The organism is Planomonospora antibiotica (assembly GCF_014647955.1).
Taxonomy (GTDB): Bacteria; Actinomycetota; Actinomycetes; order Streptosporangiales; family Streptosporangiaceae; genus Planomonospora; species Planomonospora parontospora.
Map to the genome: position 1 here is coordinate 171,542 of NZ_BMQE01000002.1, position 55,133 is coordinate 226,674.

Here is a 55,133-nt window from a genome sequence, read left to right on the forward strand (position 1 = left end):
CGCGCTTGGTGTAGTACTCGATCTCGCGTTTGACCTGCTCGTCGTCCCACTCCAGCGGCCCGGCGAGCAGCGCGGCGGCCTCCTCGGCCACGGCCAGGCCCCGGTGGAAGGTCTCGATGGCGATGTGGGTGCGCCGGGCCAGCACGTCGTTGAGGTGCCGGGCGCCCTCGTGGGTGGCGGCGTAGACGACCTCGGCCCGCAGGTAGTCGTCCGCCCCGGTCAGCGGCCGGCCCAGCGACGGGTCCTCCTCGATCAGCGCCAGCACCTCGTCGATCATGGAACCGTACCGCTGGAGCAGGTGCTCGATCCGGGCCACGTGCAGCCCGGACGACCGGGCCAGCCGCTCGCGGGAGTTCCACAGCGCCTGGTGGCCCTCCGCCCCGGCCAGCGGGATCCGGTCGGTGCAGGAGGGCGGGACCCGCTGGTGCAGCCCGTGCGCGACCGCGTCCACCGCGTCCTTCGCCATGACCCGGTAGGTCGTGTACTTGCCCCCGGCCACCATGACCAGCCCCGGCACCGGGTGGGCCACCACGTGCTCGCGCGAGAGCTTGGAGGTCTCCTCCGACTCCCCCGACAGCAGCGGCCGCAGCCCCGCGTAGACGCCCTCGACGTCGTCGCGGGTGAGCGGCACCGAGAGCACCGCGTTGACGTGCTCCAGCACGTAGTCGATGTCGGAGCGGGAGGCCGCCGGGTGGACCTTGTCCAGGTCCCAGCGGGTGTCGGTGGTCCCGATGATCCAGTGGCGGCCCCAGGGGATGACGAACAGCACCGACTTCTCGGTCCGCAGGATGATCCCGGTGAGGGAGTGGATCCGGTCTCGCGGCACCACCAGGTGGACGCCCTTGGAGGCGCGCACGTGGATCTGCCCGCGTCCGCCGACCAGCTCCTGGATCTCGTCGGTCCACACGCCGGTGGCGTTCACCACCTGGCGCGCCCGCACCTCCAGGTCGGTCCCGGTCTCCAGGTCGCGCACCCGCACCCCGGTGACCCGCTCCCCCTCCCGCAGGAAGCCCGTCACCTGCGCCCGCGAGGCGACGTGCGCCCCGTAGCCGGCGGCGGTCCGCAGCATGGTCATCACGTAGCGGGCGTCGTCCACCTGCGCGTCCCAGTACTGCACCGCGCCGGAGAAGGCGGTACGGCGCAGCGCCGGGGCCAGCCGCAGCGCCCGCCTGCGCGACAGGTGCCGGTGGCCGGGGACGCCGCGGGCGAGCCCGGTGGAGAAGCCCAGGGTGTCGTACATCACCAGCCCGGTGCCGACGTACGGCCGCTCCCAGCCCAGATGGGTGAGCGGGAACAGGAACGGCACCGGCCGCACCAGGTGCGGGGCGATCCGCTGCAGCAGCAGCGCGCGCTCCTGGAGCGCCTCCCTGACCAGGTCGAAGTTGAGCTGCTCCAGATAGCGCAGGCCGCCGTGGATCAGCTTGGAGGAGCGGGAGGAGGTCCCCGAGGCGAAGTCGCGCGCCTCCAGCAGCCCGACGCTCAGCCCCCGCGTCGTCGCGTCGAGCGCGACCCCGGCGCCGACGACCCCGCCGCCGATCACCACCACGTCGAGCTCGGCGGACTCCATCTGCGCCAGTGCGGCGGACCTCTCGGCAGGGCCGAGCCGTGCGGTGCCCATACGCGCCGTCATGCTGCATCCCCCCGGGGTACGCGGATCGTCGTCTTGTCCGGGATATGTACCCCCGCCCCCGGACGTCACTACCAGCCGGTAGTCGTGCTCGCGGTGATTCGCACCACCATCGGTCAGGCGCGGACGACCTTCACGCCGGCGTCGGCGAAGCGGTCGGCGTCCTCGGCGGAGAGGCCCTCGTCGGTGACCAGCGTGCCGACGGCGTCCAGGGTGCAGATCCGGGCGAAGGCGCGGCGGCCGACCTTGGAGGCGTCCGCGACCACGACGACCTCGGCGGCCCGGCCGATCAGCAGGCCGTTGACGCTCGCCTCGCCCTCGTGGTGGGCGAAGGCCCCGGCCCCGGCGTCGATCGCGTCCACCCCCAGGAACGCGATGTCCAGCGTGATCTGCTCCAGCACCTCCGACGCCAGCGGCCCGATCAGCTCGTAGGACTGCGGCCGCGCCACCCCGCCGGTCACCACGATCTTGACGTTCTGCCGCACGGTCAGCTCGGCGGCGATGTTCAGGGCGTTGGTGACGACGGTGAAGCCGAACTCGGGATCGGCCCGTACGGCCAGCGCCCGCGCGACCTCCGAGGTGGTGGTGCCGCCGTTCATGCCGACGATCGCGCCGGGCGCCGCCAGCGCGGCGGCCGCCTCGGCGATCCGCTGCTTCTCCCCGGCGTGGCGCGCGGTCTTGTAGCGCAGCGGCAGGTCGTAGCTCACACTCTGCGCGACGGCCCCGCCCCGCGTGCGCATGAGCATCTGCTGCTGGGCCAGCTGGTCGAAGTCGCGCCGGATCGTCGCGGTGGAGACGTCCAGCCCCTCGGCGGCCTGCTCGACGGTCAGGCGGCCCTCCCGGGCGAGCAGTTCGAGGATCGCGTTCCAGCGCTCGTATCGGCTCACGGTCAACAGGGTGTCACAGCGCAGGATCAAAACCCACCTCTGCCCAAATATGCTCACTTCTGCTATAAATCACTCATAAATGAGCCGAACCGGGAGGCGTGTCGTGACCACCCACACCGAAGCAGAGATCGCGTCCCAGCCGGACTGCTGGCGCCGCGCCGCCGCCGCGGTCCCGGCCGACGCCCTCCCGCAGCCGGGCGAGCGGGTGGCCGTGGTCGGCTGCGGGACCTCCTGGTTCATCGCCCAGGCCTACGCCGCGCTCCGCGAGCGCGCCGGGCACGGCGAGACCGACGCGTTCGCCGCCTCCGAGGCGCCGGCCGGCCGCTCCTACGACCGGGTGCTCGCGCTGACCCGGTCCGGCACCACCACCGAGGTGCTGGACCTGCTGCGCGGCACGGGCACCCGGACCACCGCGATCACCGCGGACCCGGACTCTCCGGTCACGGCGCTGGCCGACCGGGTCGTCGTCCTCGACTACGCCGACGAGCGGTCGGTCGTGCAGACGCGGTTCGCCACCACCCAGCTGGCCCTGCTCCGCGCCCACCTCGGCGAGGACCTGACCGCCGCCGTCGCCGACGCCGAGCGCGCGCTCGCCGAACCGCTTCCCGCCGAAACGCTCACCGCCGAGCAGATCACCTTCCTGGGCCGCGGCTGGACGTACGGCCTGGCGCTGGAAGCGGGGCTGAAGATGCGCGAGGCCTGCCGCGCCTGGACCGAGGCCTACCCCGCGATGGAGTACCGGCACGGCCCGATCAGCATCGCCGGGCCCGGCCGGATCACCTGGATGCTCGGCGACGCCCCCGAGGGGCTGCGCGAGGAGGTGGAGGCGACCGGCGGTGCCTTCCTGGCCGGCGGCCTGGACCCGATGGCCGAGCTGGTGCGCGTCCAGCGGGTGGCGGCGGCCAGGGCCCTGGCCCGGGGGCTCGACCCGGACCGGCCGCTCCACCTGACCCGCTCGGTGATCCTCCCCGCCCGGGAGCCCCGGTGACCGGCCCCGCGACGGCCGCTCTCCCGACCGCCGCTCCCACGCCCTCCGCCTCCACCGCGGCCGGCCCAGCGGCCGCCGCCGATCCGGCAGCGCCCGATCCCACAGCGCCCGCCCCCTCCGCGCAGGCGGGAGAGGATGGGGCCATGAGCCTCACACTCGCCGACGCCCGCGTCGTCACCCCCGACGGTGTCCACGACGGCTGGCTGACCATCGAAGACGGCCGCATCACCCACGTCGGCCGGGGAAGCGCCCCCGGGCCGGGCCGCAGCCTCGGCGGCCGGTACGTCGTGCCGGGTTTCGTCGACATCCACAACCACGGCGGGGCGGGCGGCTCCTTCCCCGCGGGCGACCCCGAGCAGGCCGTCCGGATCGCGGCCCTGCACGCCCGGCACGGCACCACCACGCTCATGGCCAGCCTGGTCACGGCCTCCCCCGACCACCTGGCCCGGGCCGCCTCCGCCCTGGCCGACCTGTGCGAGGACGGCCTGCTGGCCGGGATCCACTTCGAGGGCCCCTACATCTCCAAGGCCCGCTGCGGCGCGCACAACCCCTCCCTGCTGCGCGAGCCCTCCCCCGGGGAGCTCCTCGGCCTGCTGAAGGCGGGGCGCGGGCACGTGCGCATGCTCACCATCGCCGCCGAGCTGCCGGGCGCGCTGGACACCATCCGGGAGGCCGTCGCCAACGACGTGATCGCCGCCCTCGGGCACAGCGACGCCGACTACGGGCAGACCCTCGCCGGGATCGACGCGGGCGCCCGCGTCGCGACCCACCTCTACAACGCGATGCCCCCGCTCGGGCACCGCGACCCCGGACCGGTCGCCGCCCTGCTGCAGGACGAGCGGGTCACGGTGGAGCTGGTCAACGACGGCGTGCACGTGCACCCCGCCATGCTCCGCCTGGCCTGCCGGGCCGCCGGGCCGGGCCGCACCGCGCTCGTCACGGACGCGATGGCGGCGGCCGGCGCGGGGGACGGGACCTACGACCTGGGCCCGCTCAAGGTCGAGGTGGCAGGCGGCGTCGCCCGCCTGGCGGGGGGCGGCTCCATCGCGGGCTCCACCCTGACCATGGACGCCGCCTTCCGGCGCGCCGTCCGCGAGCTCGGCCTGTCCCTGCCCGAGGCCGCCCAGGTCACCTCCCTCACCCCCGCCCGGGTCCTCGGCCTCGACGACCGCCTCGGCTCCGTCACCGCCGGCAAGCAGGCCGACCTGGTGGTCCTCGACGGCGATCTGGAGGTCGCCGGCGTCATGAAGCACGGAAGCTGGATCACGGAACCCTGATGCGCCCCGCCTCTCCCCCCGCCCGGGGCCCGGTCCTCACCGTCACCCTGAACCTGGCCCTCGACGTGACCTACACCGCCGACGGCGTCGACTGGGACGGCGTCAACCGGGTGCGGGCCGTGCACCGCAGGGCGGGGGGCAAGGGGGTCAACGTCGCCCGGGTCCTCGCCGGGCTCGGCTGCGACGTCCTGGTCACCGGCCTGTCCGGCGGCTCCAACGGCCGGGCCGCCGAGGCCGACCTCGCCGGGGCCGGGCTCCCCGCCGCGCTCACCCGCATCGGCGGGGAGTCCCGCGCCACCCTCGCGGTCTGCGACCTGCACCCGTCCGGACCGCGGCGTACGGCCCTGTTCAACGAGCCGGGGCCCGTCGTGTCGGGCGGGGAGCTGGCGGCGTTCCTCGCCGGTTTCGAGGCCCGTCTCGGCACTGCCGCGGCCGTGGTGGTCTCGGGGAGCCTGCCGCCCGGCGTCCCCGCCGGCTTCTACGCCGTCCTCGCCTCCCGGGCCCGCGAGCACGGCGTCCCGGTCATCGTGGACGCCGACGGCGAGGCGCTCCGGCACGCCCCGGCCGGCCGGCCCTCGATCGTCAAGCCCAACGCCGAGGAGCTCGCCCGCGCCCTCGCCGCGCCGCCCGGCGGCGGACCCGCCCGGCCGGGGACGGCCTCCCGGCCAGGGGACCGCGCGGGCAGGCTCTCCGGGGATGTGCTCGGCGGCGCCGAGGCGCTCCGGGAGGCGGGGGCCGGGGCGGTCGTCGTCTCCCTGGGGGCCGGTGGGCTGCTGGCCGTGACCTCCGAGGGCTCCTGGCGGGCCGCCATGCCGTACCGGGTGGAGGGGAACCCGACCGGGGCCGGCGACGCGCTGGTCGCCGGGCTGGCCCTGGGCCTGGTCGAGGGCTCCCCCTGGCCCGACCGGCTGCGTCGTGCCGCGGCACTGGGCGCGGCGGCGGTGGCGGCTCCGGTGGCCGGGGACATCGATGCGGACGTGTTCCGGGAGGTCCATCCCCTGATCCGGGTCGAGACCGCAGACCCGTAGCCACACCCTCGATCCCTGCCCCGACCTCCGCACACGCCCCGGTCCCGGACCTCCGCGCCCGTGCGGGCCCCGGCCCGCCGGGGTCGTCCCGAAAGCACCCGGTCACCCCTGAAAGGCCCCGCCATGCCCCTCGTCGGAATCGGCGACATCATCCGCGACGCCCCAGCGGGCGTCGGCGCCTTCAACGTCGTCCAGCTGGAGCACGCCGAGGCGATCGCCGCCGGGGCCGAGCGCGCCGGAGCACCGGTCGTGCTGCAGATCAGCGAGAACTGCGTGCGCTACCACGGCGCCCTCGCCCCCGTGGCCGCCGCCTCGCTGGCCGTCGCCCGGGCCGCCTCGGTGCCCGTGGCCGTCCACCTCGACCACGCGTGCGACCGCGCGCTGGTCGAGGAGGCCGTGGAACTGGGCATCGGGTCGGTCATGTTCGACGCCTCCGCGCTGCCCGACGAGGAGAACGCGGCGCTCACCGCGCAGGTGACCGCCTGGTGCCACCGGCGGGGCGTGTGGGTGGAGGCCGAGCTCGGCGAGATCGGCGGGAAGGACGGCGTGCACGCGCCCGGCGCGCGGACCAGGCCGCACGAGGCCGCCGGCTACGTCGCCCGCACCGGCGTCGACGCCCTCGCCGTCGCCGTCGGCAGCTCCCACGCCATGACGACGCGCGACGCCGTGCTCGACCTCGCCCTGATCGCCGAGCTGCGCGCCGCCGTCCCGGTCCCACTCGTGCTGCACGGCTCGTCCGGCGTGCCGGACGACACCCTGCGCGCCGCCGTACGGCACGGCATGAAGAAGATCAACATCGCCACCCACCTGAACAGGGCGTTCACCCGGGCGATCCGCGACCACCTGGCCGCCGCCCCGGAGGCGGTCGACCCCCGCGCCTACGTGCGGGCGGGCCGCGACGCCGTCGCCGCCGAGGTCGCCCGCCTCCTCGGCGTGCTCGGCGGTTGACCCGCCGCGGGCGCGCGGCCCGGGGGGAGCCGCCGGGAGGGGCGTACGGCCCGCACCGGCCGGGGCGTACGGCTCAGGAGCGGCCGGGGCGGCCCCGGCACGGGCGGCGCGCCCCTGGAGGGCGGCGGAGGGCCCGGCCCGCACGGGCGCCGGGGCCCTCCGCCGTCGCCGGGTCAGCGCTGCGGGGCGACGACGACCTCGACCCGCTGGAACTCCTTCAGGTCGGAGTAGCCGGCGGTGGCCATGGTGCGCCGGAGCGCGCCCATCAGGTTCATCGAGCCGTCGGCCACCGAGGAGGGGCCGTGCAGGATCTGCGCGAGCGTGCCGACCGTGCCGAACTCGACCCGCTTGCCGCGCGGCAGCTCCGGGTGCTGGGCCTCGGAGCCCCAGTGGAAGCCGCGGCCGGGCGCCTCGACGGCGCGGGCCAGCGGCGAGCCGACCATGACCGCGTCGGCGCCGCAGGCGATGGCCTTGGCGATGTCGCCGGAGGTGCCCATGCCGCCGTCCGCGATGACGTGGACGTACCGGCCGCCGGACTCGTCCATGTAGTCGCGGCGCGCCGCGGCCACGTCCGAGATCGCGGTGGCCATCGGCACCGCCACGCCCAGCACCGTGCGGGTGGTGTGCGAGGCGCCGCCGCCGAAGCCGACGAGCACGCCGGCCGCACCGGTCCGCATCAGGTGCAGCGCCGCGGTGTAGGTGGCGCAGCCGCCGACGATCACCGGGACGTCGAGCTCGTAGATGAACTGCTTGAGGTTGAGCGGCTCGGCCCGGCCCGAGACGTGCTCGGCCGAGACCGTGGTGCCGCGGATCACGAAGATGTCCACGCCCGCGTCGATGACGGCCTTGTGGTGCTGGACCGTGCGCTGCGGGGAGAGGCGGACCGCCGTGGTGACCCCGGCCGCGCGGATCTCCTCGATCCGGCGGCCGATCAGCTCTTCCTTGATCGGCTCCTCGTAGATCTTCTGCAGGCGCCTGGTGGCCGGTTCGCCCTTGAGCTCGGCCACCTCCTCCAGCAGCGGCACCGGGTCCTCGTAGCGGGTCCACAGACCCTCCAGGTCCAGCACCGCCAGACCGCCGTGCCGGCCCACCTCGATCGCGGTCTGCGGCGAGACCACGCTGTCCATGGGGCTCACCACGAGGGGCAGCTCGAACCGGTAGGCGTCGATCTGCCAGGCGATCGAGACCTCCTCGGGGTCGCGGGTCCGCCGGGAGGGGACGATGCCGATCTCGTCCAGCGCGTAGGCACGGCGTCCGTTCTTGCCGCGGCCGATCTCCACCTGAGTCATGTTCCGTATCTTTCCCATCTCACGCGCGTACGGCCCACGCCTCCCGGCGTGGGCCGTACCTGTGTCCGACCGGCCCGCACGCCGATGTTCAGCGGCGGTGGTAGTTCGGCGCCTCGACCGTCATCTGGATGTCGTGCGGGTGGCTCTCCTTGAGGCCCGCGGCGGTGATCGGCATGAGCTCGCACGAGGTGTGCATCTCGGCGATCGTGCGGCACCCGGAGTACCACATGCCCTGGCGCAGGCCGCCGACGAGCTGGTGGGCGACCGCGGAGACCGGCCCGCGGTAGGGCACCTGGCCCTCGATGCCCTCGGGGATGTACTTGTCCTCGCCGCCGACGTCGGCCTGGGCGTAGCGGTCCTTGCTGAAGGACGCCCCGCCGCGCTCGCGGTTGCGGACCGCGCCGAGCGAGCCCATGCCGCGGTAGGACTTGAACTGCTTGCCGTTGATGAAGATCAGCTCGCCCGGGGACTCCTCGCAGCCCGCCAGCAGCGAGCCCAGCATCACCGTGTCGGCGCCGGCCGCGATGGCCTTGACGATGTCGCCGGAGTACTGCAGGCCGCCGTCGCCGATCACCGGCACCCCGGCCGGGCCGCAGGCCAGCGAGGCCTCGTGGATGGCGGTCACCTGCGGGGCGCCGACCCCGGCGACCACGCGGGTGGTGCAGATGGAGCCGGGGCCCACACCGACCTTGACCGCGTCGGCGCCGGCGTCGATCAGCATCTGGGCGCCCGCCCGGGTGGCGATGTTCCCGCCGATCACGTCGACCCGGCTGTTGGCCTTGATCTTCGCGATCATGTCGGCGAGGCCCTTGGAGTGGCCGTGCGCCACGTCCACGATGATCACGTCGACGCCGGCCTCGATCAGCGCCGCCGCCCGCTGCTCGGCGTCGCCGCCGACGCCGATGGCCGCCCCCACGACGAGCCGGCCGTCGGCGTCCTTGGTGGCGAGCGGGTACTGCTCGCTCTTGGTGAAGTCCTTGACCGTGATCAGGCCGTGCAGCCGCCCGGCCCGGTCGACCAGCGGGAGCTTCTCGATCTTGTTCTTCCGCAGCAGCGCGAACGCGTCGTCCCTGGAGACCCCCACCGGCGCGGTGACCAGCGGCATCGCGGTCATGACCTCGCGCACGGGCCGGCTGTGGTCGGTCTCGAAGCGCATGTCCCGGTTGGTGACGATGCCGACCAGCACGCCGTCCGCATCCGTCACCGGGACGCCGGAGATCCGGTAGGTCGCGCAGAGGCGCTCGACGTCGGCGAGCGTGTCGTCCGGCGAGCAGGTGATCGGGTTGGTGACCATCCCGGCCTCGGACCGCTTGACGAGGTCGGCCTGCCCGGCCTGGTCCTCGACGGACAGGTTGCGGTGCAGGATGCCGATGCCGCCCTGACGGGCCATGGCCACCGCCATGCGCGCCTCGGTGACCGTGTCCATCGCCGCGGAGACGAGCGGGATGCGCAGGGTGATCCCGCGCGAGAGGCGGGTGGTGGTGTCCGCCTCGCCCGGCTGCAGGTCGGAGTAGGCGGGAACGAGGAGCACGTCGTCAAACGTCAGCCCCGGCTCGGTGAACTTGGCCATCATTCTCCTGGCGAGGGACTGCCGGGGTCGTCCGGCAGGGGAATCGCTTCCCTTTGCGGTTCTGGCGGTCTGAACGGTCAGGGCGCGAGGACGCGGCCGTCGCCGGCCCCTCCTCGGGGACGGCGGGGTGGCCGCCTTCCGCTCCCGGAGCGGGGGAGCCGCCTGCGCCCCTCCGGCCACGACGCGCTCTGTGGGAATCCCGGGTGGAGAAAGCCGCCCCCGCCACAGTTTAGGGTCTGCCCCCCGGAGCGCCGAACGGCAGGGGGAGGCGGGACGGAGCGGACGCCCGGAGACGCCGCGGGAGGCCGAGCGGTCGGTGACCCGCTCGGCCTCCCGTCACCGGCAGCGTCGCGATGAGCCCGGATGCCGCCGGACCCCCCTCCGTGTCCGAGCGGCGGAGCCCCTCGCTCGCGGTGCCGACGCCATGTCATGGTCGTCCCGCCTTCCACCGCGCGCAATGGTCGAAGCTGCAACTGCACGAAGCTGCACCCGGATCCGCCGATCGCACCAAGGCCCGGACAGGAGCAGAACGCCGGGTTATCCTCTCGACACGTCCTGTTCATCCCAGGAGCCCCCGTCGATGCCTGCCGACACCTCCGACCCGCTCGCCGCCCTGGGCCTGACCCCCGCCCAGACCGCGCTGTACGACGCGGTGCTCCGCCTGCACCGCGCCACCTGCGCCAAGCTGGCCGAGGCCGTCGGCGACCCCCCCGAGTCGCTGCACCGCGAGCTGACCACCCTGGTACGGCTGGGCGTGGTCGACGAGCAGGCCGGAGAGTACCTCGCACGGCACCCGGCCGCCGCCCTCGGCCGCCTGATCGCCGACCGGCTGGACCACCTCGCCGAGGAGAGCCGCAGGATCGACTCGGTGCTGGGCTCGATCCGCCACCTCATCCACCAGTACGACGCCGGCCGCGACCAGCAGACCGGGCAGTTCCCGGTCGAGCTGGTCGGCGGGGCCTACGAGCTCTACGAGAGCGTGATCGGCATGGCCGTCCAGGCGCCCCCGCTGCGGCTGCTCACCGCCGTCCCGGACCGGCGGACGATGAGCGACTTCACCCAGCGCTACGCCGACCAGTGGATCGCGGCCCAGCACCGGGGCCTGCTCTCCTGCCGCGCCCTCATCCCGGCGGACCTGCTGCAGATGCCCGGCCTGCCGGAGAAGCTCGCCCGGTTCGAGCGCGCCGGGGCGCGGATCCGGACCGTCGGCTCGGTGCCGAGCTGGTTCCTCGTCGCCGGGGACGACGTGGCGGGCCTGCCCGCCCGGTGGGGCGGCACCCTGGCCGAGAGCGCCTACCGCTTCCACCTGGTCCGCGCCTCCGTCGTGGTGGCCGCGCTGCACACGCTGTTCGAGGAGCTGTGGGCGCGGGCCGCGCCCCTGCCGTGGACGCACACCGACGACGGCGTGGTCCGGGTGCTCCGGCTGGCCTCGCAGGGCGTGGGCGACGAGGCGATCGCCCGGCAGCTCGGCGTCTCCGTCCGGACCGTCCGCGCCCGTTTCGCCGACGCGATGACCCGGCTGGGCGCGCAGTCCCGTTTCCAGGCGGGCGTGGAGGCGGCCCGCCGGGGATGGCTCGCGGAACGCCCGGGTTCGCACCCTGCCCGGCACCCCTAGGCCATAAAGTGGAACCGTGCTGGAAGACGTCCCTCGCGACCCGTTCGCGGACGACCCCGACGACCCGGCCGCCGCGCTGGGTGATTCCGACGCCCCCGAGCCCCTGACGCCCGCCGAGCGCGACGAGGCGGTCACCGATCTCGCCGACGTGGAGGTCTTCCGCTCCCTGCTCGAACCCCAGGGGGTCTTCGGGCTGGTCCTCGACTGCCCGGAGTGCGGCGATCAGCACTATTTCAACTGGGAGCTGCTCCGCGGAAACCTGCGCCAGATGATCGACAACGGTAAGCCGCAGGTGCACGAGCCCGCCTACGAGCCCAATCCCACCGACTACGTGAGCTGGGACTACGCCCAGGGCTACGCCGACGGCGTGATCGACACCGAGGAGAGGCACTGACCGGCGGCGAGGTCGTGGTCGACGTCCTCGATCAGCGCTGACAGCAACCGGACGACGTCGTCCGCCACCGGGACGGGCTCCCTCCGGGAGAGCGACTGCAGGAGAGCGTCGGTCCCGGCCACGGCCGGGTCCCCGTCCGGCCCGTATCTCCTGGCCGGACGCCGCGGATGAACCGTGGTCAAGCTATCGACTCCAGCTCGGCCAGCGCCCGCAGTCTGGCGAGCGCACGATGCTGGGCGACGCGAACCGCACCGGGTGACATACCGAGTACATTACCCGTCTCCTCGGCCGACAGGCCCGACACCACCCTGAGCATCAGCAGCTCGCGCTGGTTGTCCGGGAGGCGGGAGAGCAGCCGGCGCGCGTGCTCGGCCTCGATGTAGCGCACCACGGTCTCCTCCGGGCCCGGGCCCTCGTCGGGCCCGTCGGGGAGGTCCTGGGTCGGCACGGCCGAGCGCACCGAGCTCCGCAGCGCGTCGGCCACCTTGTGGGAGGCGATGCCGAAGACGAAGGACGCGAACGGGCGCCCCATGTCGCGGTACCGGGGCAGGGCGGACAGGACCGCGATGCACACTTCCTGGGCCACGTCGTCCGCAATGTGATATTGGCCGGAAACCCGGCCGAGGCGGGCGCGGCAATAGCGCACCACCATCGGGCGCAACTGCGCGAGCAAGGATTCGATCGCACTGCGATCCCCCTGAACGGCGAGGCTCGTCAGATCCTTGAGATCGTCTTTGTGGACGACCCCGTCAGATCTCGTCGCAAGCCTTACCCCACTCTTGGCGTCGGCGACGCATCCCTCGGTCACGTAGGCATGATGCCCGCACTGATCGGACCTGTCGTCATGGCAAACGGCTACGGATTGGTCACATTGAGGCGGCGGCAGCGAACGGTAATCAACCGGCTACACTGAGATTTTTCGCCTCACCGGAAATTTCGGCGGATCGCTAAACATGTCGGTTATTTGTTATATAGCACGCAAGACGTAACACCGGCCGCGCCGGACGCTTTGCCGCACTTTCGGATTTCCCCGGAAAACGTACGGCCCGCACCCCGGGAGGGGTGCGGGCCGTACCGGGTCCCGACGGAGATCAGTGACCGTGGCCGTGACCGTGGCCGTGGCCGCCGGCGGCCGGGGCCTCCTCCTCGGGCTTGTCCACCACGAGGGCCTCGGTCGTCAGCAGCATGCCGGCGATGGAGGCCGCGTTCTGGACGGCCGAGCGGGTGACCTTGACCGGGTCGATGACACCCTGGGCGATCAGGTCGCCGTACTCGCCGGTGGCGGCGTTGAGGCCGTGGCCGACGGGGAGCTCGGTGACCTTGGAGGTCACGACGTAGCCCTCGAGGCCGGCGTTCTCGGCGATCCAGCGGGCCGGCTCGACGAGCGCCTTGCGGACCACCGCGACACCGGTCGCCTCGTCGCCGGTGAGGTCCAGGTCGCCCAGGACCTTGGCGACGTGCACGAGCGCGGAGCCACCGCCGGAGACGATGCCCTCCTCGATCGCGGCGCGGGTCGCGGAGATGGCGTCCTCGAGGCGGTGCTTCTTCTCCTTGAGCTCCACCTCGGTGGCCGCGCCGACCTTCAGCACGCAGACGCCGCCGGAGAGCTTCGCGAGGCGCTCCTGGAGCTTCTCGCGGTCCCAGTCGGAGTCGGACTGCTCGATGGCGAGCTTGATCTCCTTGACGCGGTCCGCGATCGCCTGCGCGTCACCGGCGCCGTCCACGACCGTGGTGTTGTCCTTGGTGATCACGACGCGGCGGGCGGTGCCGAGCACCTCGGTGCCGACGTGCTCCAGCTTGAGGCCGACCTCCTCGCTGACGACCTGGCCGCCCGTGAGGATGGCCATGTCCTGCAGCATCGCCTTGCGGCGGTCACCGAAGCCCGGAGCCTTGACGGCGACGGAGGTGAAGGTGCCGCGGATCTTGTTCGTCACCAGGACCGCGAGGGCCTCGCCCTCGACGTCCTCGGAGATGACGAGCAGCGGCTTCTTCGTCTGGGCGACCTTCTCCAGCAGCGGCAGGAAGTCCGCGACAGAGGTGATCTTGGCCTGGTGGATCAGGATGAAGGGGTCCTCCAGGACCGCTTCCATCCGCTCCTGGTCCGTCACCATGTAGGGCGACAGGTAACCCTTGTCGAACTGCAGACCCTCGGTGAACTCCAGCTCCATGCCCATGGAGTTGGACTCCTCGACGGTGATGACACCGTCCTTGCCCACCTTGTCGAACGCCTCGGCGATCAGCTCGCCGATCTTGGCGTCCTGCGCGGAGATCGTCGCGACGTGCGCGATCTCCTTCTTGTCCGCGACCGGGCGGGCGGACTCGATCAGCTTGTCGCTGACGGTCCTGGCCGCGAGGTCGATGCCGCGCTTGAGGGAGAGCGGCTGGGCCCCGGCGGCGACGTTGCGCAGACCCTCGCGGACCATCGCCTGGGCCAGGACGGTCGCGGTGGTCGTGCCGTCGCCGGCGATGTCGTTGGTCTTGGTGGCGACCTCCTTGGCCAGCTGGGCGCCGAGGTTCTCGTACGGCCCCTCCAGCTCGACCTCACGCGCGATGGTGACACCGTCGTTGGTGATGGTCGGCGCACCGAACTTCTTGTCGATGACGACGTTGCGGCCCCGCGGGCCGAGGGTCACCTTGACGGCGTCCGCCAGGGCGTTCACACCACGCTCGAGAGCGCGGCGCGCGTCCTCCTCGAAAGACAGGATCTTCGGCATGACAGTCCTCTCTGAAAAGCACGTCGGCGCATCAAAGCCCCGGGCGCAGACAGCGGCCCGGGGCTCGATACGTCATCTCCGGTGAAGCGTGAGCTACTTCTCGATGATCGCGAGCACGTCACGGGCGGAGAGCACGAGGTACTCCTCGCCGCCGTACTTCACCTCGGTGCCGCCGTACTTGCTGTAGAGAACGATGTCGCCCTCGCTCACGTCGAGCGGGATGCGCTTCTCGCCCTCCTCGTCCCAGTTGCCCGGACCCACCGCGAGGACCTTGCCCTCCTGCGGCTTCTCCTTGGCGGTGTCCGGGATGACCAGACCGGAAGCGGTGGTCTGCTCCGCCTCGAGCGGCTGGACCACGATGCGGTCGCCGAGCGGCTTAACGGGAACCTTGGTGGCGGTCGTCACGTCGGACCTCCCCTTCTGATTTGAATGATCTAGAAGAGGCGACCAGCGGTCTGCCGTCGCGGGTGCCAGACCTGACCTCGTCGCATGGATTGGCACTCTCAAGGGGAGAGTGCCAATACGGAACAGTATGCAAGGAGGCCTTGACAGTCAACACGAACCGCCCTGTCTGCGCTTCGGGCGAACACCGCCACCCTCCCGGCGCCCCGCGACCGGCGGTTCCGCCCCTCCGGGCCGGCGGCGCCTCCGTCCGCACCGGCGGTTTCCCGTACGCACCGGCCCCCTCCCCGCATCGCGGACGACCCCCTCCCCGCACCCGCGCATCGCGCCGTCCCGCCATCGGACTGCATCCCCGAACGACGTCCCCGGAGAAATCGCGGGCGGAAAACACACCTCCCTTATCCGTCACCACAATCACCGGGCGACCGGTTCACACATATGAAACACACGCGAACACCGGTCATCGGTCGGCGTACGGACTCACACACTTCTCCCTGCAATAGGCATTCTCGGGCCGCACGACCCCCGCGTTTCCCTCTGGAACGGCAAAGATTCGACAAGATGAAACGATCCCGGAGTCGGCCCGAGCCCTCCACGGGCGAATTCCCGAGGCGCCGCGGAGGTCCGACGCCCGGTCCGCACGGAACCCGGAGCCGCTCTCGTTCCGGCACGACTCACATCACAGCAAAGACAGACATATCCGCATCATGAAACCCGCCACCGCCCCTGACCGCACCACCCGGATCGGGGGAACATACGGGGAGACAACCGGGCACCGACGGGAATGTGACCTGATGACCACGAACGGTAACGAGGAAGGCGCTACGGTGAACGACATGACCAGCACGATGAGCGAAGAAGATGTCACGGAACGCGAGGATCGTGACCCGCTCGCCGACTGGCCCTCCCCTCCGCCCGGCGGGTGGACGGCCGATGATCTGGACCGGCTCCCCCAGGACGGCCCCAACGGCGAGCCCGACTTCTTCAAACGCATCGAACTCCTCGACGGAGCACTCATCTTCATGTCCCCCCAGAAGCGCTTCCACGAGTACGTCCTGTACGGACTCCGGACCAGCCTGAACTCCCAGGTCCCCGATCACCTCAAAGCGGTGATGCAGATGGACGTGGTTCTGGGCCCGAGACAGCGTCCCTGCCCGGACGTGCTGGTCGTCGACAGGAGCGCGGCGAAGGACCGGTCCCGTACCGCGTACACACCCGCGGAGGTGAAGCTCGTGATCGAGGTCGTCTCGCCCGAGTCCGAGTTCCGCGATCACGAGGTCAAGCCCGCGCGATACGCCGGAGCCGGCATCCCGCACTTCTGGCTGGTGGAGAACCACGCGGACGAACCCGTGGTCCACGTCTACCAGCTCGACCGGGTCACCCGCTCCTATGTCGTCACCGGCATCCACCACGGCCGCCTCAAGCTCGCCGACCCCTTCCCCCTCGACATCGACCTCACCGAGCTGCCCGACTGAGCGGAGACCCGGCGGTCTCCCCAGGCGGTAGCGTCGGGCGGCGTGGACCTTGACGCATTCCGTGAGCTGCTGACGCCGCGCGGCCAGGAGGCCCTGGGGGCCGCGGCCGAGCTCGCCGGGGGCGACCCCGTGGCGGCCGTGACCCGGCTCAGGAAGACCTACGACGCCGATCTCACCTCGGCGGCGCTCGGCCAGGCCGTGCTCAGGCGGCGGGCGCGGGAGAAGTTCGGCGCCGACGCCGACCTGATGTACTTCACCCCCCACGGCCTGGAGCAGGCCACCCGCCGCGAGGTCGCCGACCACCGCGCCCGGCGGATCCCCGCGGGCTCCCGGGTCGCCGACGTCTGCTGCGGCATCGGCGGCGACCTGCTCGCCCTGGCCAGGGCGGGCTGCACGGTGGAGGCCGTGGACGCCGACCCGCTCACCGCCGCCGTCGCCCGGGCCAACGCCGACGCCCTGGGGTTCGGCGACCGCGTCACGGTCCGCGCGGCCGGCGCCGACACGGTCGACCCGGCCGCCTTCGACGTGCTGTTCGCCGACCCGGCCCGCCGTACGGCGCGCGGCAGGACCTTCGACCCCCTGGCCTACTCCCCGGCCTGGCCCGAGGTGCTGGCGATGGTCGCCGCGGCGCGGGCGGCCTGCCTGAAGGTCGCTCCCGGCATCCCGTACGAGTTCATCCCCGCCGGGGCCGAGGCCGAGTGGGTCTCCCACCGGGGCGAGGTCAAGGAGGCCGTGATCTGGGCGGGCGCGCTGGCCGGCGGGGCGGAACGGCGGGCCACGATGCTGCCGTCCGGCCTGACGATGACGCCCGATGCCGGCCTCGGACCGGTGGAGGTCGGCCCCATCGGCCGCTACGTCTACGAGCCGGACGGCGCGGCGATCCGGTCCCACCTCGTCGCGGAGGTCGCCGCGCTGGTCGGCGGGCGCCTGATCGACCCGCACATCGCCTACATCACCTCCGATGCCCTCGCGGAGACCCCGTGGGCGTCCCGCTACGAGGTGCACGAGGTGCTGCCGTTCTCGCTCAAGCGGCTGCGGGCGGCGCTCCGGGAACGCGGCGTCGGGAACGTGACGATCAAGAAGCGCGGGTCCGCGGTCGACGTCGAGCGGCTCCGGAAAGACCTCCGCCTTTCCGGAAAGAAATTCACAACGGTTATTCTCACCCGAGTCATCGACAGGCCTTTTGTCCTTGTTTGCGACCCGTGCTGATCTGCCCGGAACCGTAAATCCGGGAAATCCGTCGACAATCGCGATCTTTTAAAGCCGGATTCGAAAAACCTTGATCCAGACGCTATCGTTGCGCCCCGGGAGTCGTTCCCGTCAGCGGTTCGACCGCGTTTAACAACAGCCGGACCAATCCCACCGCGCGGCTGACCGTCGGCGAGTGAAGGAGCTTTTCGGTGGATCACTCCAACCAGACCCTGCTGCAGGCCGGCGGCCAGACCGCCATCCCCGACCGGATGCGGGAGCTCCTCGCCCGCGCCGCCCAGGACCACGTCTACGAGCAGCGCACGCAGGGCGCGGTGCTGGACGAGATCCGCCAGCGGCTCGAAGGCATGGAGTGGCTGCTGCGCGAGGTCAGGGAACGCGAGCTCGGCGGGCTGAACGGCACGCTGGAGTCCGTCCACGGCCGCCTGGACGACATCGCCGTACGGCCTCCGACCTGGGCGGAGGGACTCGCCCAGCACGTCGAGGCGGTCCGCGACCACGTCGACGCCGTCGGCGAGCGCGTCGGCGCGGTGGGGCAGCGGATCGACTCCGTGGGCCAGCGCGTCGACACCGTCGGAGAGCGGGTCACCCCCGTCGAGGAGCTGCCGAGCCTCTGGGCCGACCTCGGCACCGTCAGCGAGAACATGGACGAGGCGCTCACCCGCCTCCAGGCGATCCTCGACGGCACCAGGGGCGTCGGCGACCGGATGGACGAGTTCGCCGGGCGCCTCGGCCAGTTCCAGGAGAACATGGAGGCCGCGGCCGGCCGGTTCACCCGCCTGGACAAGTCGCTCACCGAGCTCTCCCAGCGCACCGAACGGGTGGAGAACGGCCTGGCCGAGCTCGCGGCGGGGGTGCGGGAGTCCGTGGACACCGCCGTCGGCCGCCTTCTCGACGCGATCGGGCAGGTGAGCGGGAAGGTCGAGCAGGCGGTGGTCCGGGTGGACGACCGGGTGGACGGCGTCGAGAGCCGCATCGACCGGGTCGACACCCGCCTGACCTCGGTGGACGGCCGCCTGGAGACCTCCGACGACCGCCTGGCCGGGATCGGCGACCACCTGGCGGCGGTGGACGGCCGCCTGGTCTCACTGGACGGCCGGCTGGCCTCGGTGGACGGCCGCCTGGAGACCACGGACGGCTGCCTGGCCGACATCGACGGCCGGATGAGCGGCGTCGAGACCCGCCTGGGCGGCGTGGACTCCCGCATCGCCTCGGTGGACACCCGGATCGCCTCGGTGGACACCCGGATCGGCGAGATCGGCACCCGCCACGACGGCCGCCTGGACAACCTCGACGAGCGCCTCGACGACATCGAGGGCCGCGTCACGAGCCGGATCGACGTCGTCGACGCCCGCCTGTGCGCGCTGGACAGCCGCGCGGAGAAGGCCGGCGAGCAGCTGGAGGCCGTCGACGACCACGTCGAGGCCGTCAACCAGCGGGTCAGCCAGCTCCCCGCCACCCTCAACATCAGCGAGGTCCACAAGCGCGTCGGCGAGCTCATCTCCGCCCAGACCGACGGGCAGGAGCAGCGCTTCGACACCCTGGACGAGCGCCTGGCCCAGGCCGAGGCCGCCCTCGCCCCGCTGGCCGACATGCTCCGCGCCCAGCCCGACCGCGAGCAGCTCGCCGAGGCCCTCGGTGAGATCGTGGACCCCGTCCGCACCGATCTCACCCGCCGCCTCGGCGCGCTGGAGGAGACCATGCTCGCCCTGGCCGAGGCGCTCCTGCGGCCCACCCGCACGAAGGACTGACGTCCGGGTACGGCTCTCCGGGCCCCGGTCCTCACGGTGGAGGACCGGGGCCCTTCCATTGCCGGAGGCCGGGGCCCCGGAGGCGTCCGCCGGCGAGCCCACGGCCGGGAACGCCGAGAGGCCACCGCGGGAGGTAACGACCCGCAGGCCGGGAACGCTGAGAGCCCGCCGTCAGAGGGCGCAGGCCCCCTCGCCGGACATCGCCTCGGGGCAGACGTTCTCCCGCACCACGCCCAGCAGCGAGAGCAGCGTCTCGACCTGTCCGGGGGTCAGCCCGCGGGTCATCCGGCGGTGGAGCTCCGTCGCGACCCGCTCCACCTCGGGGCGGAGGGCGTCACCCGCCGGCGTCGTGCTCACGATGCTGATGCGGCGGTTGGCGGGGGACGGGCTCCGGCTGACGAACCCGCTCCGCTCCAGGCGCTGCAGCATCTTGGTCATCGTGGACACGTCGATGCCGAGGATCCTGGCCAGCGCGTTCTGCGACTGCGGCCCGTTCTCCCACAGGGCGGTAAGGGCGCGGTCCTGCCCCGGGTAGAGGTCGATCTCCGCCAGCAGCGCGGCGAGCAGCACCCGGTGGCCCCGCGCCGTCTGGGCCATCAGGCAGCTCAGCCCGTCGGGGTCCTCCGTGCCGCACGCCGTCGGGTAGGCCGTCTCCTCCGCCGTCATCGGCTCCGCCATGTCCGCCTCCCTTTCCCGGCACAGCCTACCGCTTGCATATTGGTCGGCCAAGTTGTAGAACTAACCATTGGTCGGCCAAGTTGGTCGCCCAAGAAAGGAAGAGCCATGCCGTTCAGCGCCTTCGAACTCGGTCGCCTCCAGCTGCCCAGCCGCCTGGTGATGGCCCCCATGACCCGGTCCCGGGCCTACGTGGACGGGATCCCCTCCTCCCTCACCGCCCTCTACTACGCCCAGCGCGCCTCGGCCGGTCTGATCGTCACGGAGGGGATCCAGCCGAGCCCGGCCGGCAAGGGCTACATGGACACGCCGGGGCTGCACACCGACGAGCAGGTCGCGGGCTGGCGCGAGGTGACCGACGCCGTGCACGCGGCGGGCGGCCGGATCTTCGCCCAGCTCATGCACGCCGGCCGGATCGGCCACCCCGACAACACCGGCGCGCTCCCCGTCGCGCCCTCGGCCGTACGGGCCGCGGAGCAGATGTTCACCCCGAACGGCATGCAGGACCTCCCCGTCCCGGTGGAGCTGACCACCGCCGAGGCCGAGGCGACCGTACAGGACTTCGCGGACGCCGCCCGGCGGGCGGTGGACGCCGGTTTCGACGGGGTCGAGCTGCACGGCGCCAACGGCTACCTCATCCACCAGTTCCTGTCGCAGAACGCCAACCTGCGCGACGACCGCTTCGGCGGATCCGTCGAGGGCAGGATCCGGTTCGCCGTGGAGACCGCCCGGGCGGTCGTGGAGGCGATCGGCGCGGACCGCGTCGGCATCCGCATCTCCCCCGCCACCGGCGCCCAGGACCTCGTGGAGGACGACGCCCACGTGGTATACCCGGCGCTGCTGTCCGCCCTCGCCGAACTCGATCTCGTCTACGTGCACCACCTGGCGGGCGGCTCCGAGGAGATCGACGGGCGGATCCGCGACCTGTGGCCGAACGCGCTCATCGTCAACGACCCCTCGGCCGCCCACCCGGCCGAGGCCGCGGACCGGTGGCTGGGCCGGGGCGCGGACCTGGTGGCGCTGGGCAAGTACTTCCTGTCCAATCCCGACCTGCCGCTCCGCCTCCGTCTGGGCGCGCCGCTCAACGAGCCCGACTTCAGCACGGCCTTCGGCGGCGACCACCGCGGCTACACCGACTATCCCGCGCTCTCCCTCCACCCGGCCGGCGAGCCCGTCCTCGGCTGAGAGCGGTTCACCCTCAGGGACCGGAACGGGTGTCCGGTCGGCCCGAACGGTCCGGTCACGGGCGGGCGGCAGGCACGGGCGGGCGGCTCAGACGTGGACGGGCGGCTCAGACGTGGACGGTGGTGATCGGCAGGGAGGAGTCGGCCGGGATGTCCAGCGGGGAGGGGGACACCCCGGCGGCGACCAGGTCCGAGCCGAGAGCCGCCACCATGGCGCCGTTGTCGGTGCACAGGCCCGGACGGGGGACGCGCACCCGGACCCCCGCCGCCTCGCAACGCTCCTGGGCCAGCGCCCGCAGCCGCGAGTTGGCCGCCACGCCGCCGCCGATCAGCAGGTCGGCGACCCCGTGCTCCCGGCAGGCCGCCAGGGCCTTGCGGGTCAGCACGTCGACCACGGCCTCCTGGAACGAGGCCGCCACGTCGGGCACGTGGACCGGCTCACCGGCCTTCTCCCTGGCCTCGACCCACCGCGCCACGGCCGTCTTCAGGCCGGAGAACGAGAAGTCCAGGGTCCCGTCGTCGTACTTGCCCCGGGGGAACGCCACGGCCGTGCCGGAGCCCTCCCGGGCCACCCTGTCGATGTGCGGTCCGCCCGGGAAGGGCAGGCCGAGGACCCGGGCCACCTTGTCGAACGCCTCACCGGCGGCGTCGTCCACCGTGGAGCCGAGCGGGATCACCTCCCGCGCCACGTCCGGCACCAGCAGCAGCGAGGAGTGCCCGCCCGAGACGAGCATCGCGATGCACGGCTTGGGCAGGGCGCCGTGTTCGAGCTGGTCCACGGCCACGTGGGCGGCCAGGTGGTTCACCCCGTAGAGCGGCACGCCCATGCCCAGCGCGTAGGCCTTCGCCGCCGCCACGCCCACGAGCAGCGCCCCGGCCAGCCCGGGACCGGCGGTCACGGCGACCGCGTCGATGTCGGACAGGCGCAGGCCGGACTGCTCCAGGGCCCGCTCGACGGTCGGCGCCATCGCCTCCAGGTGCGCGCGGGAGGCGACTTCGGGGACGACTCCGCCGAAGCGGGCGTGCTCCTCGACGCTGGACGCGATCGTGTTGGCCAGCAGGGTGTGGCCCCGCACGATGCCGACGCCGGTCTCGTCGCAGGAGGTCTCGATCCCCAGGACCAGAGGTTCGTCACGCATTGAGATCCTTCTTCATCATGATCGCGTCGGTGCCGTCGGAGTAGTAGCCCCGGCGCAGGCCGATCCGCTCGAAACCGAACCGGTCGTAGACCGCCTGGGCCTCCGGGTTGTCGGCGCGGACCTCCAGGAAGACCGAGCGGGCGCCCCGCCGTACGGCCTCCGCCAGCAGCTCGGCCAGCATGGCGCCGCCGATCCCGGCCCTGCGGTGGCCCGCGGAGACGGCGATGGTCTGCACGTCGGCCTGGTCCCCCGCGGCGGCCAGGCCCGCGTAGCCGACGATCCTGTCGCCCGTCAGGGCCACCACGTAGTGCCGGGTCCGCGGCTGGTCGGCCAGCTCGCCGCGGAGCATGCCCTCGCTCCACGCGTCGGCGGGGAAGGTCTCCCGTTCGAGCTCCATCACCGCCGGCAGGTCGTCTGCGGTCATCCGCCGGAGCACCGCGCCCCCGGCGCCCCCGGCGCCCCCGGCGCCCCCGGTCTCCTCGCCGCTCCCGGTGTCCCCGCCGGGGGCCGCACCCGTGCCGGGCCCCTCGCTCACCTGGTGACCTTCTTCGGCGCGGAGGGCACCTGGGCGTCGGGACGGCGCAGGTAGATCGGACGGGGCGGGCTCAGCACCGGGTGCGTGCCGGCCGCCACGACCTCCGCCAGATCCGGCTGCCCCAGCTGCGCGGCGGCCAGCGCGGCCAGCGCCCCCGCACCGGGGTACTCGGGCGCGTCCGCCAGCCGTGAGGCGCCGACGACCTCGGCGTACATCCGCGCGCCGGCGCCGACGACCGGCAGATCGCCGGGCAGGTCCTGGGGCTTGTCCACCGCGGGCCCGGACAGCCGGGTCCGCGCGTCGGCGTAGTGGCCCCAGAAGACCTCCCTGCGCCGGGCGTCGGTGGCGACCAGGAACGGCTCGGACAGGCCGCTGCCGTAGGCGAGGGCGTCGAGCGTGCACACGCCGTACGCGGGCACCCCCAGGGCGGTGGCCAGGGCCTGGGCGGTCACCAGGCCGACCCGCAGGCCGGTGTAGGGACCGGGGCCGGAGCCCGCCACGATCGTCGTGACGTCGGCGAGTGAGGCTCCGGCCTCCGCCATGACGCGTTCGATCGCGGGCACGAGCAGCTCGCCGTGGCGGCGCGCGTCCACGGTGGTCGACTCGGAGAGGACCCTCGTGCCGTCGTGCAGCGCTGCGGTGACGGCGGGGGTCGCGGTGTCAAAGGCCAGGACCAGCACGGTCGTCAAGCCTAGCCCGTCGTACGGCGCGGCCCGCACCGAAGCCCGGACGCGGGCCCGCTGCCGGACCGGGTGCGGGCCCGGCGCGGTCCGCGCGCAGGCCCGTGCAGAGGTCCGCGCGCAGGCCCGTGCAGAGGTCCGTGCGCAGGCCCGTGCGCAGGCCCGTGCGCAGGTCCTCCGGCGGAAGGCCGTCGCCCTCCGGCGTCAGGTCCCGGGGTCGGCGGGCTTCACCAGGGTGGCGTAGACGATCACGTTGTCGGCGTACTCGTTCCGGTCCCAGTCGAACCGCCCGCCGCAGGTGATCAGGCGCAGGCCGTCCTCCACGTAGACCTTGTCCGCGGGGAAGTCGTCCTTGGAGACCTGCTCGATGGAGTCGACGCGGTACTGGGCGGTCCGGCCGTCGCTCCGCGCGACCTTGATGACCTGGCCCTCGCGCATGTTCTTGAGCTTGTAGAAGACGGCGGGGGCGTCCTTGGTGTCGACGTGCCCGAGGATGACCGCGGGCCCCTCGTCGCCGGGGACCGCGGTGCCGGTGACCCAGCCGGCGACGTCCGGCTTCTCATACGGCGGCAGCTCAACCTCTCCGTCGGTCACGCCGAGCTTCATCAGCGGCGCCTTGACGCCGAGCGACGGGATCTCCAGACGGCTGGGCACCACCTTGGCCCGGACGGGCTCGTCGTCCTCGGTGCCGCCCTTGCCGAACGCGACCATGACGGCGCCGGTGAGGACTCCGGCCACGATGATCCGTGACCAGCGGGGGGAATCGGCCATCGGGACCTACGAACGGCGGCGCCGCACGACCGCGAAGCCGACGCCGCCCGCCAGGGCCGCCGCCAGCAGCAGACCGGTGGTCCCCATCGGCATGCCCGAGTCGTCCGGTCCGCCGGCCGCGGTGCCGCCGCCGCCGGTGTGCGGGGCCTTGGTGCTGACGGGCTTGCGGGTCGTGGTCGGCTTGGCGCTGGGCGTGCTGTCCGCCACGATCCGCAGGTCGGCCGTACCGGTGTCGTTGGTCCCCTCGCACCGGGCGTTGACGTCGTAGACGCCGGGCTCGACGCCGTCGGCGATCGTGGCCTGCCCGCGGACCCAGGGGCGAGGCGTGGGCGTCGCGGTGCCCTCGGGGGCGGGGGTGGGCGTCACCAGGATGGGGTCGAGCGTGACGGGGGTGCGGAAGATCTCCGAGGAGGCGGTGCCGCGGTGCTCGGGACCGCCCTGGGGGATCGGGCAGTTCGCCAGCACCCAGACCTTGTCACCCGCCTCGGCCCGGGCGGGCTGGAGCTGGATCTCGATGTCGACCCGGCCGGCCCCCGTCGCGGTGACGGCGGGCGAGGAGGTCGCCGCGGCGTTCTCCGTCTCCGGCTCGGCCGTGCAACCGGTCATCCCGATCAGGGCGATGGCCCCGAGAACAGCGACACGCTTGACCCTTGGCACCGTCGCACTCCACTCCGCAGTCCGGCCGACGACCCTCGGCTGACACGACTTCCCGCCTGTTCCCCATTAAACATGGGCAAGAGCGCCAGAGTCGATCATCAGTGATGATGATCTATACCAAGTGGGAGGGAACCGTCTCCCAGCGGGCACCGATCCCGCGGAGCCGTACCGTGCGCTCGTCGTCCGCCTCCCCCCGGTCGATCCGGATCTCCAGCCGGTCCTCGACGAGCCCCTCGACCAGGCCCTCGCCCCACTCGACGAGCGTGACCGAGTCCTCCAGCGAGGCGTCCAGGTCCAGGTCGTCGACCTCCAGGTCGCCGCCGAGCCGGTAGGCGTCCACGTGCACGAGGGCGGGGCCGTCCACCAGCGAGGGGTGCACCCGGGCGATCACGAAGGTCGGCGAGGTGATCGGGCCGCGCACCTTGAGCCCTTCGCCGATGCCCTGGACCAGGGTCGTCTTGCCCGCGCCCAGCGGGCCGGAGAGCACCGCCAGGTCCCCCGGCCGCAGCAGCCCGGCCAGCTCCGCGCCCAGCTCCCGCATCTCCTCGGCGGTCGCCACGATCCTCACCGCTCACTCCCCTCCGCTCATGTCGCGCCTCCGCCCGTGCCGAGCCGCTGCTCATGTCGCGCCTCTGCCCGTGCCGAGCCTTTATCCGTGCCGAGCCTCTGCCCGTGCCGAGCCTTTATCCGTACCGAACCTCTGCCCGTACCGAGCCTCTGCCCGTGCCGAACCTCTATCCGTACCGAGCCGCTGCCCCTCCGCGTCCGGCCGCTCCCCGGCGGGCCGGTCCGCCCGGACCGGAGGGCTACTGCTCCGCGGCGTCCTCGGCGTCCGCCGCCACCCGCTTCAGCAGGTCGCGCAGCGCGTCGTTGACCGCACCCGGCCGCTCCAGCTGCACCAGGTGCGAGCTGTCCGGCACCTCGGTGTACCACGCGCGCGGCAGGGCCGCGGCCATCGCCTTGCTGTGCTCCACCGGCGTCAGCCAGTCGCCGTCGCCCACCACGATGGAGGTCGGCACGCCGTCCAGGACGCCCAGCGCGCTCAGTTTGTCGTGCGACATCAGCGCCGGGTAGAAGTCCGCGATCACCTCGAAGGGGGTCGAGCGGATCATCGACTCGACGAAGTCGACCACGGTGGGACTGACGTTCTCGGAGTCGCCGAAGCCCAGATGGCGCAGGACCAGGAAGGCCACGTCACTGCCGGCCTGGCGGCCCTTGTCCACCAGCGAGCCCCGGCGGCCGAGCAGCGCCACCGTGCTCGGAGTGATCATGTGCACCGCCTTGGAGAGCAGCGCGGGCAGGCCCAGCGAGACCTCGGCCAGCTTGCCGGCGGAGGTGGAGATGAGCGACACGCCCTTGATCCGCTCGCCGAACAGCTCGGGATGCCGGTCGGCGAGCGCCATGATCGTCATGCCGCCCATGGAGTGTCCGACGAGCACGCACGGCCCCGGGGCCAGCTCCTGGACGACCTCGTACAGGTCCTCGCCCAGCCGGTCGATCGTGGAGTCGTCGACCCGGGTGCGCTGCGAGCGCCCGTGGGAGCGCTGGTCCCACAGCACCAGGCGGTAGGAGTCGCGCAGGTCGCGGCGCTGGTAGTGCCAGGAGTCCAGGTTGAGCGTGTAACCGTGGCAGAGCACCACGGTCAGCGGGGCGTCCTCGGGCCCGTCGACCTCGGCGTGCAGGAAGACGCCGTCGGAGGTCGTGATCGTGACGGGCCTGCCCCGCAGCTCGCCCAGCGGCTCGCTCGCCTCAAGGTCGGGGCGGAGTCTGATCCTGCCCACGGCGTACCGCTTGGCGAAGGCGGCCGCCGCCACTCCGGCGGACGCCGCACCGAAGACCGCACTCGCGATCCCGACCCTGCGTCGTGTCGTGGTAGCCATCGCGCACCCCCTTTACCGGTAAACGCGCGGTACGCGTGAACCGATCCCGGTCACGATCTCATACGTGATCGTGCCGAGGGAATCCGCCCATTCCTGCGCGGTCGGCTCACCCCGGGAACCGTCGCCGAACAGGACCACCTCGTCTCCCTCCGTCACCGGGTCGTCTCCCACGTCGATCACGAACTGGTCCATGCAGACCCGACCGGCGATCCGCCGCCGGCGGCCTCCCGCGAGCACCTCCGCCCGGTTGGTGGCGTGCCGAGGGATGCCGTCCGCATACCCGAGGGGGACAAGACCAAGCGTGGTTTCACAATCTGTGACATAAAGGTGCCCATAGGACACGCCGGAACCCTCCGGCACCCGCTTGACCAGTGCGAACCGCGCCACCAGCGTCATCGCCGGGCGGAGTCCGAAATCCCCCAGCTCCGGGATCGGGCTCAGGCCGTAGAGCGCGATGCCCGGCCGGACCATGTCGTAGCGGGCGCGCGGGACCGCCAGCGCCGCCGCGGAGTTGGCGATGTGCCGGATCACGTGCGAACCCCCCGCCCCCGCCTTCTCCGCCACGGCCAGCGCCTCGTCGAAGGCGTCGAGCTGGGCCGCGACGGACGGGTGGCCCGGGATGTCGGCGCAGGCGAGGTGCGACCACAGACCGGTGATCTCCACCGTCCCCTCCGCCTGCCGGGCCAGCGCCCGGTCCAGCAGCGCGGGCCAGTCCGCGGCGGTCGCGCCGCCGCGCCCGTTGCCGGTGTCGGCCTTCAGGTGCACCCGGGCCGGGCGCCCGGCCCGGCCCGCCGCCGCCGCGATCTCGTCCACCAGCCACGGCGCGCCCGCGGCCAGCTCCACGTCCCGGGCGACGGCCTCCTCCAGCGGCTCCCCCGGTGGGATGAGCCACGACAGGACCGGCGCGGTGACGCCCTCGGCCCGCAGCGCCAGAGCCTCCCGGACGTAGGCGGTGCCGAGCCGGTCGGCGCCGCCCTCCAGGGCCGCCCGCGCGCAGGCCGCCATGCCGTGCCCGTAGCCGTCCGCCTTGACCGTGGCCATGACCCGGGCCCCGGACGCCCTGCTCCGCAGCAGCGCGGCGTTCGCCCGGATCGCCGAGAGGTCCACCCGCGCCTCGGCAGGGGTCATCGGGAAGCTCATCCCTCCAGTTTGGCAGCTCGGTCCTCGTGCCGGAGCCCGTTCACCACCCGCCTCACCGCGCCCGGAAGCGCCTCGGCGACGTCCCCGGCGGCCAGCGGCCCGTCCTGCCCGGCGACGCCGTGCAGGTACGCCGCGCACGAGGCCGCGTCGTAGCAGTCCAGCCCCGCCGCCAGCAGGGCGCCCGCGAGCCCGGCCAGCACGTCGCCGGTGCCGCCGGTGGCCAGCCAGGGGCTGCCGGTCGGGTTGACCCGGACCGGCCGTCCCTCCTGCGCGACCAGCGTGGTCGACCCCTTCAGCAGCACGGTCGCGCCCAGCTCCGCGGCGGCCCGCCGTACGTGCTCCAGCCGCCGCTCCTCGATCCGCGCCCGGTCCACGCCCAGCAGCCGGGACAGTTCGCCCGCGTGCGGGGTGAGCAACGTCGGGGCGTCGCGCCGGAGCAGCGACCGGTCCTCGGCGAGGAGCGTCAGGCCGTCGGCGTCCACCAGCACCGGGAGATCGCCCGCCAGCACCGATCGGGCCACCGCGAAGGCGCCGGAGTCCGTGCCGAGGCCGGGCCCGAGCACCCACGCCTGCACCCGGCCCACCCCGCCGGCCCCCTCGCCCGGAGCCAGTTCGGTGACCACGGCCTCCGGCCAGCGGGCCCGCACCCCGGCCACCGGCTCGGCCGCGCCCGCGTACCGCACCATGCCGGCCCCGCCGCGGACCGCGCCCCCCACGCACAGCACCGCCGCGCCGGTGTAGCGGCGGCTCCCGGCCACGATCCCGACGACCCCCCGGCGGTACTTGTCGGACCGCGCGTCCGGCCTCGGCAGCAGCCGCGCGACGTCCCCACCGGTCAGCGCGGCCACATCGGCGTCCGGCAGGTACGGCCCCAGCCCGATGTCGACCGGCTCCACCCGGCCCGCGTACCCCGCGCCCGGATCGACCAGCAGCCCGGCCTTGAGCGCCCCGAAGGCGACCGTGACGTCCGCCCGGACCGCCTCCCCCTCGACCCGCCCGTCGTCCGCGTCCACCCCGCTCGGCACGTCCACCGCGACGACGGCGCAGGCGGCGCCGGCGGTGATCCGCGCCAGCGTCGCGTACGGCTCCCGCAGCGCCCCCGTCCCGCCGATGCCGACCAGCCCGTCCACGACCAGGTCCGCCGCCCCGGCCAGCGCCCGGACCCGCTCGAACCGGCCGTCCGGCGAGCCCGCTCCGGCGCCCGGCGGGACGACCCCGCCGCCCGAGGAGGCGGCCCCGGGGTCCGCCGCGGGACCGCTCCGGAGTTCGAGCACCCAGCCGCCGGCCCGGCGCAGGGCCGCCAGCCCGGCCGCGTGCGCCCGCGACCCGGCCAGGACCGCGTCCACCCGCGCGCCGCGGGCCGCCAGCCGGGCCCCGGCGTACAGGGCGTCACCGCCGTTGTCGCCGCCGCCCACCAGGAGCACGACGCGCGAGCCGTACACCCGGCCGGCCGTGCCGCCGAGCATCCGGGCGCAGGCCGCCGCCAGCCCGGCGGCCGCGCGTTCCATCAGCGTGCCCTCGGGCAGCGTCGCCATCAGCGCCGCCTCGGCCGCCCTGATCTGGTCAGAGGTGTATGCCGTCCGCATTCCGCCCAATCTACGGGGCCCCGCCCTCCGCGATCACGTAGGCGACGGCGACACCGCCGTCGTGGGTCAGCGAGACGTGCCAGCGGACCACGCCCAGGATCGCGGCGACCTCGGCGGCCCGGCCGGTCACCCGCAGCTCCGGACGGCCGTGCTCGGCGGTCACCACCTCGGCCTCCACGTGGAGCAGCCCGGGCGGGGCCCCCAGCGCCTTGGCGACGGCCTCCTTGGCCGCGAACCGCGCGGCCAGGGACTCCAGCCGCAGATCGCGCTCCCGCTCGGTGAACAGCCGCGCCCGCAGCGCGGGCGTCCGCTCCAGCGTCGCCCCGAACCTGGCCACGTCCACGACGTCCACGCCGATCCCCACGATCACCCGCCCAGGCTAACCGGCCGCCGGGAGGTTCCCCCGCCGTTTCCCCCGTCCCCGGGCCGCCGGCCACCGCGTGCCCGGCCGACGACCGGTCCGGCGCGCTGCTGTCCGGAACCCGGACCCCGGGAGGCGCACGGTCCGCGGGGGCGGGGACCGTGCGCCTCCCGGAGGCCGGGGCCCCGGAGCGCCTCATCCGGCGACGGGCTGCTCCGGGGTGATGCGGTCCCAGGCCGAGATCGGCAGCATGATGATCGACGCGGGGAACAGCCCGTGCTCCTCGTGGTCGATATGGCGGTGCAGCTTCCCGATCGCCTCCAGCACGGCGGGCCAGTCCGGATCCGCCCGGTCGATCCCGCCGAACACCCCGTGGATCTCGTCGTGCTCGGCGCAGAGCCGGTCGACCTCCTCCGCCAGCGACCCCTCCTCGCGCAGCTCGGCGAAGAGCCCGCTCTCCTCGGTCGCGGTGTGCGGGAGCAGCTGCGCGAGCAGCTCGTCCAGGAGCGCCCCGGCGTCGCCGTACCGGCTCTCGCCGATCGCGCGGCGCAGCGCCCCGGCGGTCTCCCCGATCTCCCAGTGCTCCTGGGAGAGCCTGCCGATCAGCGGGAAGTCCCGGCAGCCGCAGTAGTTGCACATCGTGTGATCCTCCGGTCCTGGCCTGTGACCCCAGGATGCCCCTCCGGAGCCCCCGCCCGGCAGAGGAGGCGGTCCCGTCCCGCCAGGGCCCTTGGTCACTCCTCGCCCGCCCGGGAGCGGTACGGCCGCCCGGGAGCGGTACGGCGGCCCGCCTCCGGAACCGGGCCGCCGCCTCCCCTGCGGACGGTCCGCACCGCTTCCTCACACCTGGACGCTGAAACGCCGTCGTCCCTGTCCCGGCGCGGCGGTGCCGGACGCTAGAAGCCGCCGCGCCGCCAGGGGCCCCAGATCGCGAAGCTGACGCCCTGGGAGGACTGCACGTTGACGTAGAGGGTGTGGCCGCCGGGGCCGAAGGTGGAGCCGGCGAACTCGGCTCCGGCGTCGCCCGCGACGGGGGCCAGCCGGGCGAAGTCGAAGATCTCGCCGCGCCGGGTCAGACCGCGCAGGTAGTTGTCGCCGCCCCCGTCCTCGCACAGCACCAGGGTGCCCCGCGGGCTGGTGGTGACGTTGTCGGGGAGGTCGAGGACGACCGAACCGGGGGACTCGTAGACCAGCCGCAGCAGGCCGCTCCACGTCTCGTACGCCCAGACCTGCCCCCGTCCCTTGCCGAACCCGCCGGGCGGGCTGTCGCCGGAGGCGGTCGCGCCGCCCTGGGTGGAGACGAAGTAGATCGTGCCGTGGTGGTGGACCGCCCCCTCCAGCCGGGAGAACAGCGCCGCGCCCCGGGCCCGCCCCTGGTTCCCGACGGCCTGGATCGCGGTGTCGTTGCTCGGCCTGCCGGTGAACTCCGGGTCGGGGTCCTCGATGTCCACCCAGGAGGTCCGGTAGCAGGCCCCGGCGGGCTGCCCGAGCGAGAGGTCCTTGCCCGGCTCGCCCCGTACGGCGAGCATCTGGAGCCGGCCGCCGTCCAGGATCCGCCCGGCGCGCAGCGGATGCCTCGGCGGCAGGTAGCGGTAGAAGCCCGAGGCGAAGGCGAAGTTGTCCTCGGTGAGGTAGACCGCCCCGCTCGCCGGGTCGAACGCGGCCGACTCGTGCGCGAACCGCCCGGCGCTCCTGATCGGCCCGCCCGCCCGGCCGTCGAGCGGCACCTCGAAGATGTAGCCGTGCCTGCGCTGAAGCCTGCCGTTGTCCTGGCCGGTGAAGTCGTCGCCGACGTCCGGCCCGTTCACGGTCTCCTCGCAGCTCACCCAGGCGCCCCAGGGCATCGGCCCGCCGGAGCAGTTCATCTGGGTCCCGGTCAGGCTGGGCCCGGACCGGAGCACCCGGCCGTCGCGGGTGACCTGGAGCGTCGCCGTACCCCCGCCGGCCGCCGGGTCGTAGGCCTTCGCCGGGTCGCCGAACGCCCCGACGGGACCGTTGACCTCGTGGTTGCGGACCAGGATCGCGGTCCCGCGCGGCCCCCGGAACGCGGCCATGCCGTCGTGCCTGCCGGGGGTGGCCGTGCCGTCGGTGAACGCCTCGCCGGCCGGGTTGAACGAGCGGTACCGGAACCCCTCGGGCAGGTGCAGCCGGACCGCGCCGTCCCGCTCGTCGGGGACCGGGACCGGCGGCCCGTACCCGCTCCCGGGGCGGAGCTCCCCGTTCCGCCCCGCCCGGGCGACCCCGGCGAACGGGCCGGCCGCCCCGACCGCGGTGAGGGCTGCCGATCCGGCGAGGAAACGACGACGGTCCATGGCGCGGCTCCCTGGGTCCGGAGGGTTCACGCCACGTTAATCCCGAGTCATCGGCCGGTCATAGGGCACATGTCGACAATCGGCCGGGCGCGACCGGGCGCGGCCCGGAAACCCGGCGGAGCCCGGCGGCGGGGCGTGTCCGGCCGGTCAGTAGGCTTGCGGACCATGGCAGTTGGGTGGGACGCGGCCGTGCCGTACGTGGAACTGAGCCGGGAGCAGTGGAGCGAGCTCCGCAAGAACACTCCCCTCACGCTCACCGAGGACGAGCTGGAGGAGCTCCGGGGCGTCGACGACCCGATCGACCTGGCCGAGGTGACCGACGTCTACCTGCCGCTGACCCGGCTGCTCAACCTGCACTTCACCGGGGCCAGGCAGCGCAACGCCGCGGTCAACACCTTCCTCGGCGCCGGCCGGGAGCCCGCGCCGTACATCCTCGGCATCGCCGGGAGCGTCGCGGTCGGCAAGTCCACCACCGTCCGGCTCCTGCACACCCTGCTGGCCCGCTGGCCGGAGCACCCGCGGGTCGAGCTGATCACCACCGACAGCTTCCTGTACCCGAACAGGGTCCTCGCCGAGCGGGACATCATGCACCGCAAGGGCTTCCCGGAGAGCTACGACCGGCGGGCCCTGGTCAGGTTCGTGGCCGACGTCAAGGCGGGGCTGCCCGAGGTGACCGCGCCGGTCTACAGCCACCTGGAGTACGACATCGTGCCGGGCGCCGTGCAGACCGTGCGACGGCCGGACATCCTCATCGTCGAGGGCCTCAACGTCCTGCAGCCCGCCCCGCCGACCGCGCTGGCGGTCAACGACTACTTCGACTTCTCGATCTACGTGGACGCCAAGGTCGAGCACATCCGCGACTGGTACGTGGACCGCTTCCACAAACTCCGCCGCACCGCCTTCGAGGACCCCAAGTCCTACTTCCGGCACCTGGCCGAGATGTCGGACGCGGAGGCCACCGCGTTCGCCAGGGACATCTGGCGCGACATCAACGAGCGCAACCTCGTCGAGAACATCGCCCCCACCCGGGGCCGCGCCGGCCTCGTGCTCCGCAAGGGCGCCGACCACTCGATCAGCCGGGTACGGCTGCGCCGCGTCTGACCCCTGTCCGGGGTCAGGGTTCTCCCCGACCTTACGGACGAGGGTCGGGTCGTCCGGACGGCCGAGGCGGCGGCGGCCCCCGGCGGATAGTGTCCGATCATGACTATCCTCGCCACCGAGGGGCTCAGCAGGCGATTCCCCCGGGTGACGGCGCTCGACCGGCTCACCGTCACCGTGGGTCCCGGAGTGACCGGACTGGTCGGCGCCAACGGCGCGGGCAAGTCCACGCTCATCAAGATCCTGCTGGGCCTGCTCGAACCCTCCGAGGGGACCGCGCAGGTGCTCGGCATGGACGTGACGGCGCAGGGCGCCGAGATCCGCCGGGTCGTGGGCTACATGCCCGAGCACGACTGCCTGCCCCCCGACCTGTCCGCCACCGAGTTCACCGTGCACCTGGCCCGGATGTCCGGGCTGCCGCGCACCGCCGCCCGTGAGCGCGCCGCCGACGTGCTGCGCCACGTGGGGCTGTACGAGGAGCGCTACCGCGCGATGGGCGGCTACTCCACCGGCATGAAGCAGCGGGTCAAGCTGGCCCAGGCCCTCGTGCACGACCCGAAGCTGGTCTTCCTGGACGAGCCCACCAACGGGCTCGACCCGCAGGGCCGCGACGAGATGCTCGCCCTGATCCGCCGGATCGGCACCGAGTTCGGGATCAGCGTGCTGGTCACCTCCCACCTCCTCGGCGAGCTGGAGCGGATCTGCGACCACGTCATCGTGATCGACGGCGGCACGCTGCTGCGCTCCTCCGCCATCTCCGAGTTCACCCAGGCCACGCAGACCGTCACGGTCGAGGTCGAGGAGGGCCGGGACGTGCTCGCCGCGCGCCTGGCCGGACTGGGTGAGACCGTCACCGCCGCGGGCCGCACGCTCCTCGTCGAGGTGCGCGCCCCGGAGACCTACGACACGGTCCGCGATGCCGTCTGCGACCTGGACCTCAGCCTCATCCGCATGGAACAGGGCCGCCAGCGCATCGAGGACGTCTTCAGGGAGCCCGCCGATGTCTGACCTCTCACCCGGGACCCCGATCCTCGGCGGCGCCCCCGCCGGCGTCATCCACGACATCGGGTACCGCCACTACGACGGCCCGCGCACCGGCCGCGGACCCGCCACCGCGGCGCTGGCGGTGCACACCCTGCGCGGGGTCTTCGGCCTCGGCCGCCCGGCCCGCGCGAAGATCATCCCCTTCCTGCTGGCAGGCGTCATGATGCTGCCGGCCGTGGTCTCCATCGCGGTCATGGCCGTGGCCAAGCAGAAGATGGCCGGCTACACCGAGTACGCGGTCATGATGCAGGCCGTGCTCGCGATCTTCCTCGCCGCGCAGGCGCCGTACACCGTCGCGCCCGACCTGCGCTTCCGCGTGCTGCCGCTCTACCTGTCGCGCCCGGTGACGCTCTGGGACTACGTCGGGGCGAAGCTGGCGGCGATGGCGGCCGCGATGTTCCTGCTGCTGGCCGTACCGCTGACCACGCTGTTCATCGGCGAACTGGTCGTGGACCTGCCCGGTCCTCCGGACACCGGCGGCTACCTGACGAGCATGGCGGGCGCGGTCGGCTACGCGGTGCTGCTGGCCTGCGTCGGGGTGGCGGTCGCCTCGTTCACCCCCCGGCGCGGCCTCGGCGTCGCCGCGGTCATCGCGCTCTACCTGCTCGCCTCCGGAGTCTCGACCGTCGTCGCCGCGGTGATGGAGTCGGTCAACGACTACGACGCCGCCGCCTGGGCCTGGCTGATCAACCCGTTCTTCCTCGTGGACGCGGCCGTCCAGGTCGGGATCTTCGGCGCCGAGCCCTCCGCGCCCGGTTCCTACCCGACCGGGATCGGCGTGGCGGCCGCGATCACGATCATGCTCGGGCTGATCGCACTCTCGGTGACCGCCCTGGTCATCCGCTACCGGAAGGCGGCCTCGCGATGAACATCGAACTGGCCCAGGTCTCCCGCTGGTACGGCAACGTGGTGGCGGTCAACGACGTCACCATGACCATCGGCCCCGGCGTCACCGGCCTGCTCGGCCCCAACGGCGCGGGCAAGTCCACCCTGCTGCACATGATGGCCGGCTTCCTCGCCCCCTCGGGCGGGACCGTGACCCTCGACGGCACCACGATCTGGCGCAACCACGACGTCTACCGCTCGATCGGCCTGGTGCCCGAGCGCGAGGCCGTCTACGGCTTCCTCACCGGCAGGCAGTTCGTGCTCTCCAGCGCCAGGCTCCACCGCCTGCCCGACCCGGAGGGCGCCGCGGGCAAGGCGCTGGCGCTGGTCGAGATGGAGGCCGCCGCCGACCGCAGGATCGAGACCTACTCCAAGGGCATGCGCCAGCGGGTCAAGGTCGCCGCCGCGCTGGTGCACGACCCCGAGGTGCTCCTGCTGGACGAGCCGTTCAACGGCATGGACCCGCGCCAGCGCATGCACCTGATGGACCTGGTCCGCTCCATGGGCGCGGAGGGCAGGACCGTCCTGTTCAGCTCGCACATCCTGGAGGAGGTGGAGCGCGTCGCCCAGCACATCGAGGTCCTGGTCGCCGGCCGGCACGCCGCCTCCGGCGACTTCCGCGAGATCCGCCGCCGGATGACCGACCGGCCGCACCTGTTCCGGGTCCGCTCCAGCGACGACCGCCGCCTGGCCTCGGTCCTGATCGCCGACGCCTCCGCCGGGTCCGTCTCCCTCACCGAGGCCGGCCTGGAGGTCCACGCGGTGGACTTCCGGCGTTTCACCCGGCTGCTGCCCCGCCTGGCGCGGGACGCGGACGTGCGGATCTGGCAGATCTCCCCGGCCGACGAAGACCTGGAGAGCGTCTTCTCCTACCTGATCAACAGGAGCAGCTGACATGAACGGTGTCATCGCCGAGATCTCCTACCGGGCGCTGCTCGGCCGCCGCCGGGTCTGGCTGCTCGTCCTGCTCCCCGCGGTGCTGCTCGCCCTGGCCGTCCTGCTGCGCGTGGTCGACGCCGGCGGAGAGCGGGCCGCGGTCATGCTCCTGCAGACCTTCGCCGTCGGCACCATGCTGCCGCTGCTGGGCCTGATCGCGGGCACCGGTGTGATCGCCCCCGAGATCGACGACGGGACGGTCGTCCACCTGCTGGCCAAGCCGATCTCCCGGCCGGTGATCGCGCAGACCAAGTTCCTGGTCGCCGCCTCGGTCGTCGCGGTCTTCGCCGCCGTGCCGACCTTCGCCGCCGCCTACCTGCTGATCGGCCTGGAGTCCGGGGTGGCGTCGGGCTTCGCCCTGGGCGCCCTGATCGGGGGCGTCGCCTACGCGGCGGTGTTCATGCTGCTGGGCACGGTCACCCGGCACGCGGTCACGATCGGCATCGCCTACGCGGTGATCTGGGAGGGCGTGGTGGGCAACTTCGTCCCCGGCGCCCGCCGGTTCTCCATCCAGCAGTGGTCCCAGACGGTGGCCGACCAGGTGTCGTCGTCGGCCTTCCTCACCACCGAGATCACGCTCGGCTTCGCCGCGGCGGCCCTGCTGCTCGTCACGGTCGGAGCCGTCGTCTGGGCGGGACAGCGCCTGCGGAGCTTCTCGCTCACCGGCGACGAGTGAGCTCCGCACCCCCTCGGGCGGTTCGTCGTCCGAGGAGCGATCGGCCCGGTTTGGTTAGCATGCGCAGATGCGGGCGACGATGGCGGCACTGGCGGGCCGCGCGGGCAGGACGAGCCCTCACACGGTGGACGCGGTGCTCGCCGTCGCACTCACCGCGTTCACGCTGCTGTGGGAGGCGAACGACCGCAGCGGCGGGTGGCGGGAGCCGGACGCGGTCTCGGCCGCGCTGACCTGCGCGGCCAATCTGCCCGTCGCCGTGCGCAGGCGGGCCCCGCTGACCGTGCTGCTCGCCTGCGCCGCCGCCGCCGCGGTCCACCACGCGCTGGGCTACCGGCCCAGCGCGGACAACTTCTCCTGCCTGTTCGCCCTCTACGCCGTCGTCGTCCAGCGCCCGCTGCCGGCCGTGCTCGCCGGAGCGGGCCTGGCGACGGCACTGTGGTGGTGGGCCGGGGTCATGGCCGCGGACGGCGCGGTGCTGCTCAACGCCGCCCAGGGGCTGGCCTTCTCGGTGGCCACCTGCGCGTTCGGACTGGGCAACCGCAGGCTCGCCGATCGCAACCGGCGCCTGGCCGAGCTGACCGAGCAGCTCCGGCAGGAGCAGGAGGACCGCGAACGGCGGGCGGTCACCCGGGAGCGGGTGCGGATCGCCCGCGAGCTGCACGACATCGTGGCCCACCACATCTCGGTGATGTCGGTGCAGGCCGGCCTCGGTTCCTACGTCGTGGACTCCGATCCCCGGACGGCCCGGGAGGCGCTGACCACGATCGCCGACACCGGACGTGAGGCCATGGAGGAACTGCGCCGCCTGCTGTCCCTGCTCCGCGTCGACGGCGGCAGCGGTGACAGCGGCAGCGGTGACGGCGGTGACCGCGACGAGGAGAAGTACGCCTCCGCACCCGGGGTCGGGCGGCTGGGCCCGCTCGCCGAGCGGCTGAGGACCGCCGGCGTGCCGGTGGACGTACGGATCACCGGCACGGCGCGGCCCCTGCCGCCGGGACTGGATCTGTGCGTCTACCGGATCGTCCAGGAGTGCCTCACCAACGTGCTCAAGCACGCCGGCCCCGCACGGGCCGAGGTGACCCTGGCCTACGGCGCGGACGAGCTGACGGTGCGCGTCACCGACGACGGCCGCCCGCCCGCCCGGCCCGGCGCGCCCCGCGGGCACGGCCTGGTCGGCATGGCCGAGCGCGTCAAGCTGTACCGGGGGACGATCGGTCACGGCCCCCGGCCGGACGGCGGCTTCGAGGTCGTGGCGGTGTTCCCGCTGTCGTCCGCCCTCGGGGGAAGCCGGTCCGCGGCCCCTTAGCGGCACCCGCATCCGGTCGAGGATCCCCGCGCGTTCGCCCGCGAGGGCGAAGCGCCGGATCGTGAACGGGTACGGCCCGCACGGAACACGTGCGGGCCGCAGGAGGCGGGTACGGCCCGCGCGGAGCACGTGCGGGCCGTACGGGGGACGGGGGCGGTTACGCCGGGAAGTCCTTCGGGTTGACGCCGCTGGTGCGGGCGTTGCCGCCCCTGACCGGGTTGAGGGTCAGCGTCCAGATGGTGGCGCTGGTGGAGGTCGTGGTGAACCTCAGCCGGTCGTTGAACTTCTGGTAGGAGGCGCCCCGGGCGAACCTGCCCTTGGAGACGCTGAACCGGTAGCCGCTGGTGAAGAAGATCCGGTAGGTGCCGTCACGGACGTCGTTGACCTTCGCGGTCGACCGGGCCCGGACGTAGACGCTGATCGCCTTGCTCCTCCCCCGGACGAGGGTGACGACCGCGTCCCGCGACGTGCCGTTCTTGACCTTCAGGGTGCCCTGGCCGCCGCTGATGCGGTCGTAGAGGATCCTGCCGTTGCGGGGCCGTGCCGCCGCCGTCGCCGTCCCGGCCGCCTCGGACCAGGAGACCGTTGCGGTCGCGGTGGAGGGCGCGGCGCTGGCCGGTGCTGCGGTGAAACCGGTCAGAAGCGCGGAGGCAAGGACCACTCCCGCGAGGGGACGTAGAGAGACCATGTCGGCAAATATGTCGAATTCACGGTCGGCGCGTCAACGCGGTTCCGTCTTCCGGGAGCGTTCCGGGGCCCTTCCACCGGAGCGGGACCGGCCCCCGCGAAGGGCACCGGTCCTGCTCACCGGGGTCACACGCAGGCCGTGCGGACGACGTCCGCCAGACGGCCCGCCAGTTGCTCGGCCTGCTCCGCCGAAGCCGCCTCGACCATGACGCGGATCATCGGCTCGGTGCCGCTCGGCCGGATCAGCACCCGGCCGGTCTCGCCGAGTTCCCTCTCCGCCTCGGCCACGGCCGCGGCCAGCTCCGGCACCGAGGCCTTCGCGCGGTCCACGCCCTTGACGTTGACCAGCACCTGCGGGAGCCGGGTCATCACCGAGGCCAGCTCCGCCAGCGGCCTGCCCTCGCGGACCACGGCCGACAGCAGGTGCAGCGAGGTCAGCAGGCCGTCGCCGGTGGTGGCGTGGTCGAGCATGATCACATGTCCGGACTGCTCACCGCCGAGGTTGTGACCGCCCTCACGCATGGCCTCCAGGACGTAGCGGTCGCCCACCGCGGTCTCGATCACGTCGATCCCGGCGTTCCGCATCGCCAGCTTGAACCCCAGGTTGGACATGACCGTGGCGACGACGGTGTCACCCGCCAGCCGGCCTTCGGCGTGCATGGCCACGGCCAGCACGGCCATGATCTGGTCGCCGTCGATCACCTCGCCGGTGTGCGCCACCGCCAGGCAGCGGTCGGCGTCGCCGTCGTAGGCGATCCCGACGTCCGCGCCCCGGGAGACCACGATCTGCCGGAGCTTGTCCAGGTGGGTGGAGCCGACCCCGGCGTTGATGTTCAGCCCGTCGGGCCGGGCCCCGATGGTCTCGACCTTCGCCCCGGCCCGGATCAGCGCCTCGGGGGCCACCACGTGGGCGGCGCCGTGGGCGCAGTCGAGGACGACGCTCAGGCCGTCGAGCCGGCCGGGCAGGGTGGACAGCACGTGGGACACGTAGCGGTCGGCCTCGCCGTACGCCTCGCGCACGCGGCCGACCCCGGCGCCGACGGGACGGTCCCATTTCTCGCCGAGGCGCTGCTCGATCTCGTTCTCCACCGCGTCGGGCAGCTTGAAGCCGCCGCGGGCGAGGAACTTGATCCCGTTGTCCGGGGCGGGGTTGTGGGAGGCGGAGATCATCACGCCCATGTCGGCTCCGAGAGCCGTGGTCAGGTATGCGACCGCCGGGGTGGGCAGCACGCCGAGCCGGAGGACGTCCACGCCGGACGACGCGAGGCCGGCGACCACCGCTGCCTCCAGGAATTCTCCTGAGGCTCGGGGATCCCGGCCCACGACGGCGATCGGGCGGCCCGGTGAGGCACCGGACCGCCCGTCGGCGGCGCTGAACGCCCCGGCGTCGCCGAGGACATGAGCTGCGGCCACGGACAGGTCCATGGCGAGCTCGGCCGTGAGGTCGCGACCCGCGACCCCACGTACCCCGTCGGTGCCGAAAAGGCGCCCCAACTTAACGCTTGCTGTACTGGGGGGCCTTACGGGCCTTCTTGAGACCGTACTTCTTGCGCTCGGTGGCGCGGGCGTCACGGGTCAGGAAGCCGGCCTTCTTCAGCGGCGCGCGGTTGACCTCGACGTCCAGGACGGCCAGCGCACGGGACAGGCCCATGCGCAGGGCGCCGGCCTGGCCGGTGACGCCGCCGCCGTCGATGCGGGCGATGACGTCGAACTGGTCCTCGGCGCCGAGCGTCACGAAGGGCTCGTTGACGATCTGCTGGTGGACCTTGTTCGGGAAGTAGGCGTCAAGCGGGCGACCGTTGATCGTCCACTTGCCGGTGCCCGGCACGATGCGCACGCGGGCGACGGCCTCCTTGCGGCGGCCGGTGCCGTACGAGTTGCCCACGGTGATGGGCTTGCGCACGGCCTCGCCGCCGGCGGCGGCGGAGGACTCGCTGGTGTACTCGGAGGGGAACTCCTCCGCGTTGTAGTCGTCCAGCTCGCCCTCGACGGGCGTCTCGACACCGGTGGGCTCAGCCACGGTTCTCCTCAAACTTTCCTACTCGGCGCCGGCCGACGGCCGACGCTGCTGCTGATGCGCAGCTCGTACGACTACTGGGCGATCTGGGTGAGCTCGAACGGCACCGGCTGCTGGGCCTGGTGCGGGTGCTCGGAGCCGGCGTAGACCTTGAGCTTCTTGATCATCTTCCGGCCGAGGGCGTTCTTGGGCAGCATGCCCTTCACGGCCTTCTCAACGGCGCGGTCGGGACGCTTGTCCATGAGCTCGGCGTAGGTCACGGAACGCAGACCGCCGGGGTAGCCCGAGTGACGGTAAGCCTTCTTCTGCTCGAGCTTGTTGCCGGTCAGCGCGATCTTGTCGGCGTTGATGACGATGACGAAGTCACCGGTGTCGACGTGGTTCGCGAAGATCGGCTTGTGCTTACCGCGAAGCAGGGTCGCGACGTGGCTGGCCAGCCGGCCGAGCACGATGTCGGTGGCGTCGATGACATACCACTGACGCTCGACTTCAGCAGGCTTGGGTGTGTACGTGCGCACGGTCGTATGCCTTCTTTGATCGCATCTCGGCGCTGTCGGAAGCGACAGCAACATGGTCGGTAGGTGCGGGCGCACGACAGCCCGGACCTTCCGTCTCCCTAGATGCGAGGAGATGACGCCGGACGCGCCGCGTATCGGTCTGCAGAGGAGACCGATTCGCACACAACGAATTAGCAGAATACAGGCCTGGAGGAGGGAGGGTCAAAACGACACCGCCCCAGACCGGTCTTCGCCAGGAGTCTACCGTGCGGGAGGGATGCGGCGCGGCCGCCCGCCCGATGCCGGACGGCACCCGGCCGAACGTTTGCAACTCGTTCCCGGCATTCCCTTCTTCAACTATCTCAACATCTCTATCGTTGATAGCAGTATGTGGCAGTCCCCTTACCCCGGGCATACCCAGCGGGCCGCCTTGCGCCGCGCCGGGTTGTTCGCCTGCCTCGCCGCGGTCCTGCTCATCGGGTTCGTCCTCGGCCGGGGAAGCCGCGACGAGGAGGCCCCCGGCCACGTCTACCTGAACGAGGCGGGTCCCGCCGACCCCTCGCCCGCCCTCGCGACCGGACCGGGCGGCGCCCTCGACGAGCGGGTCCCGCTCCGCCGGGTCGCGCGCCCCTCCCCCTCTCCCTCCCCTGCGGCGTCCCGGCAGCGGCGTCCCGTCCCGCGGGCCTCCGGCGGCCCGCGCAACGTCATCGAGGGCTCCGCGAACGACGACCCCCAGTACGTCCTGCGGGGGGACGGCGGCCACGGCGTGAACCAGGCGCTGAGCGCGATGGAGAGCGAGGTCGTCCGCCTCACCAACATCGAGCGCCGCCGGGCCGGCTGCGCCCCCCTGCGCATCGACAGGCGACTGGTCCGGTCGGCGCGGGCGCACTCCTCGGAGATGGCGCTGAGCGACGCCTTCTCGCACGACTCCCCGGGCGGCGGCGGCTCCCCCTGGGACCGCATGGAGGCCGCCGGCTACCACGCCGGGGGGGCCGAGAACATCGGCCGCGGTTACACCTCCGCGGAGGAGGCGGTGCGCGGCTGGATGGCGAACCCCGGCCACCGGCACAACATCCTCAACTGCGCGCTGACGGCCACCGGCGTCGGGGTCGTGGAAGGGCTCGGCGGTCCCTGGTGGACACAGGACTTCGGGTATTCGTGAACTGATCCGCCCTGATACGGAGTTAATCTCAGCGCATGGGTTTTCCCGGGGATTCACCGCGCCGCCAGCCGTACGTCCAGCCCGGCGGGCAGCAGCCGCCCTTCCAGACCGGCGGGCCGCAGTCGCCGCCCGCGTGGGACGACCAGACCGGCGGGCAGCCGGGCGGACAGGGCGGCGGACGGCCGGGCGGACAGGGCGAGAGCTGGTTCGGCCCGCCCGTGCAGGGCCCGGGGCCGCAGTCTCCGGCCGGGTTCGGCTCCACGCCCCAGGAGCCCCCGCGACCGGCGCCCGGATGGCAGGCACCGGCCGGGCAGACGGCGGCCGGGCAGACGCCTACCGAGCAGACGGCGGCCGAGCAGGAGGGGCCCGGACCCGCGGCCTTCGCACGCGAGACGCCCGAGCCCACGGAGCCCGGGCGACGCCCCAAGAAGCAGAAGCAGGCGTGGAGCCCCTACGAGGAAGGCCCCCGCGCGCTCCTGCCCACCTTCGTCGCGGTCGGCGTGATCGGCATGCTCATCGCGGGCGGCATCGGGCTGGCCGTCTTCGCCAGCTCCGGCGACGACTCCCTGGCCGGCGTGGCGGACGCCCCGGCGCCCGCCGCGACCAAGCCGGTGATCCCCGCCAACCCCGGAGGCACGTTCGGCTTCGCCGAGTCCCGCAAGACCGACCCGGCCAAGCTTGCGCTGGACGAGCTCTTCAAGAGCCGGAAGGCCCGGCACAAGGGTCAGACCTACCTGATGACCGCCCGCAGGAACGACAAGAAGTGCAAGGACGCCGTCGTCGGCTCCGGCCTGCAGAAGGCCCTCACCGCGGGCAGGTGCAACCAGCTCGTCCGCGCCAGCTTCCGCGACGCCTCGGGGAAGATCATCGGCACCCTGGGGGTGGCCAACCTCGACACCTCCTCGGCCGCGGCGAAGGTCGTCAAGGCCACCAGGGGGAAGGAGCCCCAGCAGTACCTCAAGGTGCTGCCCGGCAAGGACAAGGTCACCAAGCTCCTCGGCACCGGGGAGGCCTTCGTCGGAGGATGGCGCCACGGCCACTACGCCGTACTGGTCTGGTTCCAGTACAAGGACGGCCACCTGCCGAGCAAGGCCGAGGCCAAGAAGCTCAACGCGGCCGCGTTCGGAGTCGCCGACGCGACCGTCACCCCCGCGCTGGAGTCCCGTTCGCTGACCGGGAAGCGCCCCTGAGCAACACCCCATAAGGGACTTTTCAGGCACGAAACCGGCGGGCGATCCGGCCAGGAACGCACATACTCACATGCCGATCTCCGGCTGTCGCTACGCTGCCAGGTATGCGTGGCCAGGAATCCGGATCCGAGCACGAGCGCGAAACCGACGGTTCGGTCGTACCGGCGACGCCGCCGCCGAGCTTCGGCCAGCCTTCATCGCGCGTGCCGCGGACCGATCTCGCCGAAGGCGAGCAGTCCCATGTCCCTCCGGCGCGGCCGGAGCCCGAGCCCGAGCCCGCGGCCGGCCGGCCGTGGGCGGCTCCCGACGACGGCGGGACCTCCTACGACTGGCTCGCCCCGACCGGGGAGGAAGACGTCCTCGCCCCTCCCCCCGGCGGACCCTCCGCCCCGGCGTGGCAGCCGCCGCCGGCCTTCACCGCCGCCGCCGCCGGTATACAGGTGTGGCCCTCACCCGCCGCGGACGCCCCCGTACCCCCTCCGTGGCCCGCGGCCACGGGGGAGCCCGTCGAGGAGCTGTCCTGGCCCGACTCCGACGAGGGGGCCCGTCCCGGTGAGGCCGGCGGCCTCATCGGCCGGCCGCCCCACCTCGGCTCCCCCGCCATCGAGAACCCGGAGAACACCGTCGACATCCGCCTCCCCGCTCCCGCCGCGCCCGATCCGCAGGAGCCCCTTCTCCCGGTTGCGGACCCGCGGGAGGCCGGTCCCGCCGGGGCCGACCGGCCGGACCTCCCCCCGCCCGCTCCCATCGGCCCACCCCCGGCCCTCGGCGGCTCCGTCCCCGCTCCCGGCGACCTCACCCCGATGGCCCTCTCCGGTCCGGAGCCGACCGGGCATTCCGGGCATCCTGGACCGCCCGCAGCCGAGCACGCCGTACCGACCGCACCGACCGCACCGACCGCACCCCAGGAGGTCACGGCCGGGAACGCCGCGCCACCCGCATCCGCACCTCGGCCGTCCACGGCCGAACGCTCCGCGCCCCCCGCGCCTCAGCCGCCCGCGGCCGAGCCTCCGGTGAACCCGCCCGTGACGCTCCCGGCTCCGGGACCGGTCCCGTCCCCGGCCGACCAGCCGACCCCTCCGGGCGGTTTCCCGGTCGTCGCCCCACCGTTCCCGCCGCCGGCTCCTCCCGGCGGGGAACTCCCCGCGCCCGCGGGCCCGGCCGTGGAGCGCGGCCCGTTCGAGCCGCCCTCGGCGATCGCGTCCGGGCCCCCGGCGCCTCCCGCCGCCGCTCCCGCGACCCCCGGCCGGGGCCGGATCGTCCTGGTGGCCGCCGCGGTCGCGGTCGTGGTCGGCGGCATCGGCACCGGCGCCTTCTTCGCCTACCGGTCGTTCAACGCGGCCGATCCGCAGCCCGTCCGGCCGACCGCCGTACCGGAGACCGGAGATCCGACCGCGGAGAGCCCCGAGAACATCCCGACCGAAGAGCTGATCGACACCACGCTGCTCAACTCCGAGCTGACCGACCCGGGCAAGATGACCCTCGCCGACGCCTTCGCCAGGAAGGTGACCGTTTCCGGGACCACCTTCACCCGGGTCAAGACCCACCTGACCCAGGACTGCGACAAGGCGGCGGCGGGCGCGTTCGCCACGGCGCTCGAGGACGGCGACTGCCGCCGCGTGCTGCGGGCCACCTACGTCGACCGCAAGAAGAAGTACGCCGTCACCACGGGCGTCGCCGTCCTGCCCACCCGTGAGTCGGCCGTCAAGGTCGACCAGGCCAAGAACCTCGAGAAGAACCTGTGGTTCCGCGGCCTGCGGGGCGCCTCCGGCAGCGGGGCCGAGCGCATGCACATCGCGGGCGGCTACGCCGCGGGGCTGGTGTGGGGCCGCTACATCGTGTTCAGCTACGCCACCTTCGCCGACGGCCACACCCCCACCGCGAAGGAGAAGAGCCTCGGCAAGCTCAGCGGGGCCTTCCGCGACCAGACCTCCAAGGTCGTCGAGCGCCGCCTGACCCGCTGACGGCGTCCGCCCCGCGCTCCGGAGGGCGGGGCGGACGCCGCCGGGAGCGCCCGCATCGAGGCCGTCCCGGTGCTCCCCGGCCCACGTATCCGGCGGAGCCGTCCCGGCCCCGCGTCCGCCGGCTCATCACGGCCCCAGCACTCCCGCCGCCGGCTCAGCCCTCCACGCGCGGCAGGGCCGGCTCAGCCCTCCACGCGCGGCAGGGCCGGCTCAGCCCTCGACGCCCGGCGGGGCCGGCTCAGCCTTCGGCACGCGCACCCGGCGGGTCAGCGCGGCCCGCAGAGCCAGTTCCTCCGCCCCGGGATAGCGCACCTCCTCCAGGCAGAGCCCGTGCGCCGGCGCGACGTGCACCCCGGAATCCCGTACGGCTCTCGCCAGCACCTGTCCCGGCCACTCCACCCCGAGACGCCCCTCGCCGACCGCCAGCAGCGATCCCACGAGCGCCCGCACCATGGAGTGGCAGAAGGCGTCGGCGACCACCGTCGCGACCAGGAGCCCGTCCCGGCCGCCCTCCCGGACCCAGTCCAGCCGCTGCAGCTCCCTGATCGTCGTGGCGCCCTCGCGCTTCTTGCAGAACGCCGCGAAGTCGTGCTCGCCGAGCAGCCGCGCGGCGGCGGCGTTGAGCCGGTCCAGGTCGAGCGGGCGGGCGTACCAGACGACCTCCCTGCGCCGGAGCGGGTCCACGCCCCCGGGCGCGTCGCACACCCGGTAGGCGTACCGGCGGGACAGCGCGGAGAAACGCGCGTCGAAGCCCTCAGGGGCCACCGTGACGCGATGGACCCTGACGTCCTGGGGAAGCACTCCGGCCAGCCTCCTGCGCAGGGCCGTGAGCCGCTCCTCGAACCGCTCCCGCGGCCCTCCGTCCCCGGCCTCCCCCGCGGCGCCCCCGGCTGCTCCCGCGGACCGCCCGCGCGCCCTCGCGTTCCCCTCCACCGCCGCGAGCGCGTCCTCCGCCACGTCCAGGTGCGCCACCTGCCCCCGCGCGTGCACCCCGGCGTCGGTCCGGCCCGCCACGGTCAGCGCGGGAGGCTCACCGAGCCGCAGGACCCTGGCGAGCGCCTCCTCGATCTCCCCCTGGACCGTCCGCCTGCCGGGCTGCCGGGCCCAGCCGGAGAACTCCGTGCCGTCGTAGGCGAGATCCAGGCGCAGCCGTACCACGTTGTTCCTCCCGGAGAACGGGAACGGGCCCGGTATCCCCGATGCGGGGATGCCGGACCCGTTCACCCAGCCTGAGAGATCAGGCGTTGTCCTTCTTGTCCTCGGTCTCCTCGGCCGGAGCCTCGGTCGCCTCGTCGTTCTTCTCCGCGGCGGGGGCCTCGGCGGTCTCCTCGGCCGGAGCCTCGGTGGTCTCCTCGGCCTTCTCCGCGGCGGGGGCCTCGGCGGCGGCCGGAGCCTTGGCGACGCGGACCGTGTTCAGCGGCTCGGACACCAGCTCGATGACCGCCATCGGGGCGGCGTCGCCCTTGCGGAGGCCGACCTTGGTGATCCGGGTGTAGCCACCGGGACGCTCGGCGAAGGTCGGGGCGATCTCGGTGAAGAGGTGGTGGACGACGCCCTTGTCGCGGACGACCGTCAGCACCTGGCGACGGTTGTGCATGTCGCCCTTCTTCGCCTTGGTGATCAGCTTCTCCGCCAGCGGGCGCAGGCGCTTCGCCTTCGCCTCGGTGGTCTTGATCCGGCCGTGCTGGAACAGCTGGGTGGCGAGGTTCGCCAGGATCAGCTTCTCGTGGGCCGGGCTGCCGCCGAGACGGGCACCCTTGGTGGGCCTGGGCATTTCGTTCTCCTTGAGAGTGAACCCGCCCCGGCCGTATCAGGTACCGGGGTCGGGCCACGGGAACCGCTCGCGGCTCCCGTGTGGCGATCAGTCCCGGAGGGGCCACGCCCTCCGGGGGTCACGGGGACGGAGTCCCCGCGGAATCAGTACTGCTCGGTCTCGACGTACGCGCTGTCGTCGTCGTCGTAACCGCCGCCGGCCACCGCGGTCGGGTCGAACCCGGGCGGGGAGTCCTTCAGCGCGAGCGACATCTCGTGCAGCTTCTGCTTGACCTCCTCGATGGACTTCGCACCGAAGTTGCGGATGTCCAGCAGGTCCTGCTCGCTGCGCGCGACGAGCTCGCCCACGGTGTGGATGCCCTCGCGCTTGAGGCAGTTGTAGGAGCGGACCGTGAGGTTCAGCTCCTCGATCGGCAGCGCCAGGTCCGCGGCCAGGGCCGCGTCCGTCGGCGACGGGCCGATGTCGATGCCCTCGGCCTCGACGTTCAGCTCGCGGGCGAGGCCGAACAGCTCGACCAGGGTCTTGCCGGCGGAGGCCACCGCGTCGCGGGGCTTCATCGCGGCCTTGGTCTCGACGTCCAGGATCAGACGGTCGAAGTCGGTGCGCTGCTCGACACGGGTCGCCTCGACCTTGTAGGTGACCTTGAGCACCGGCGAGTAGATCGAGTCGATCGGGATGCGCCCGATCTCCTGGCCCGGCTGCTTGTTCTGCGCCGCGGAGACGTAGCCGCGACCGCGCTCGACGGTCAGCTCCATCTCCAGCTTCGCCTTGCCGTTCAGCGTGGCGATGCGCAGCTCGGGGTTGTGCACCTCGACACCGGCCGGGGGCGCGATGTCGGCGGCGGTGACGTCGCCGGGGCCCTGCTTGCGCAGGTACATGACCACGGGCTCGTCGTGCTCGGAGGAGACGACCAGCTCCTTGAGGTTCAGGATGATGTCGGTGACATCCTCCTTGACCCCCGGGACGGTCGAGAACTCGTGCAGCACGCCCTCGATGCGGATGCTGGTCACGGCCGCGCCCGGGATGGACGACAGCAGCGTGCGCCGCAGCGAGTTGCCGATGGTGTAGCCGAAGCCCGGCTCCAGCGGCTCGATGACGAACCGGGAGCGGGTCTCCTCGATGGTCTCCTCGAGGAGGGTCGGGCGCTGAGCGATCAGCATGTGGGTTCTCCCCTTGACGTGCGGCGCCCGCTATTTGACGCCGCTCGATAACAACAGCATAGGTGCCGTACGGCAAGCCGCACGGCACCCGCGAAGAGCCGCTACTTGGAGTAGAGCTCGACGATCAGCTGCTCCTGGACCTGGGTGTCGATCTGCTGACGGACCGGGAGCTGGTGGATCAGGATGCGCATGGCCTCCGGGGCGACGCCCAGCCACGCCGGGAACGTCTTGTCGCCGGCGGTGGCGCGCGCCACCTCGTAGGGCAGCAGGTTGCGCGAGCGCTCGCGGACCTCGACGATGTCGTGCTCGCGGACGCGGTACGACGGGATGTCGACCTTCTTGCCGTTCACCAGGATGTGTCCGTGGCGGACCTGCTGGCGGGCGGCGTCGCGGGACTCGGCGAAACCGGCGCGGTAGACCACGTTGTCGAGACGGCTCTCCAGGATCTGGAGGAGGTTCTCGCCGGTCTTGCCGCCCTTGCGGTTGGCTTCCTCGTAGTAGTTGCGGAACTGCTTCTCGAGGACGCCGTAGATGCGGCGGGTCTTCTGCTTCTCACGAAGCTGGAGCTGGTACTCAGACTCCTTGGGACGGCCGCGGCCGTGCTCACCCGGCGGGTAAGGACGGATCTCGATGGGGCACTTCGCGGACTCGCACTTCTTGCCCTTGAGGAAGAGCTTGACCTTCTCCCGACGGCAGAGCTTGCAGTCCGCACCCGTGTAACGAGCCATTTTCTATCTTCTCCTGGGGCTCAGACGCGACGGCGCTTGGGCGGGCGGCAGCCGTTGTGCGGCACGGGGGTGACGTCCTGGATGGAGCCCACCTCCAGGCCGGTCGCCTGCAGCGAGCGGATGGCGGTCTCGCGGCCGGAACCCGGGCCCTTGACGAAGACGTCGACCTTGCGCATGCCGTGCTCCATGGCGCGGCGAGCGGCGTTCTCGGCGGCCATCTGCGCGGCGAACGGGGTGGACTTGCGAGAGCCCTTGAACCCGACGTGGCCGGCACTGGCCCAGGAGATCACGTTCCCGCTCGGGTCGGTGATCGAAACGATCGTGTTGTTGAACGTGCTCTTGATGTGGGCGTGCCCGTGAGCGACGTTCTTCTTTTCCTTGCGGCGCACCTTCTTCGGTGCACCCTGGCGGCTCTTAGGAGGCATTGTTTGCCTTCACTCCTGAGGTCTTCGGTCCCGCGGCTGCGCGGACTACTTCTTACCGGGCTTCTTCTTGCCGGCGACGGTCTTCTTCTTGCCCTTGCGGGTGCGCGCGTTGGTCTGCGTGCGCTGACCGTGCACGGGAAGACCGCGACGGTGCCGGATGCCCTGGTAGGACTGAATCTCGATCTTGCGGCGGATGTCGGCCTGAATCTCGCGACGGAGGTCACCCTCGATCTTGAAATTCGCCTCGATGTAGTCACGCAGCGGCACGAGCTCTTCGTCGGTGAGCTGGTGCACCCGGAGGTCGCCGCTGACGCCGGTGGCCTTCAGGGTCTCGAGCGCGCGAGTGCGGCCGATTCCGAAAATGTAGGTGAGAGCGATCTCCAGCCGCTTGTCGCGGGGGAGGTCGACGCCAACCAGGCGAGCCATGGTCGGGCATTCTCCTTCTTTGTGGCGGAGGTCCTACGCTTCACTTCCCCTCCCCATGCCCGGGGTGAGGGCCCCGGCCTCCGACCGGGGGTCTCCTGCGGGGTACGGCCTCGTCGGCCGCCTGCGCAGGTGTGAAACGCGATTACCGTTCTTCCGGGCTGGGCCCGCCTCGCCTCTCCGCCGCGGGGAGCGTCTCCGCTCACCTCGCCGGACCGGCGCGGCCGCCTTCGCCCGATGGGCCCCACATGGATCGAGTCCGCCTCTTGCGAGCGGACTCCGTGAGACCTTCTGCCGCGACTAGCCCTGACGCTGCTTGTGGCGCAGGTTGTCGCAGATCACCATGACACGACCGTGCCGGCGGATCACCTTGCACTTGTCGCAGATCTTCTTGACGCTCGGCTTGACCTTCATAGTCCTTATTCGTCCCTCAGACGCTTACTTGTATCGGTAGACGATCCGCCCACGACTGAGGTCGTAGGGGCTCAGTTCGACGACAACCCGGTCGTCGGGAAGGATTCGGATGTAGTGCATGCGCATCCGCCCGCTGATGTGGGCCAGGACCTTATGGCCGTTGTCGAGCTGGACCCGGAACATTGCGTTCGGGAGCGACTCAACCACAGTGCCCTCGATCTCGATGGCGCCGTCTTTCTTGGCCATGTCCCTCGCGTTTCACTGATCGGTCGTCTGAGGCTTCGGAACACTAAGCAGCCGCGACCATGCGCTTCCAGGAGAGGCGGCGGTAGCGACACCGCTGAGGCGCAATGGTCATAGTGAACCGAAGAAGGAGTGTACGGCACCGGGCGATGAAATGCGAAACCGCCGGCCGGTGCTTGACACAACCACCAGACAGCATACCCCCCAGCCGAGCGGAAAGCCCGCCGGTGACCGTGTCACCGGCGGGCCCGTGTCGATCGGCCTTCCCGGCCGCGCCTAGAAGGCGTCACCCCAGCCGCCGCAGTCGTCGAAGCGGTTGTCGCCTTCGCAGACGCGGATCTTGAAGTCGTCGAAGCCGTTGCTCTTCTTGAAGCCGCCGAACTTGGTGAAGTGCCTGCCGCCGAACGTCTTGTAGTACTTGGTGTGGGTCCCGAACTTGTCGTGCCACCTGAACCAGACGTAGCTGTACTCGCGGTCGCGGTCACGGTCGAACAGGTCCCCGTGGAACCAGTAGCGGCCGCCCTGCTTGATCCAGTAGCCCTTGAAGTAGGAGCGCTTGCCGAAGCCCTCGCCACCGCCGAACTTCGAGTGGTAGGGGCCGAAGAAGTGCTTCGACCCCTGCGCCTCCTGGGAGGCGGCGGTGGCCGTGCCGGCGGTCGAGGCCTGGGCCGGAGCCGCGGCCAGACCGGCGGCGAGGGCGCCGGTGAGGGCGGTGGCGGCGAGAAGGGTGCGGGCCTTGCTCATGTCTTCCTCCTGTGAAGGGGTCCGTCGTTCGGACACCGCTCACGTTAGGAAGCTTCGGCCCGCCCTTCTGCGGAGGAATGCACACTCACCGCCGAGCGTGCACTATTACGGCTTCCGGCCGTCGCCGAACTTCATCAGGACGGTCGCGACCAGCAGGATCGCACCCCAGGGGCCCATCACCCACAGCGGCCAGGGATAGGGGAAGTCAAAGTCGTCCCCCATGCCGATGGCGAACCAGATGCCCCAGTTGACGCTGACCGCGAAGGCCCAGGGACCCCACATGGCCAGCAGGCGTCCCTTCACCGTCTCCTCCTTCGCCGGCGGGCACGGGGCGACCTCCCGCATGGCGCGCAGGTCGACGTCGGGCAGGTCGGAGGTGAGGGTCGCGAGCTCGCCGTACGTCCTGCTCGCGTAGAGCTGCTCGAGTCGCTCGTCGAACTCCTCGACGGTGAGGCGACCCTGCGCGTAGTGCTCACGGAGCACCGAGGCGACCCTGTCCCTGTCGTCGTCCGACGCCCGCATCTGCGGACCAGCCGCCATCATCGCTCACATCCGCTCGCCACGGCGGGCCGCGTCGCCGCTAGCCCGCACTCTCTGCCTGTACGCCGGCGAACCGCTCTTCGCCCCCGTCGAGCGCGGTCAGCACCCATGGTCCATTATGTGTCACCGCGACGCTGTGCTCGAAGTGCGCGGAGGGCTTGCCGTCGACGGTGACGACGGTCCAGTCGTCGGCCAGCACCTTGGTCCGCGCGGTGCCCAGGTTGACCATCGGCTCCACCGCGAAGCACATGCCCACCTCCAGCCTGGGCCCCTTGCCGGGCTTGCCGTGGTTGGCGACCCAGGGGTCCATGTGCATCTCGGTGCCGATCCCGTGCCCGCCGTACTCCTGCGGGATGCCGTAGCGGCCCTGGGAGCGGACGTACTTCTCCACCGCGTGCCCCACGTCGGACAGGTGACCGCCCGGCTTCAGGGCGGCGATCCCCTGCCACATGGACTCCTCGGTGACCCGCATCAGCTCGGTCAGCGCGGGGTCCACCTCGCCGACCGGGACCGTGACGGCCGAGTCGCCGTGCCAGCCGTCCAGGATGGCTCCGCAGTCGATCGAGATGATGTCGCCCTCGCGCAGCTTCCGGCGGTCTCCGGGGATGCCGTGGACGACCTCGTCGTTGACCGACGCGCAGATCGTCGCCGGAAAGCCCTGGTAGCCCTTGAAGGAGGGGATCGCACCCTCGTCCCGGATCGCCTTCTCCGCGATCGCGTCGAGGTCCAGCGGCGTCATGCCCGGCTGGACGCTCTCCTTGAGCAGCTGCAGCGTCCGCCCGACCACCAGGCCCGCGGCACGCATCTTCTCCAGCTGCTCCGGCGTCTTGATCTGAATCCCGTGCCGGTTCTTCTTGAACACGTATGCACCCCCTGGGGTGATTAAACGGGCGATTCGGGAGCTCAATTCCCCCGATTGTGCCCTAGAAGCCTCTCCTAACGACAGCACGCCACCTGCGGGGCGCTTCCCGCGGGTGGCGTGCCGGATGAGAACCGCTAGTCGACGTAGGGCGCCAGGGCCTCCATCGCGCGACGGGTGACCTCTTCCACCGGGCCGGCCGCCTCCACCCCGACGAGGATCTTCTCGTCGGCGTAGAACGAGACCAGCGGAGCGGTCTGCTCCTGGTAGACCTCCAGCCGGCGCCGGACGGTCTCCTCCTTGTCGTCATCCCTCTGGTAGAGGCTGCCGCCGCAGGCGTCGCAGATGTCGTCCTTCTTGTCGTCGAAGTCGACGTGCCAGATGCGGCCGCACTGGCCGCAGGTCCGGCGGCCCGCAAGACGGCGGACCACCTCCTCCTCGTCGACCACGAGCTCCAGGACGACGTCCAGCGCGACCCCGAACTCCGCGAGCATCTTCTTCAGGATCTCGGCCTGGGGCACGTTCCTGGGGAAGCCGTCGAGCAGGAAGCCGTCCCGCGCGTCGTCCTCGGAGAGGCGGTCGCGGACCATGGCGATGGTCACCTCGTCGGGCACGAGGTCGCCGCGGTCCATGTACTCCTTGGCAAGCTTGCCGAGCTCCGTACCGCCCGAGACGTTGGCACGGAAGATATCCCCTGTCGAGATCTTCGGGATTGACAGGTTCGATGCGATGAACTGGGCCTGAGTCCCCTTACCCGCTCCGGGGGGCCCCACCAGGACGAGGCGCACTACTTCAGGAAGCCTTCGTAGTTGCGCTGCTGCAGCTGGCTCTCGATCTGCTTCACGGTGTCAAGACCGACACCCACCATGATCAGAATGCTCGTGCCTCCGAACGGGAAGTTCTGGCTCGCTCCGACCAGCGCCAGCGCGACGATCGGCACCATGGAGATCAAGCCCAGATAGAGCGATCCCGGAGCCGTGAGTCGCGAGAGCACGTAGTTCAGGTACTCGGCCGTCGGGCGTCCCGGGCGGATACCCGGGATGAAACCACCGTACTTCTTCATGTTGTCGGCCACTTCAACGGGGTTGAAGGTGATGGACACGTAGAAGTAGGTGAAGAAGACGATCAGGAGGAAGAACGTGACCATGTAGGCCGGGGTGTCGCCGGTGGTCAGGTTCTGCTGGATCCACTGCACGACCGCGTTCGGCTCTTCCGTGCCGCTGAACAGGGTCGTGACCAGCTGCGGCAGATAGAGCAGCGAGGAGGCGAAGATGACCGGGATGATGCCGGCCTGGTTCACCTTCAGCGGGATGTACGTGGAGGTCCCGCCGTACATCCGGCGTCCGACCATGCGCTTGGCGTACTGCACCGGGACCCGGCGCTGGGCCTGCTCGACCATGACGACCAGGGCGATCATCGCGATGCCGACGACCATGACCACGGCGAAGACGAACGCGCCCTTCTGGCGGCCGATGTTCAGCAGCTCGGACGGGAAGACCGCGATGACCTGGGTGAAGATCAGGATGGACATGCCGTTGCCGACACCGCGGTCGGTCACGAGCTCGCCCAGCCACATGATCACGGCGGTGCCCGCGGTCATCACCAGGACCATCGTCACGATGGTGAAGACGCTGTCCTTGTCGAGCAGGACCTCCTGGCGGCAGCCGGGGAACAGCCGGCCGCTGCGCGCGAGCGCGATGAAGGCGGTGGACTGCAGGATAGACAGGCCGATCGTCAGGTAACGCGTATATTGAGTGATCTTGGTCTGGCCCGCCTGCCCCTCCTTCTTGAGGGCTTCGAGGCGGGGGATGACCACGACCAGGAGCTGGAGGATGATGCTCGCGGTGATGTACGGCATGATGCCGAGCGCGAAAACGGAGAGCTTCAGCAGCGCGCCGCCGCTGAACAGCTGCACCATCCCGTAGATATTGCCCGCATCGCCGGCCTGCGCCTCCTTGAGGCACAGGGCGATGTTTTCGGTGTGAACACCCGGAGTCGGAAGAACCGAGCCGAGACGGAACAGCGCGATGATGCCCAGTGTGAAGAGCAACTTCTTGCGCAGGTCCGGCGTACGGAACGCTCGGGTAAACGCGGTCAGCACGGTCCCTCCTGCGCGCCTGAAAGGCGAGGTCGGTCAGCGATGGTGCGGGGGTGATCCATCTTGGTATCTCAAGTCAACGAGTCCGTGGAAATGAGTTGACACTCATTGTCCAGCGAACTCTAACGCACCGCGGGCGCGGAGGCCCAGAAGGGCCCCCGCGCCACGT

57 protein-coding genes (1 of these 57 cut by a window edge) are annotated in these 55,133 nt (G+C 72.3%); 19 read left to right on the top strand and 38 right to left on the bottom strand.

The window, feature by feature from the left end; all coding sequences use genetic code 11:
* A protein-coding gene (locus tag IEZ06_RS02550) for a glycerol-3-phosphate dehydrogenase/oxidase (protein WP_189235028.1) crosses the window boundary here: on the bottom strand, positions 1-1,630 show its 5' portion. 113 nt of this gene lie to the left of the window's left edge; only the first 1,630 of its 1,743 coding nucleotides appear in the window; its start codon is at positions 1,628-1,630; its stop codon lies off the left edge, out of view.
* Between the two features lie 113 nt (positions 1,631-1,743).
* Positions 1,744-2,514, bottom strand: a complete 771-nt coding sequence (locus IEZ06_RS02555) for a DeoR/GlpR family DNA-binding transcription regulator (RefSeq protein WP_189235029.1) — start codon at positions 2,512-2,514, stop codon at positions 1,744-1,746.
* Positions 2,515-2,617: 103 nt separating this feature from the next.
* On the opposite strand from IEZ06_RS02555, the gene IEZ06_RS02560 reads away from it, so the two are divergent.
* From IEZ06_RS02560 to IEZ06_RS02575, 4 genes are all read left to right on the top strand, one after another.
* Positions 2,618-3,502 (top strand): SIS domain-containing protein, encoded by an 885-nt coding sequence (locus tag IEZ06_RS02560; protein WP_203871779.1) that lies wholly within the window; start codon positions 2,618-2,620, stop codon positions 3,500-3,502.
* 143 nt (positions 3,503-3,645) lie between these two features.
* Complete coding sequence (nagA, locus tag IEZ06_RS02565; RefSeq protein ID WP_189235031.1) at positions 3,646-4,779, top strand: N-acetylglucosamine-6-phosphate deacetylase; 1,134 nt, start codon at positions 3,646-3,648, stop codon at positions 4,777-4,779.
* Entirely contained in the window at positions 4,779-5,807 is a 1,029-nt protein-coding gene (locus IEZ06_RS02570; protein ID WP_189235032.1) for a 1-phosphofructokinase family hexose kinase, read from the top strand. Before nagA ends, IEZ06_RS02570 begins: the two co-directional genes overlap by 1 nt.
* Before the next feature lie 123 nt (positions 5,808-5,930).
* The gene (locus tag IEZ06_RS02575) at positions 5,931-6,755 is read left to right on the top strand and encodes a class II fructose-bisphosphate aldolase (protein ID WP_189235033.1); all 825 of its coding nucleotides are present in this window, start codon (positions 5,931-5,933) and stop codon (positions 6,753-6,755) included.
* A 173-nt stretch (positions 6,756-6,928) separates the two neighbouring features.
* On the opposite strand, the gene IEZ06_RS02580 is transcribed toward IEZ06_RS02575, so the two are convergent.
* Both IEZ06_RS02580 and guaB read right to left on the bottom strand, forming a co-directional pair.
* The gene (locus IEZ06_RS02580) at positions 6,929-8,035 is read right to left on the bottom strand and encodes a GuaB3 family IMP dehydrogenase-related protein (RefSeq protein ID WP_189235152.1); all 1,107 of its coding nucleotides are present in this window, start codon (positions 8,033-8,035) and stop codon (positions 6,929-6,931) included.
* Between the two features lie 97 nt (positions 8,036-8,132).
* The gene (gene guaB, locus IEZ06_RS02585; RefSeq protein ID WP_189235034.1) at positions 8,133-9,614 is read right to left on the bottom strand and encodes an IMP dehydrogenase; all 1,482 of its coding nucleotides are present in this window, start codon (positions 9,612-9,614) and stop codon (positions 8,133-8,135) included.
* A gap of 580 nt (positions 9,615-10,194) precedes the next feature.
* Here guaB and IEZ06_RS02590 point away from each other — a divergent pair.
* Together IEZ06_RS02590 and IEZ06_RS02595 are read left to right on the top strand one after the other, a co-directional pair.
* A complete protein-coding gene (locus IEZ06_RS02590; RefSeq protein ID WP_189235035.1) occupies positions 10,195-11,229 on the top strand; it encodes a helix-turn-helix transcriptional regulator in 1,035 nt (344 codons plus the stop codon).
* A gap of 16 nt (positions 11,230-11,245) precedes the next feature.
* Positions 11,246-11,623: a DUF5319 family protein gene (locus IEZ06_RS02595; RefSeq protein ID WP_189235036.1), complete on the top strand. Its 378-nt coding sequence runs from the start codon at positions 11,246-11,248 to the stop codon at positions 11,621-11,623.
* On the opposite strand, the gene IEZ06_RS02600 is transcribed toward IEZ06_RS02595, so the two are convergent.
* From IEZ06_RS02600 to groES, 4 genes are all read right to left on the bottom strand, one after another.
* On the bottom strand, positions 11,584-11,805 hold the full coding sequence (locus IEZ06_RS02600) for a hypothetical protein (protein WP_189235037.1): 222 nt from the start codon (positions 11,803-11,805) through the stop codon (positions 11,584-11,586). The two genes, IEZ06_RS02595 and IEZ06_RS02600, sit on opposite strands and share 40 nt — an antisense overlap.
* A complete protein-coding gene (locus IEZ06_RS02605; protein ID WP_229797744.1) occupies positions 11,802-12,341 on the bottom strand; it encodes a sigma-70 family RNA polymerase sigma factor in 540 nt (179 codons plus the stop codon). Before IEZ06_RS02605 ends, IEZ06_RS02600 begins: the two co-directional genes overlap by 4 nt.
* Positions 12,342-12,714: 373 nt before the next feature.
* Positions 12,715-14,337, bottom strand: a complete 1,623-nt coding sequence (gene groL / locus IEZ06_RS02610; RefSeq protein WP_189235039.1) for a chaperonin GroEL — start codon at positions 14,335-14,337, stop codon at positions 12,715-12,717.
* A gap of 93 nt (positions 14,338-14,430) precedes the next feature.
* Positions 14,431-14,742 (bottom strand): co-chaperone GroES, encoded by a 312-nt coding sequence (gene groES / locus IEZ06_RS02615; protein WP_068896587.1) that lies wholly within the window; start codon positions 14,740-14,742, stop codon positions 14,431-14,433.
* Positions 14,743-15,575: 833 nt separating this feature from the next.
* Between groES and IEZ06_RS02620 the strand changes: the two genes are divergently transcribed.
* From IEZ06_RS02620 to IEZ06_RS02630, 3 genes are all read left to right on the top strand, one after another.
* Complete coding sequence (locus tag IEZ06_RS02620) at positions 15,576-16,214, top strand: Uma2 family endonuclease (protein ID WP_229797732.1); 639 nt, start codon at positions 15,576-15,578, stop codon at positions 16,212-16,214.
* Positions 16,215-16,256: 42 nt separating this feature from the next.
* Positions 16,257-17,423 (top strand): class I SAM-dependent methyltransferase, encoded by a 1,167-nt coding sequence (locus IEZ06_RS02625; RefSeq protein WP_189235041.1) that lies wholly within the window; start codon positions 16,257-16,259, stop codon positions 17,421-17,423.
* 191 nt (positions 17,424-17,614) lie between these two features.
* Complete coding sequence (locus IEZ06_RS02630) at positions 17,615-19,174, top strand: coiled-coil domain-containing protein (RefSeq protein ID WP_189235042.1); 1,560 nt, start codon at positions 17,615-17,617, stop codon at positions 19,172-19,174.
* A 171-nt stretch (positions 19,175-19,345) separates the two neighbouring features.
* Here IEZ06_RS02630 and IEZ06_RS02635 read toward each other — a convergent pair whose 3' ends face one another.
* A complete protein-coding gene (locus IEZ06_RS02635; RefSeq protein WP_189235043.1) occupies positions 19,346-19,852 on the bottom strand; it encodes a MarR family winged helix-turn-helix transcriptional regulator in 507 nt (168 codons plus the stop codon).
* A 105-nt stretch (positions 19,853-19,957) separates the two neighbouring features.
* On the opposite strand from IEZ06_RS02635, the gene IEZ06_RS02640 reads away from it, so the two are divergent.
* Positions 19,958-21,034, top strand: coding sequence for an alkene reductase (locus IEZ06_RS02640; RefSeq protein ID WP_189235044.1), 1,077 nt, complete (start codon positions 19,958-19,960; stop codon positions 21,032-21,034).
* Positions 21,035-21,140: 106 nt separating this feature from the next.
* On the opposite strand, the gene tsaD is transcribed toward IEZ06_RS02640, so the two are convergent.
* From tsaD to IEZ06_RS02700, 12 genes are all read right to left on the bottom strand, one after another.
* Positions 21,141-22,172, bottom strand: a complete 1,032-nt coding sequence (gene tsaD / locus IEZ06_RS02645; RefSeq protein ID WP_189235045.1) for a tRNA (adenosine(37)-N6)-threonylcarbamoyltransferase complex transferase subunit TsaD — start codon at positions 22,170-22,172, stop codon at positions 21,141-21,143.
* Positions 22,165-22,596 carry a ribosomal protein S18-alanine N-acetyltransferase gene (gene rimI / locus IEZ06_RS02650; protein WP_189235153.1) on the bottom strand — a complete coding sequence of 144 codons (432 nt, stop codon included), beginning with the start codon at positions 22,594-22,596 and terminating at the stop codon, positions 22,165-22,167. The genes tsaD and rimI overlap by 8 nt, the downstream gene beginning before the upstream one ends.
* A gap of 107 nt (positions 22,597-22,703) precedes the next feature.
* Positions 22,704-23,387 carry a tRNA (adenosine(37)-N6)-threonylcarbamoyltransferase complex dimerization subunit type 1 TsaB gene (gene tsaB / locus IEZ06_RS02655; protein WP_189235154.1) on the bottom strand — a complete coding sequence of 228 codons (684 nt, stop codon included), beginning with the start codon at positions 23,385-23,387 and terminating at the stop codon, positions 22,704-22,706.
* Positions 23,388-23,591: 204 nt separating this feature from the next.
* The gene (locus IEZ06_RS02660; RefSeq protein WP_189235046.1) at positions 23,592-24,158 is read right to left on the bottom strand and encodes a class F sortase; all 567 of its coding nucleotides are present in this window, start codon (positions 24,156-24,158) and stop codon (positions 23,592-23,594) included.
* 6 nt (positions 24,159-24,164) lie between these two features.
* A complete protein-coding gene (locus IEZ06_RS02665) occupies positions 24,165-24,764 on the bottom strand; it encodes a hypothetical protein (protein ID WP_189235047.1) in 600 nt (199 codons plus the stop codon).
* A gap of 163 nt (positions 24,765-24,927) precedes the next feature.
* A complete protein-coding gene (tsaE, locus tag IEZ06_RS02670) occupies positions 24,928-25,383 on the bottom strand; it encodes a tRNA (adenosine(37)-N6)-threonylcarbamoyltransferase complex ATPase subunit type 1 TsaE (RefSeq protein ID WP_307811643.1) in 456 nt (151 codons plus the stop codon).
* Positions 25,384-25,621: 238 nt separating this feature from the next.
* A complete protein-coding gene (locus tag IEZ06_RS02675; protein ID WP_189235048.1) occupies positions 25,622-26,695 on the bottom strand; it encodes an alpha/beta fold hydrolase in 1,074 nt (357 codons plus the stop codon).
* Positions 26,696-26,707: 12 nt separating this feature from the next.
* Positions 26,708-27,835: an alanine racemase gene (alr, locus tag IEZ06_RS02680; RefSeq protein ID WP_229797733.1), complete on the bottom strand. Its 1,128-nt coding sequence runs from the start codon at positions 27,833-27,835 to the stop codon at positions 26,708-26,710.
* Positions 27,832-29,421, bottom strand: a complete 1,590-nt coding sequence (locus tag IEZ06_RS02685) for an NAD(P)H-hydrate dehydratase (protein WP_189235049.1) — start codon at positions 29,419-29,421, stop codon at positions 27,832-27,834. Before IEZ06_RS02685 ends, alr begins: the two co-directional genes overlap by 4 nt.
* Positions 29,422-29,431: 10 nt before the next feature.
* A complete protein-coding gene (locus IEZ06_RS02690; protein ID WP_189235050.1) occupies positions 29,432-29,791 on the bottom strand; it encodes a holo-ACP synthase in 360 nt (119 codons plus the stop codon).
* Between the two features lie 186 nt (positions 29,792-29,977).
* Positions 29,978-30,421, bottom strand: a complete 444-nt coding sequence (locus tag IEZ06_RS02695; protein ID WP_189235051.1) for a hemerythrin domain-containing protein — start codon at positions 30,419-30,421, stop codon at positions 29,978-29,980.
* 257 nt (positions 30,422-30,678) lie between these two features.
* Positions 30,679-32,094 carry a PhoX family protein gene (locus IEZ06_RS02700; protein ID WP_189235052.1) on the bottom strand — a complete coding sequence of 472 codons (1,416 nt, stop codon included), beginning with the start codon at positions 32,092-32,094 and terminating at the stop codon, positions 30,679-30,681.
* 165 nt (positions 32,095-32,259) lie between these two features.
* Here IEZ06_RS02700 and coaA point away from each other — a divergent pair, with 165 nt between their 5' ends.
* The 6 genes from coaA (at position 32,260) to IEZ06_RS02730 (ending at position 38,039) form a co-directional block, all read left to right on the top strand.
* Complete coding sequence (gene coaA, locus IEZ06_RS02705) at positions 32,260-33,195, top strand: type I pantothenate kinase (protein ID WP_189235053.1); 936 nt, start codon at positions 32,260-32,262, stop codon at positions 33,193-33,195.
* A 99-nt stretch (positions 33,196-33,294) separates the two neighbouring features.
* Positions 33,295-34,200, top strand: a complete 906-nt coding sequence (locus IEZ06_RS02710) for an ABC transporter ATP-binding protein (RefSeq protein WP_189235054.1) — start codon at positions 33,295-33,297, stop codon at positions 34,198-34,200.
* Positions 34,193-35,104, top strand: a complete 912-nt coding sequence (locus IEZ06_RS02715) for an ABC transporter permease (protein ID WP_189235055.1) — start codon at positions 34,193-34,195, stop codon at positions 35,102-35,104. The genes IEZ06_RS02710 and IEZ06_RS02715 overlap by 8 nt, the downstream gene beginning before the upstream one ends.
* The gene (locus IEZ06_RS02720; RefSeq protein WP_189235056.1) at positions 35,101-36,015 is read left to right on the top strand and encodes an ABC transporter ATP-binding protein; all 915 of its coding nucleotides are present in this window, start codon (positions 35,101-35,103) and stop codon (positions 36,013-36,015) included. Before IEZ06_RS02715 ends, IEZ06_RS02720 begins: the two co-directional genes overlap by 4 nt.
* Position 36,016: 1 nt before the next feature.
* Entirely contained in the window at positions 36,017-36,733 is a 717-nt protein-coding gene (locus IEZ06_RS02725) for an ABC transporter permease (RefSeq protein WP_189235057.1), read from the top strand.
* Positions 36,734-36,800: 67 nt separating this feature from the next.
* Entirely contained in the window at positions 36,801-38,039 is a 1,239-nt protein-coding gene (locus tag IEZ06_RS02730; RefSeq protein ID WP_189235058.1) for a sensor histidine kinase, read from the top strand.
* Positions 38,040-38,196: 157 nt separating this feature from the next.
* On the opposite strand, the gene IEZ06_RS02735 is transcribed toward IEZ06_RS02730, so the two are convergent.
* The 4 genes from IEZ06_RS02735 to rplM form a co-directional block, all read right to left on the bottom strand.
* Positions 38,197-38,727 (bottom strand): hypothetical protein, encoded by a 531-nt coding sequence (locus tag IEZ06_RS02735; protein WP_189235059.1) that lies wholly within the window; start codon positions 38,725-38,727, stop codon positions 38,197-38,199.
* Positions 38,728-38,852: 125 nt separating this feature from the next.
* On the bottom strand, positions 38,853-40,220 hold the full coding sequence (glmM, locus tag IEZ06_RS02740) for a phosphoglucosamine mutase (RefSeq protein ID WP_189235060.1): 1,368 nt from the start codon (positions 40,218-40,220) through the stop codon (positions 38,853-38,855).
* A 1-nt stretch (position 40,221) separates the two neighbouring features.
* Complete coding sequence (gene rpsI / locus IEZ06_RS02745; protein ID WP_189235061.1) at positions 40,222-40,746, bottom strand: 30S ribosomal protein S9; 525 nt, start codon at positions 40,744-40,746, stop codon at positions 40,222-40,224.
* A gap of 71 nt (positions 40,747-40,817) precedes the next feature.
* Positions 40,818-41,261 (bottom strand): 50S ribosomal protein L13, encoded by a 444-nt coding sequence (gene rplM / locus IEZ06_RS02750; RefSeq protein ID WP_068896563.1) that lies wholly within the window; start codon positions 41,259-41,261, stop codon positions 40,818-40,820.
* 367 nt (positions 41,262-41,628) lie between these two features.
* Between rplM and IEZ06_RS02755 the strand changes: the two genes are divergently transcribed.
* The 3 genes from IEZ06_RS02755 (at position 41,629) to IEZ06_RS02765 (ending at position 45,556) form a co-directional block, all read left to right on the top strand.
* Positions 41,629-42,402, top strand: coding sequence for a CAP domain-containing protein (locus IEZ06_RS02755; RefSeq protein WP_189235062.1), 774 nt, complete (start codon positions 41,629-41,631; stop codon positions 42,400-42,402).
* A gap of 35 nt (positions 42,403-42,437) precedes the next feature.
* A complete protein-coding gene (locus IEZ06_RS02760) occupies positions 42,438-43,592 on the top strand; it encodes a hypothetical protein (protein WP_189235063.1) in 1,155 nt (384 codons plus the stop codon).
* 1,013 nt (positions 43,593-44,605) lie between these two features.
* On the top strand, positions 44,606-45,556 hold the full coding sequence (locus tag IEZ06_RS02765) for a hypothetical protein (RefSeq protein ID WP_189235064.1): 951 nt from the start codon (positions 44,606-44,608) through the stop codon (positions 45,554-45,556).
* Positions 45,557-45,766: 210 nt separating this feature from the next.
* On the opposite strand, the gene truA is transcribed toward IEZ06_RS02765, so the two are convergent.
* From truA to secY, 13 genes are all read right to left on the bottom strand, one after another.
* Positions 45,767-46,714, bottom strand: coding sequence for a tRNA pseudouridine(38-40) synthase TruA (gene truA, locus IEZ06_RS02770; RefSeq protein WP_189235065.1), 948 nt, complete (start codon positions 46,712-46,714; stop codon positions 45,767-45,769).
* A 79-nt stretch (positions 46,715-46,793) separates the two neighbouring features.
* Positions 46,794-47,330: a 50S ribosomal protein L17 gene (gene rplQ / locus IEZ06_RS02775; RefSeq protein WP_189235066.1), complete on the bottom strand. Its 537-nt coding sequence runs from the start codon at positions 47,328-47,330 to the stop codon at positions 46,794-46,796.
* Positions 47,331-47,473: 143 nt separating this feature from the next.
* Entirely contained in the window at positions 47,474-48,490 is a 1,017-nt protein-coding gene (locus tag IEZ06_RS02780; protein ID WP_068896558.1) for a DNA-directed RNA polymerase subunit alpha, read from the bottom strand.
* A gap of 101 nt (positions 48,491-48,591) precedes the next feature.
* Positions 48,592-49,218 (bottom strand): 30S ribosomal protein S4, encoded by a 627-nt coding sequence (gene rpsD / locus IEZ06_RS02785; protein WP_068896557.1) that lies wholly within the window; start codon positions 49,216-49,218, stop codon positions 48,592-48,594.
* 20 nt (positions 49,219-49,238) lie between these two features.
* Positions 49,239-49,643: a 30S ribosomal protein S11 gene (gene rpsK, locus IEZ06_RS02790; RefSeq protein ID WP_012887860.1), complete on the bottom strand. Its 405-nt coding sequence runs from the start codon at positions 49,641-49,643 to the stop codon at positions 49,239-49,241.
* A gap of 45 nt (positions 49,644-49,688) precedes the next feature.
* Entirely contained in the window at positions 49,689-50,069 is a 381-nt protein-coding gene (gene rpsM / locus IEZ06_RS02795) for a 30S ribosomal protein S13 (RefSeq protein WP_068896556.1), read from the bottom strand.
* A gap of 297 nt (positions 50,070-50,366) precedes the next feature.
* Positions 50,367-50,480 (bottom strand): 50S ribosomal protein L36, encoded by a 114-nt coding sequence (gene rpmJ / locus IEZ06_RS02800; RefSeq protein ID WP_003956441.1) that lies wholly within the window; start codon positions 50,478-50,480, stop codon positions 50,367-50,369.
* A gap of 24 nt (positions 50,481-50,504) precedes the next feature.
* Positions 50,505-50,726 carry a translation initiation factor IF-1 gene (infA, locus tag IEZ06_RS02805; protein ID WP_012887858.1) on the bottom strand — a complete coding sequence of 74 codons (222 nt, stop codon included), beginning with the start codon at positions 50,724-50,726 and terminating at the stop codon, positions 50,505-50,507.
* A gap of 273 nt (positions 50,727-50,999) precedes the next feature.
* Complete coding sequence (locus IEZ06_RS02810) at positions 51,000-51,467, bottom strand: hypothetical protein (protein ID WP_189235067.1); 468 nt, start codon at positions 51,465-51,467, stop codon at positions 51,000-51,002.
* Between the two features lie 105 nt (positions 51,468-51,572).
* A complete protein-coding gene (locus IEZ06_RS02815; RefSeq protein ID WP_203871777.1) occupies positions 51,573-52,010 on the bottom strand; it encodes a DUF1707 SHOCT-like domain-containing protein in 438 nt (145 codons plus the stop codon).
* Positions 52,011-52,047: 37 nt separating this feature from the next.
* Positions 52,048-52,869 carry a type I methionyl aminopeptidase gene (gene map / locus IEZ06_RS02820; RefSeq protein WP_189235068.1) on the bottom strand — a complete coding sequence of 274 codons (822 nt, stop codon included), beginning with the start codon at positions 52,867-52,869 and terminating at the stop codon, positions 52,048-52,050.
* Between the two features lie 134 nt (positions 52,870-53,003).
* Positions 53,004-53,654 (bottom strand): adenylate kinase, encoded by a 651-nt coding sequence (locus IEZ06_RS02825; RefSeq protein WP_189235069.1) that lies wholly within the window; start codon positions 53,652-53,654, stop codon positions 53,004-53,006.
* A complete protein-coding gene (gene secY, locus IEZ06_RS02830; protein WP_189235070.1) occupies positions 53,654-54,967 on the bottom strand; it encodes a preprotein translocase subunit SecY in 1,314 nt (437 codons plus the stop codon). The genes IEZ06_RS02825 and secY overlap by 1 nt, the downstream gene beginning before the upstream one ends.
* Positions 54,968-55,133 lie beyond the last annotated feature (166 nt).

Excerpts from the sequence above, each read along its gene's own strand:
- infA (WP_012887858.1), bottom strand. The coding sequence starts at position 50,726 with ATGGCCAAGAAAGACGGCGCCATCGAGATCGAGGGCACTGTGGTTGAG.
- IEZ06_RS02780 (WP_068896558.1), bottom strand. The coding sequence starts at position 48,490 with ATGCTGATCGCTCAGCGCCCGACCCTCCTCGAGGAGACCATCGAGGAG.
- IEZ06_RS02815 (WP_203871777.1), bottom strand. The coding sequence starts at position 52,010 with ATGATGGCGGCTGGTCCGCAGATGCGGGCGTCGGACGACGACAGGGAC.
- IEZ06_RS02720 (WP_189235056.1), top strand. The coding sequence starts at position 35,101 with ATGAACATCGAACTGGCCCAGGTCTCCCGCTGGTACGGCAACGTGGTG.
- IEZ06_RS02735 (WP_189235059.1), bottom strand. The coding sequence starts at position 38,727 with ATGGTCTCTCTACGTCCCCTCGCGGGAGTGGTCCTTGCCTCCGCGCTT.
- IEZ06_RS02570 (WP_189235032.1), top strand. The coding sequence starts at position 4,779 with ATGCGCCCCGCCTCTCCCCCCGCCCGGGGCCCGGTCCTCACCGTCACC.
- rpmJ (WP_003956441.1), bottom strand. The coding sequence starts at position 50,480 with ATGAAGGTCAAGCCGAGCGTCAAGAAGATCTGCGACAAGTGCAAGGTG.
- IEZ06_RS02590 (WP_189235035.1), top strand. The coding sequence starts at position 10,195 with ATGCCTGCCGACACCTCCGACCCGCTCGCCGCCCTGGGCCTGACCCCC.
- IEZ06_RS02810 (WP_189235067.1), bottom strand. The coding sequence starts at position 51,467 with ATGAGCAAGGCCCGCACCCTTCTCGCCGCCACCGCCCTCACCGGCGCC.
- IEZ06_RS02725 (WP_189235057.1), top strand. The coding sequence starts at position 36,017 with ATGAACGGTGTCATCGCCGAGATCTCCTACCGGGCGCTGCTCGGCCGC.
- rpsM (WP_068896556.1), bottom strand. The coding sequence starts at position 50,069 with ATGGCTCGCCTGGTTGGCGTCGACCTCCCCCGCGACAAGCGGCTGGAG.
- IEZ06_RS02695 (WP_189235051.1), bottom strand. The coding sequence starts at position 30,421 with ATGTGCAACTACTGCGGCTGCCGGGACTTCCCGCTGATCGGCAGGCTC.
- IEZ06_RS02730 (WP_189235058.1), top strand. The coding sequence starts at position 36,801 with ATGCGGGCGACGATGGCGGCACTGGCGGGCCGCGCGGGCAGGACGAGC.
- IEZ06_RS02620 (WP_229797732.1), top strand. The coding sequence starts at position 15,576 with ATGACCAGCACGATGAGCGAAGAAGATGTCACGGAACGCGAGGATCGT.
- IEZ06_RS02575 (WP_189235033.1), top strand. The coding sequence starts at position 5,931 with ATGCCCCTCGTCGGAATCGGCGACATCATCCGCGACGCCCCAGCGGGC.
- nagA (WP_189235031.1), top strand. The coding sequence starts at position 3,646 with ATGAGCCTCACACTCGCCGACGCCCGCGTCGTCACCCCCGACGGTGTC.
- rimI (WP_189235153.1), bottom strand. The coding sequence starts at position 22,596 with ATGACCGCAGACGACCTGCCGGCGGTGATGGAGCTCGAACGGGAGACC.
- IEZ06_RS02700 (WP_189235052.1), bottom strand. The coding sequence starts at position 32,094 with ATGGACCGTCGTCGTTTCCTCGCCGGATCGGCAGCCCTCACCGCGGTC.
- IEZ06_RS02640 (WP_189235044.1), top strand. The coding sequence starts at position 19,958 with ATGCCGTTCAGCGCCTTCGAACTCGGTCGCCTCCAGCTGCCCAGCCGC.
- IEZ06_RS02685 (WP_189235049.1), bottom strand. The coding sequence starts at position 29,421 with ATGCGGACGGCATACACCTCTGACCAGATCAGGGCGGCCGAGGCGGCG.
- groL (WP_189235039.1), bottom strand. The coding sequence starts at position 14,337 with ATGCCGAAGATCCTGTCTTTCGAGGAGGACGCGCGCCGCGCTCTCGAG.
- IEZ06_RS02635 (WP_189235043.1), bottom strand. The coding sequence starts at position 19,852 with ATGGCGGAGCCGATGACGGCGGAGGAGACGGCCTACCCGACGGCGTGC.
- IEZ06_RS02755 (WP_189235062.1), top strand. The coding sequence starts at position 41,629 with ATGTGGCAGTCCCCTTACCCCGGGCATACCCAGCGGGCCGCCTTGCGC.
- guaB (WP_189235034.1), bottom strand. The coding sequence starts at position 9,614 with ATGGCCAAGTTCACCGAGCCGGGGCTGACGTTTGACGACGTGCTCCTC.
- IEZ06_RS02675 (WP_189235048.1), bottom strand. The coding sequence starts at position 26,695 with ATGGCTACCACGACACGACGCAGGGTCGGGATCGCGAGTGCGGTCTTC.
- alr (WP_229797733.1), bottom strand. The coding sequence starts at position 27,835 with ATGAGCTTCCCGATGACCCCTGCCGAGGCGCGGGTGGACCTCTCGGCG.
- IEZ06_RS02715 (WP_189235055.1), top strand. The coding sequence starts at position 34,193 with ATGTCTGACCTCTCACCCGGGACCCCGATCCTCGGCGGCGCCCCCGCC.
- IEZ06_RS02665 (WP_189235047.1), bottom strand. The coding sequence starts at position 24,764 with ATGACCGGTTGCACGGCCGAGCCGGAGACGGAGAACGCCGCGGCGACC.
- IEZ06_RS02760 (WP_189235063.1), top strand. The coding sequence starts at position 42,438 with ATGGGTTTTCCCGGGGATTCACCGCGCCGCCAGCCGTACGTCCAGCCC.
- IEZ06_RS02710 (WP_189235054.1), top strand. The coding sequence starts at position 33,295 with ATGACTATCCTCGCCACCGAGGGGCTCAGCAGGCGATTCCCCCGGGTG.
- IEZ06_RS02660 (WP_189235046.1), bottom strand. The coding sequence starts at position 24,158 with ATGGCCGATTCCCCCCGCTGGTCACGGATCATCGTGGCCGGAGTCCTC.
- tsaD (WP_189235045.1), bottom strand. The coding sequence starts at position 22,172 with ATGCGTGACGAACCTCTGGTCCTGGGGATCGAGACCTCCTGCGACGAG.
- coaA (WP_189235053.1), top strand. The coding sequence starts at position 32,260 with ATGGCAGTTGGGTGGGACGCGGCCGTGCCGTACGTGGAACTGAGCCGG.
- rpsD (WP_068896557.1), bottom strand. The coding sequence starts at position 49,218 with ATGGCTCGTTACACGGGTGCGGACTGCAAGCTCTGCCGTCGGGAGAAG.
- rplQ (WP_189235066.1), bottom strand. The coding sequence starts at position 47,330 with ATGCCCAGGCCCACCAAGGGTGCCCGTCTCGGCGGCAGCCCGGCCCAC.
- rpsK (WP_012887860.1), bottom strand. The coding sequence starts at position 49,643 with ATGCCTCCTAAGAGCCGCCAGGGTGCACCGAAGAAGGTGCGCCGCAAG.